The organism is Marseilla massiliensis (assembly GCF_016899955.1).
In the GTDB taxonomy this organism is placed as follows: domain Bacteria; phylum Bacteroidota; class Bacteroidia; order Bacteroidales; family Bacteroidaceae; genus Prevotella; species Prevotella intestinigallinarum.
In genome coordinates this window covers 57,672-115,342 of the sequence record NZ_JACJJL010000006.1, presented here as the reverse complement: position 1 = coordinate 115,342, position 57,671 = coordinate 57,672, and the positions used below count along the sequence as shown (strand labels likewise).

Annotated in this window: 45 protein-coding genes and 1 tRNA gene (1 of these 46 only partly in view); 14 read left to right on the top strand and 32 right to left on the bottom strand. The window is 58.8% G+C overall.

All coding sequences use genetic code 11. The annotated features are described in order from the left end of the window. Positions 1 to 61: 61 nt before the first annotated feature. The 4 genes from H6B30_RS05155 to H6B30_RS05140 form a co-directional block, all read right to left on the bottom strand. Positions 62 to 2,803, bottom strand: coding sequence for a DUF8487 domain-containing protein (locus H6B30_RS05155; RefSeq protein WP_205108586.1), 2,742 nt, complete (start codon positions 2,801 to 2,803; stop codon positions 62 to 64). A gap of 86 nt (positions 2,804 to 2,889) precedes the next feature. Then, positions 2,890 to 6,171, bottom strand: a complete 3,282-nt coding sequence (locus H6B30_RS05150) for a DUF5107 domain-containing protein (protein ID WP_205108584.1) — start codon at positions 6,169 to 6,171, stop codon at positions 2,890 to 2,892. A gap of 201 nt (positions 6,172 to 6,372) precedes the next feature. Next, positions 6,373 to 7,758 (bottom strand): sugar porter family MFS transporter, encoded by a 1,386-nt coding sequence (locus H6B30_RS05145; RefSeq protein WP_205108582.1) that lies wholly within the window; start codon positions 7,756 to 7,758, stop codon positions 6,373 to 6,375. Between the two features lie 231 nt (positions 7,759 to 7,989). Then, positions 7,990 to 9,885, bottom strand: coding sequence for a polysaccharide lyase family protein (locus H6B30_RS05140; protein WP_205108580.1), 1,896 nt, complete (start codon positions 9,883 to 9,885; stop codon positions 7,990 to 7,992). A gap of 423 nt (positions 9,886 to 10,308) precedes the next feature. Here H6B30_RS05140 and H6B30_RS05135 point away from each other — a divergent pair, with 423 nt between their 5' ends. Continuing rightward, positions 10,309 to 11,190, top strand: a complete 882-nt coding sequence (locus H6B30_RS05135; RefSeq protein ID WP_205108578.1) for an AraC family transcriptional regulator — start codon at positions 10,309 to 10,311, stop codon at positions 11,188 to 11,190. A gap of 22 nt (positions 11,191 to 11,212) precedes the next feature. Here H6B30_RS05135 and H6B30_RS05130 read toward each other — a convergent pair whose 3' ends face one another. Together H6B30_RS05130 and H6B30_RS05125 are read right to left on the bottom strand one after the other, a co-directional pair. After that, a complete protein-coding gene (locus tag H6B30_RS05130; RefSeq protein WP_205108576.1) occupies positions 11,213 to 11,797 on the bottom strand; it encodes a redoxin family protein in 585 nt (194 codons plus the stop codon). Continuing rightward, positions 11,769 to 12,767, bottom strand: coding sequence for a hypothetical protein (locus tag H6B30_RS05125; protein WP_205108574.1), 999 nt, complete (start codon positions 12,765 to 12,767; stop codon positions 11,769 to 11,771). The genes H6B30_RS05130 and H6B30_RS05125 overlap by 29 nt, the downstream gene beginning before the upstream one ends. 17 nt (positions 12,768 to 12,784) lie before the next feature. Here H6B30_RS05125 and H6B30_RS05120 point away from each other — a divergent pair, with 17 nt between their 5' ends. Further along, entirely contained in the window at positions 12,785 to 13,024 is a 240-nt protein-coding gene (locus tag H6B30_RS05120; RefSeq protein WP_205108572.1) for a hypothetical protein, read from the top strand. 34 nt (positions 13,025 to 13,058) lie between these two features. On the opposite strand, the gene H6B30_RS05115 is transcribed toward H6B30_RS05120, so the two are convergent. The 5 genes from H6B30_RS05115 to H6B30_RS05095 form a co-directional block, all read right to left on the bottom strand. Beyond that, complete coding sequence (locus H6B30_RS05115; protein ID WP_205108652.1) at positions 13,059 to 14,333, bottom strand: ABC transporter permease; 1,275 nt, start codon at positions 14,331 to 14,333, stop codon at positions 13,059 to 13,061. Between the two features lie 4 nt (positions 14,334 to 14,337). Next, positions 14,338 to 15,426: an ABC transporter permease gene (locus H6B30_RS05110; protein WP_205108570.1), complete on the bottom strand. Its 1,089-nt coding sequence runs from the start codon at positions 15,424 to 15,426 to the stop codon at positions 14,338 to 14,340. A 99-nt stretch (positions 15,427 to 15,525) separates the two neighbouring features. Further along, the gene (locus H6B30_RS05105) at positions 15,526 to 16,515 is read right to left on the bottom strand and encodes an HlyD family secretion protein (protein WP_205108568.1); all 990 of its coding nucleotides are present in this window, start codon (positions 16,513 to 16,515) and stop codon (positions 15,526 to 15,528) included. Between the two features lie 2 nt (positions 16,516 to 16,517). Next, the gene (locus tag H6B30_RS05100; protein ID WP_205108566.1) at positions 16,518 to 18,032 is read right to left on the bottom strand and encodes a TolC family protein; all 1,515 of its coding nucleotides are present in this window, start codon (positions 18,030 to 18,032) and stop codon (positions 16,518 to 16,520) included. A gap of 22 nt (positions 18,033 to 18,054) precedes the next feature. After that, positions 18,055 to 18,930, bottom strand: coding sequence for a DUF8429 coiled-coil domain-containing protein (locus H6B30_RS05095; protein WP_205108564.1), 876 nt, complete (start codon positions 18,928 to 18,930; stop codon positions 18,055 to 18,057). Between the two features lie 520 nt (positions 18,931 to 19,450). Here H6B30_RS05095 and H6B30_RS05090 point away from each other — a divergent pair. From H6B30_RS05090 to porE, 6 genes are all read left to right on the top strand, one after another. Next, positions 19,451 to 19,690, top strand: a complete 240-nt coding sequence (locus tag H6B30_RS05090; protein WP_205108562.1) for a DUF4492 domain-containing protein — start codon at positions 19,451 to 19,453, stop codon at positions 19,688 to 19,690. Positions 19,691 to 19,719: 29 nt separating this feature from the next. Further along, positions 19,720 to 21,309: a cytochrome ubiquinol oxidase subunit I gene (locus H6B30_RS05085; protein WP_205108560.1), complete on the top strand. Its 1,590-nt coding sequence runs from the start codon at positions 19,720 to 19,722 to the stop codon at positions 21,307 to 21,309. Positions 21,310 to 21,463: 154 nt separating this feature from the next. After that, entirely contained in the window at positions 21,464 to 22,606 is a 1,143-nt protein-coding gene (locus H6B30_RS05080; protein WP_205108559.1) for a cytochrome d ubiquinol oxidase subunit II, read from the top strand. A 122-nt stretch (positions 22,607 to 22,728) separates the two neighbouring features. Beyond that, positions 22,729 to 23,364 carry a lactate utilization protein gene (locus tag H6B30_RS05075; protein WP_205108557.1) on the top strand — a complete coding sequence of 212 codons (636 nt, stop codon included), beginning with the start codon at positions 22,729 to 22,731 and terminating at the stop codon, positions 23,362 to 23,364. 254 nt (positions 23,365 to 23,618) lie between these two features. After that, positions 23,619 to 25,664: a DNA topoisomerase 3 gene (locus H6B30_RS05070; RefSeq protein WP_205108555.1), complete on the top strand. Its 2,046-nt coding sequence runs from the start codon at positions 23,619 to 23,621 to the stop codon at positions 25,662 to 25,664. Positions 25,665 to 25,806: 142 nt separating this feature from the next. Next, positions 25,807 to 27,870 carry a PorE family type IX secretion system protein gene (porE, locus tag H6B30_RS05065; protein ID WP_205108650.1) on the top strand — a complete coding sequence of 688 codons (2,064 nt, stop codon included), beginning with the start codon at positions 25,807 to 25,809 and terminating at the stop codon, positions 27,868 to 27,870. A gap of 380 nt (positions 27,871 to 28,250) precedes the next feature. Here porE and H6B30_RS05060 read toward each other — a convergent pair whose 3' ends face one another. The 3 genes from H6B30_RS05060 to H6B30_RS05050 are packed head-to-tail and all read right to left on the bottom strand — an operon-like array spanning position 28,251 to position 29,774. Then, positions 28,251 to 28,592, bottom strand: coding sequence for a DUF5056 domain-containing protein (locus tag H6B30_RS05060; protein ID WP_205108553.1), 342 nt, complete (start codon positions 28,590 to 28,592; stop codon positions 28,251 to 28,253). Next, the gene (locus H6B30_RS05055) at positions 28,582 to 29,124 is read right to left on the bottom strand and encodes an RNA polymerase sigma factor (protein ID WP_205108551.1); all 543 of its coding nucleotides are present in this window, start codon (positions 29,122 to 29,124) and stop codon (positions 28,582 to 28,584) included. The genes H6B30_RS05060 and H6B30_RS05055 overlap by 11 nt, the downstream gene beginning before the upstream one ends. 2 nt (positions 29,125 to 29,126) lie before the next feature. Next, complete coding sequence (locus tag H6B30_RS05050; protein ID WP_205108549.1) at positions 29,127 to 29,774, bottom strand: DUF6249 domain-containing protein; 648 nt, start codon at positions 29,772 to 29,774, stop codon at positions 29,127 to 29,129. A 105-nt stretch (positions 29,775 to 29,879) separates the two neighbouring features. Here H6B30_RS05050 and H6B30_RS05045 point away from each other — a divergent pair, with 105 nt between their 5' ends. Genes H6B30_RS05045 through H6B30_RS05035 form a run of 3 tightly spaced genes read left to right on the top strand, consistent with a single transcriptional unit; the run spans position 29,880 to position 32,638 of the window. Continuing rightward, a complete protein-coding gene (locus H6B30_RS05045; RefSeq protein WP_205108547.1) occupies positions 29,880 to 31,307 on the top strand; it encodes a methyltransferase RsmF C-terminal domain-like protein in 1,428 nt (475 codons plus the stop codon). 23 nt (positions 31,308 to 31,330) lie between these two features. Beyond that, positions 31,331 to 32,125, top strand: coding sequence for a thymidylate synthase (locus tag H6B30_RS05040; protein WP_205108545.1), 795 nt, complete (start codon positions 31,331 to 31,333; stop codon positions 32,123 to 32,125). A gap of 21 nt (positions 32,126 to 32,146) precedes the next feature. Beyond that, complete coding sequence (locus tag H6B30_RS05035; protein WP_205108543.1) at positions 32,147 to 32,638, top strand: dihydrofolate reductase; 492 nt, start codon at positions 32,147 to 32,149, stop codon at positions 32,636 to 32,638. Between the two features lie 598 nt (positions 32,639 to 33,236). Here H6B30_RS05035 and H6B30_RS05030 read toward each other — a convergent pair. From H6B30_RS05030 to H6B30_RS04985, 10 genes are all read right to left on the bottom strand, one after another. Further along, a complete protein-coding gene (locus H6B30_RS05030; RefSeq protein ID WP_205108541.1) occupies positions 33,237 to 33,740 on the bottom strand; it encodes an Lrp/AsnC family transcriptional regulator in 504 nt (167 codons plus the stop codon). Between the two features lie 90 nt (positions 33,741 to 33,830). Further along, on the bottom strand, positions 33,831 to 34,298 hold the full coding sequence (locus H6B30_RS05025; RefSeq protein WP_205108539.1) for an ExbD/TolR family protein: 468 nt from the start codon (positions 34,296 to 34,298) through the stop codon (positions 33,831 to 33,833). After that, the gene (locus H6B30_RS05020; protein WP_205108537.1) at positions 34,295 to 34,891 is read right to left on the bottom strand and encodes an ExbD/TolR family protein; all 597 of its coding nucleotides are present in this window, start codon (positions 34,889 to 34,891) and stop codon (positions 34,295 to 34,297) included. Before H6B30_RS05020 ends, H6B30_RS05025 begins: the two co-directional genes overlap by 4 nt. A 9-nt stretch (positions 34,892 to 34,900) precedes the next feature. Further along, positions 34,901 to 35,416, bottom strand: a complete 516-nt coding sequence (locus tag H6B30_RS05015; RefSeq protein ID WP_205108535.1) for a hypothetical protein — start codon at positions 35,414 to 35,416, stop codon at positions 34,901 to 34,903. Beyond that, positions 35,400 to 36,272 carry a MotA/TolQ/ExbB proton channel family protein gene (locus H6B30_RS05010; RefSeq protein WP_205108533.1) on the bottom strand — a complete coding sequence of 291 codons (873 nt, stop codon included), beginning with the start codon at positions 36,270 to 36,272 and terminating at the stop codon, positions 35,400 to 35,402. Before H6B30_RS05010 ends, H6B30_RS05015 begins: the two co-directional genes overlap by 17 nt. Before the next feature lie 31 nt (positions 36,273 to 36,303). Then, a tRNA-Ser gene (locus H6B30_RS05005) sits at positions 36,304 to 36,391 on the bottom strand. 62 nt (positions 36,392 to 36,453) lie between these two features. Continuing rightward, positions 36,454 to 37,251, bottom strand: a complete 798-nt coding sequence (locus H6B30_RS05000) for a TatD family hydrolase (RefSeq protein WP_205108531.1) — start codon at positions 37,249 to 37,251, stop codon at positions 36,454 to 36,456. Between the two features lie 436 nt (positions 37,252 to 37,687). Next, positions 37,688 to 38,386, bottom strand: a complete 699-nt coding sequence (locus tag H6B30_RS04995; RefSeq protein WP_205108529.1) for a hypothetical protein — start codon at positions 38,384 to 38,386, stop codon at positions 37,688 to 37,690. Between the two features lie 152 nt (positions 38,387 to 38,538). Continuing rightward, the gene (locus H6B30_RS04990) at positions 38,539 to 39,513 is read right to left on the bottom strand and encodes a polyprenyl synthetase family protein (RefSeq protein WP_205108527.1); all 975 of its coding nucleotides are present in this window, start codon (positions 39,511 to 39,513) and stop codon (positions 38,539 to 38,541) included. A 135-nt stretch (positions 39,514 to 39,648) separates the two neighbouring features. Next, entirely contained in the window at positions 39,649 to 40,383 is a 735-nt protein-coding gene (locus H6B30_RS04985) for an energy transducer TonB (protein ID WP_205108525.1), read from the bottom strand. Between the two features lie 122 nt (positions 40,384 to 40,505). Between H6B30_RS04985 and porQ the strand changes: the two genes are divergently transcribed. Next, complete coding sequence (gene porQ, locus H6B30_RS04980; RefSeq protein WP_205108523.1) at positions 40,506 to 41,450, top strand: type IX secretion system protein PorQ; 945 nt, start codon at positions 40,506 to 40,508, stop codon at positions 41,448 to 41,450. 3 nt (positions 41,451 to 41,453) lie between these two features. After that, on the top strand, positions 41,454 to 42,155 hold the full coding sequence (gene cmk, locus H6B30_RS04975) for a (d)CMP kinase (RefSeq protein ID WP_205108521.1): 702 nt from the start codon (positions 41,454 to 41,456) through the stop codon (positions 42,153 to 42,155). Between the two features lie 164 nt (positions 42,156 to 42,319). On the opposite strand, the gene bglX is transcribed toward cmk, so the two are convergent. The 6 genes from bglX to H6B30_RS04945 all read right to left on the bottom strand — a co-directional run bounded on the left by bglX (position 42,320) and on the right by H6B30_RS04945 (position 55,673). Then, positions 42,320 to 44,581, bottom strand: coding sequence for a beta-glucosidase BglX (gene bglX / locus H6B30_RS04970; RefSeq protein WP_205108519.1), 2,262 nt, complete (start codon positions 44,579 to 44,581; stop codon positions 42,320 to 42,322). Further along, positions 44,578 to 45,465, bottom strand: a complete 888-nt coding sequence (locus H6B30_RS04965) for a 4-hydroxy-3-methylbut-2-enyl diphosphate reductase (RefSeq protein ID WP_439116958.1) — start codon at positions 45,463 to 45,465, stop codon at positions 44,578 to 44,580. Before H6B30_RS04965 ends, bglX begins: the two co-directional genes overlap by 4 nt. Before the next feature lie 335 nt (positions 45,466 to 45,800). Next, a complete protein-coding gene (gene meaB / locus H6B30_RS04960; RefSeq protein WP_205108517.1) occupies positions 45,801 to 46,901 on the bottom strand; it encodes a methylmalonyl Co-A mutase-associated GTPase MeaB in 1,101 nt (366 codons plus the stop codon). Positions 46,902 to 46,904: 3 nt separating this feature from the next. Next, the gene (locus H6B30_RS04955; protein WP_205108515.1) at positions 46,905 to 47,966 is read right to left on the bottom strand and encodes a DUF1573 domain-containing protein; all 1,062 of its coding nucleotides are present in this window, start codon (positions 47,964 to 47,966) and stop codon (positions 46,905 to 46,907) included. A 49-nt stretch (positions 47,967 to 48,015) separates the two neighbouring features. Beyond that, entirely contained in the window at positions 48,016 to 53,535 is a 5,520-nt protein-coding gene (locus H6B30_RS04950) for an alpha-2-macroglobulin family protein (RefSeq protein ID WP_205108513.1), read from the bottom strand. A gap of 818 nt (positions 53,536 to 54,353) precedes the next feature. Then, positions 54,354 to 55,673, bottom strand: a complete 1,320-nt coding sequence (locus H6B30_RS04945; RefSeq protein WP_205108511.1) for an MATE family efflux transporter — start codon at positions 55,671 to 55,673, stop codon at positions 54,354 to 54,356. Positions 55,674 to 55,881: 208 nt separating this feature from the next. Here H6B30_RS04945 and bcp point away from each other — a divergent pair, with 208 nt between their 5' ends. Further along, positions 55,882 to 56,337: a thioredoxin-dependent thiol peroxidase gene (gene bcp / locus H6B30_RS04940; RefSeq protein WP_205108510.1), complete on the top strand. Its 456-nt coding sequence runs from the start codon at positions 55,882 to 55,884 to the stop codon at positions 56,335 to 56,337. A 232-nt stretch (positions 56,338 to 56,569) separates the two neighbouring features. On the opposite strand, the gene H6B30_RS04935 is transcribed toward bcp, so the two are convergent. Both H6B30_RS04935 and H6B30_RS04930 read right to left on the bottom strand, forming a co-directional pair. Then, positions 56,570 to 56,800 carry a hypothetical protein gene (locus H6B30_RS04935; RefSeq protein ID WP_205108508.1) on the bottom strand — a complete coding sequence of 77 codons (231 nt, stop codon included), beginning with the start codon at positions 56,798 to 56,800 and terminating at the stop codon, positions 56,570 to 56,572. 571 nt (positions 56,801 to 57,371) lie between these two features. Continuing rightward, positions 57,372 to 57,671, bottom strand: partial view of a hypothetical protein gene (locus H6B30_RS04930; RefSeq protein WP_205108506.1) — the 3' portion only. Its footprint extends 48 nt past the window's final position; the window shows 300 of its 348 coding nt (coding positions 49-348); the start codon falls outside the window, past its right edge; the stop codon is at positions 57,372 to 57,374.

Sequence of the window (57,671 nt, the reverse complement as noted above, 5' to 3'; positions counted from 1 at the left end):
GGCCACAGCCTGAACAAGCAAGTGGCACGAAAGGGCTTGCTGGCTGAGCCGCATACCGGTGTCAGTAGATAGACTCGGCACCGGTCTTAATGCTGTTGTCGGTAGCCGAGATAAACGAACGCAGCTCGCCTACGGTCATTTCTGCGGCAGGGGCAAAGTCGTCGGAGTTCATGTAACGCAACAGGCTGACCGCCATCTGGCGCGCCTCTGGGCACGAATTCATCTTCTCGATGAGGTTCATCGACGTGAACAGCAGTCTGCCACCGCCGCAACGCGCCTCGATGGCAGCAGCAAGACGGCGGTTGTTGGCAAAGTTGTCTATCACGCTCACTATCGGAACGACATTGCGCAGCGAATCCGTCACCAGCACCTTTGAGTTCTTCATCAGCCCCCACCACTGCCAGTCGGAATGCGACTCTGTGGGGAACGACGCCAGCGCGGGATGGCTCGGGTTGCAGAGCACGCCCATGGTGCCGGCTTGCTTGGGGAAGTGGACAGGGCTCCAGAACACAGGCACAAACTTGCCTTCAAGCCCCTTGAGGTGCTTTTCGGCGGGCGAGAAAAGCACCTTGCGGCCTTTGGCCAGCGCCCTGGCAGCCTCGTCGCAATCGGCCGTCAGCACCACGTCGCCACAATCAAGCCCCGCGGTGGGCGGATACACCCAGATGTGCCAGCTGTTGCGCCACGGAGTGCCGTCCAAAGCCACGCGCAACGTTAGCCGGCAAGGCCCGGCCACGCCGCCCAAATCCACCTTGACGCGCCCCAGGGCAGTAAGGCCGCCCTGAGCGATGGTGCCGCAGTCTGTCGCGCCGCTGCCCACGGTGCGCCCCAAGTCGTCGGCCAGCGTCCACACGAGGCGGCCGCCCGCAATGGCTTCACGCCCGTAGTTGGCCACCTCGACGGCCGCATCAAACGTCTCGTCGGTTGTGTAAACCGCCTTGCCATACCGCGCCAGCGGAACAACGGGGGCGCAGAAACAGCGGAAATCGGCGGGAGACATAAAGCCCTTGTTGTCCCAAAAGGCATCTACAAGACCCACGAGGGCCGTGCTCTGGCCCGGGAAGTCCTGAAGGCCGAGCAGTTGGAAGCCACTGAACCCAGGCGTCTTCAACGCACGCTCCACCTCCTCTTTATACAGAATGGCGGCAAAACGCCCCGAGGCATCAAAGAAATCGTCGGCCAACTTGAGCAGTCCCTTGTCGCGCAAGTCGTCGCGCACGGCCTTGAAGTTGAGCGGGTCGAGCACCCCGGTGTACTTCTCAATCTCACGGACATTGGGATATACGGCATACTGGCCTATCTCGTGAGAAATCAAAGGGACGGAAGGCGTGCCCACGGATGCGGCATAGTCTTTTTCAAACGACGGGCGCTCGGCATCAAACACGCCCTGGCCGCGCACCCAGCCACTGTCGGTACGCTGGGTGACAAAGAACTGGTCTTCGGGCTCGGGATGCCCTCCGTGGCCGCGCTCAAAGGTGTATGTGGTTGTTGAATAAAGGTGGCGGGGGTCTTTCTGCTTCATGTCGCGCACCATGGAATTGAGCACCGTGAAGTCACTCTGCAGCTCATTGCCACAGCTTACGAGGCACAGCGACGGATGGTTGCCATAGTTTGCCACAATGTTGTCGAACTCACGGCGCAAGAAAAGCTCCACCGCCTTGTCGCGCCCGATGTTGAGCGACCAGCAGGGCAGCTCAACCTGCAGGTAGAACCCCATGCGGTCGGCCACCCTGAAGGCTGCCTCGGGAGGGCAGTAGGAGTGGAAGCGCAGGTGGTTGAGGCCCCAGTCGCGCGCAGTGGCAAACACTTTCAGCCATCCGTCTTCGGTTGTCGGCGGCGTGCCGGTGAGCGGAAAGACACAGCACTCGAGCGTGCCCCGCAGGAAGGTGCGCCGCCCATTGACCAGCAGTCGGCCTCCTTCGGAGCCAATCTCGCGCATGCCGAAGGTAACATTGCGCCCTGCATGTATGCCACCGCCGTCATATTCGGCTGTAAGCTCGTAGAGTGTGGGGTCGAACTCGCTCCACAGCCTTACGTCGTCGCCCATGTCATACCATGCCGTGACGTCGGTTGCAGAGTCGGGCAATGCCACCCTCAGGCTCTTCACAGGCAGCCTGCAACCTGTTGAAAGTTGCCTCACGCCCAAGGTGAGCACGCCCTTGGCGCGACCGCCGCCATGCTTCGACAGCCTGGCAGCCACGCTGATGCGCCGTCCGGCCACGTCGGGATAAACATCGAGCGACGCTATCTCGACGTCGGCCAGCGCCGTTATCTCCATCCGTCCGAGCACCCCGTTCCATTTGATTTGTGTCTCATCGGTGTAGGCATGGCACATCTCATTGTACGATATATCGTATTGCTTGCTGTTGTCCACGCGAAGCTCTATCTCATGGGCGCCTTCGGCAAGCCCCCGGGGGATGGTGTAGACATGCGGGGAGACAAGGCTTTCCTGGCTCTGGCCCATGTCGCGACCGTCAACAAAAAGCCGGCTGTGCCACAACACACGCTCAAACGTTACCCTAAGCGGCCGTCCGGCCATGGCCTTGGGTATGTCGACACGGCGCAGGTAACGCGCCTCGCCCATGAAACAATGGCGTCGCGTGAGGTGGGTCAGCTGTGGCTTGGCCATTGCCGGCCCCAGCCTGTTAGGCTCTCCGAGGCGTGCGTCATCGGTGGTTCCGGGCAGTCTGACTGGCGTCGTGCCCCCGCAAAGCCATTCGCCGCTGATGTCAAGGCAGTCTTGCGCGGCGGCGGCTGAAGCCATGACGGCCACGAGTATCAATGAAAACAGATATTTGTACATAAGAAAAAGAACAATGTGCTAAGACGGGTTTGCAGATAAAGGCAAGCCGGTGGGCCATGACCAAAGCCACGGCCCACCGGCGTCAATCAAAACAACGAATGCAACGTGCGCAGTGCCTGCACTCCCTGGTGGTTTATGTCCATGCGCTCTACCTCGCCGAGATAGCGCAGCGCGTGCTTCATGTCGCCCAGTCCGTAATAGCCGAGCGCAAGCATATACGTGCAGTGTATGGCGTTCTTCGCGTCGAGCGAGTCTTCCCAGATGAGCAGGTCGGGCAATGAAACGGCAAAATAATCCATCACCACCTTCTCAAAAACATGCTGCTTGCCATAGTTGACAAGTCGATGGAAGCGCCCGTTGGCCTCGCCCTGCCTGCCAAGGCGCATCAGGGCAAGCCCCTGATAGAATATCTTGTCGGGCTTGGCGTCGTTGTAATACATGGCCGCCGCAGGCTCCTGGGGCCCCTTGGTGGCTTTTTCCCAGCACTCGCGGGCCTTGGCCTCGTTGCCCATGGCGCTGTATGCGCAGCCGAGGAAGTAGTGGAAATCGTTTTCCTGGGCCCCTTCGAGCCTGCCCTCGCCGAGGTTGTGCGGATAGACGAGGCACTCGTCGAGCAGCCTTATGGCCTTTTCATACTCATGCGACGCCAGCGCCCGCTTGGCCAGCTCGACGCGGCACGTCTGGTATTGGGCCGTCACCTTGCCTTCGCCTCCTTCCCACGGGTGGAACACATGGCCGTCGATGATGGCCATGGCCTCCTCGTAGCGTCCTGTCTGGTTAAGTAGCGTGGCCTCTTCGAGCAGCAAGTCGTCGCGCCGGGCCACGAGTTCGGGATGGCTCATCAGGCGTTCGAGGCGCCAGGCGTGCGGTTTCTGCAGGCGCTTGTAAAGCTGGTCGAGCTCCATCAGCACGCGGGCGTCGGTCTCATCGAGGCTGAATGCCCTCTCCATGCACTCGAGTGCCCGCTCGTGCTCGCCCTGTTTGTTGAACAAAGCCAGCGCCATGTTGCGCCAAACGGTGGGGAACTGCGGGTCGAGTTCGGCCGAACGCTGCCACAGTTCGGTGGCCACGCCATACTGGCGCTTGTCGTAATATAGGCAGCCCAGATAGTAAGGAGCGCGCGCATCCTGCGGGTTGGCGTCCATGGCGGCCTGCAGCGCCAGCACGTCTTCGATGCGGTTGGGGAAGCAATAGGCCGCATCGGCTGCGGCAGCACGGGCAAACGCGCCCGCATCGCCGGCCCAACCCATGTAGTAATAGGTCATCGGCGTGACCGCACCGGCGCTTTCGGCCATGCCCCACACGGCCAACGCCTCTTCCGGGCGGCCCATCTGCATGTAGTCGAGAGCCAGTTCGTCGTAGTTGTTTGGCATGCCGTGCATCATCTCGCGCAGCTTGTCGAGCAACAGTCCGTCGGCCGTGATGATGTATTTCTCGTAGAGGCAACCGTAGTTGAAGGGGTCGAGGGCCACCGACTCGTCGCATAATGCCACGGCATCGGCCTCGCGTCCCAACACCCTGAGCACCGTTGCGAGCAGCGCGCGGGCCTTGTGGTTGCGTCGGTTGTTGTCGAGCGCACGTTCCGCCTCGTCGAGAGCATCGTCAAGTCGGCCCTGCATCAACGACAGTTGTGCGGCTGCCAGATAGCCGGCATCGGCCCATGCCTTGTTCCATGTCGACTTCCAGAACAGCTCGTATGCCTCGTCGCAACGTCCCATGCACTTGAGGCAGAGGGCCAGGTTGTATATCGGCTCGCCGTCGTATGGGTTTGGGTTGCGGCGCATTATCACCCCGACGGCACGCCTGAGGTAAGGCTCGGCAACGGCAAAGCGTCCGCGGCGCAGGTACCACAGGCCGAGAGCGTTGTTGCAACGGTAGTCGTCTGGGTCGCGGCGCAACGCCTCTTCATAGTAATCTACGGGCGAGAAGGTGGCGTGGCGGTACTGTTCGAGATGAAGCCCGGTAAGGTAAAGCTGCTCTGTTGTCTTTATCTCGGCCGGTTGCAGGGCCGCTTCGGCGGCATTGGGCACGGGGCGTATCTCGTCGGGCTCGGCGTGCCATGAAAGCGAAAGCACCCTCCGGCCATTGTCGTGGATGATGTACAGCTCTACGGTAAGGGCGTCGAGGGGTGTTCCGCATACATCTACAATCTCGTCGAACACGGCCTCCGGGCTCATGTCGATAGTGTTTCCATACAACACCCTGCCCCCTTCGTCGCCCCTGACGAGCACCTCTACGCGGGCCTTGCACGTGGCCTGGACCATCAGCCTGGCCCGCCCGCCGGCCTCAACAATGTTCATCACCAGGTCGCGCGAGGCGTTCTTGACTATCCCCAGTTCGCGATACGGCATGAAATACTGCGTGAAACGCTTCTCTTCATAAGGCATCAGCCACGTGAAGTCGGGCTGGTTTTCAGTGTAGACACCGGCCATCAGCTCGATGTACGGGCCGTCGCTGTCGGTCAGGTTGCGATCCCAGGCACGCCCGAAATCGCCGTTGCCCCATGTCCACTGCTTCTTTCCGGGCGACAGGTGGTGGCTTGCCACATGCAGCATACCCCCATGTGAGTCGTTCTCGTAGCCCCCCTCGAAGTCGTACTTTGAGTTGACGGCCATGTAAGACGTGGGCACCTTTATGTTCTTATAGTTGGAAATGTCCACTCCCGCCGAGTAGTCCATCTTGTAATATGTGCCCGTTGCTATCGGGAAAGAGCTCACGGCGCGCTTGCCGTGGTCGAAAACGGCGTTGATGTCGGGCGGGAACACGCTCTGGTATTCGTCGTTCACCGCCACAGCCGGGTTGGCCCACCACAGGAATGTCTGCGGCATCGGCGTACGGTTATACAAATGTCCGCGTATCTCGAGGCGGGCGCAACCGGGCCGCAGGGTGAATCCGGCCATGCCCTTCTGGTGGAACATGCGCTCCATCTCGTTGACCCAGACCGTTACCGAGCCGTCGGCATTCTCCTCGATGGTGCTGTCCACGGGCAGGAAAGTTGACGGACGGTGGTGCTGCGGCCAGTTAAACTCGATGCCGCCGGATATCCACGGTCCCGTAAGACCTACGAGGGCAGGCTTCACCACGTGGTTGTAATACACGAAATGGCGCTGCTTCACTTTGTCGTATGCCATCTGTACCCTTCCCCCGAGCTCGGGAAGAATCATCACTTTGATGTATTCGTTCTCAAGAAACACTGCATTGTATTGCTTGTCGTGCTTCTCGTCGGCTATCGATTCTATCACGGGATAGGGATAAACCACGCCACTCGAGCCTTGGTATACGCGCTTCTCGAGAAACATAGGGTTCTTGTCGGGCTTGCCGACTTCATAGGTTGGTATTGTCACAACCTCTCTCCATGCTTTTACCATAGTGCTAAATATAAGCCACTCCCTACCCCTCCCCCGTGGGGAGGGAACCCAGTGCCGGGGATGTCGACACTGTACTGGGAGTGGGGTTGGTGTTTGTCTTTATTTAATATATGTCTCGTTGTATATCATAATGAGATGCTTTGCCGCTGCATTCCGGCCAACGGGCTCCCTCCCCGTTATGGGGAGGGCTGGGGAGGGGCCTCACCCCACCATCTCTTTCTCCAGTTCTTCGAGCGACTTCCCCTTGGTTTCGGGCAGGCGGAACACAAAGAACAGCAGGCCGAAGAGGCACACCGCCGAGTAAATCCAGAACGTGCCGTAGCTGCCGAGGGCAGTGTTGAGCAGCGGGAAGGTGTAGGTGAGCGTAGAAGAACCCACCCACAGGGAAAAGGTACACGTGGCCACGGCCACGGCCCGCACCTTGTTGGGGAACAGTTCGGATATGAGCACCCACGTGCAAGGGCCAAGCGTCATGGCATAGCAGGCTATGGCGAGCACCACGAGCACAATCATGAAGAAGCCGGTGACGTGGAAGTAGTAGCACACACCAAGTATAAGGTAGATGGCGCAAAGCCCTCCGGCACCGAGCAACATCAGGGCCCGCCGCCCAAGACGGTCGACGGTGAATATCGCAACGATGGTAAACACCACGTTGGCGATGCCGGTCACGACGATGTTGAACAGCACATCGCCTATCTCATATCCCGCCGACTGGAAGATTTCCTGTGCATAATTGAATATGACATTGGTGCCGCACCACTGCTGGAAGACCGCAATGACTACGCCGAGCAGCAGCACGCGGCGGAACGGACGGCAGAAAAGCATGCCCAAACCGCCCTGTTGAGCATCGGCGGCATTGGCCGACTTGACCGCCGCAAGCTCACGGCCGGCATACTCTGAGCCCCCTATGTGGGTCAGGATGGCAAGAGCTTCGGCGTCATTTCCCTTCAACGCGAGCCACCGCGGACTCTCCGAAATGAAGAAGGCGAGCACAAGGAACAAGGCTGAAGGCACTGCGGCAGCCCAGAACATCCACCGCCATGCCATCTGTCCGTTCCACGACGCGGCGATGTCGGCGGCTGTGCTGCCACCGGGTATTGGCTCGGCAATGAGCCAGTTGGTTATCTGCGCACCGAGTATACCGAGCACGATGGTCATCTGGTTGAGCGACACGAGCTTGCCGCGCACCTTTGTCGGGGCCACCTCGGCTATGTACATGGGCGACAGCCCGGAGGCGACGCCAATGCCGATGCCGCCGAAGAAGCGGGCCACGAGGAAAGAGTGGAAGTCGGAAAAAGCCCCGGTGGCTACCGACGAGAGCAGGAATATGAGCGCCGACACCACCAGCAGGCGCCTGCGGCCTATGCGGTCGGCCAGCGTGCCGCACAGCATGGCACCTATCATGCACCCTACCAATGCAATGGTCATGGCCAGACCTTGGGCCGACGGTGAGTCGGCAATGCCGAAATAAAGTTCGTAGAACGGCTTCGCCCCGCCGATAACGACCCAGTCGTAGCCAAAGAGCAGGCCGCCCAATGCCGACACGAGGCAAATGAAATAGACAAATTTCTTGTTGTAACTGTCCATAATTATATTGCGTTAGGTTTTTAGTTTGAGTCTCGGTGCAAAGATAATGAATATGGACAAGAGCGACAATAGACAAAAGCAACTAAAAAGATGGACAATATTACGGAAACGGCCACGGCATAGAACGAGCTTGGCCGAAGGCTGAAAAACAGCCTCCAGCACCGGCGTGCGGGAGGCTGTGGAAGTCGGCCGTGCTGCCGCCGACGGCTGATGCCGCAGCGGCAGGCTTGTTTAAAGCACTATTTTCCCCGACCGGGCGCCACGGCGATAGATGTAGATGCCGCCATCCAACCCGGCCTCGCCTATGGAGTTGAACACGCCAATCTTCTGCCCGCCGACGGTGAACAGCTCTACCGGCCCGTCGGCCACCTCGACGTCGGCCTCGGATATGCCCGACACCACTTTCGCGCCGGCCTCAAGCTTGATGCAATCGTACATCACCCCGCCATTGCTCCGTATGCCCGACATGGTGAACGCCACCGTGTTGGTGCCTTTGTGAAGCACGGATGCGGGAAACTCACACGTCTCGACACGGTGGTTGCCGCCCAGCACAGCACTGCGGTATATGGCTGCATCGTTCTGGGCGAGGTTCCAATTGGCCTGCACAGTGCCGTTGACGGCCACCTCGACCTTGGGGTTGTTGGTCACCCCGGCCATCGAAGCAGTGAGCAGGGCCGTGCCCGACAGGTTGTCGTCGAGATTGAACGACACCGTCCACGTGCCGTTCTTGGTCTGCGCGAAATACCAGTCGGTGGCCGGGTCGCTCTCACCTATTATATAATTAAGGTCGGCAGGGGGCAGCTCCCACAGCCCGTAAGCCCTGCAGGTGTCGCTATACATGAACCCGTCGGCCAAGCGATTGTTTTCCCCTATCTGCCACAACAGCCGCTCACGGCACTCTGGCGTCCACTCGACAACGCCGAGGTCGACGTCAGAACCGCCCACCTCGATGTCGGCGCGCTGCAGTTCGTCGGTCACGCCCCCCTTGGTTGCATATCCGTAAAGCGTGTAGGTGCCCTTGCGCACATTGGGAATGGCAAACGAACCGTCGGATCCTGTCATTGCCCAAAACATATATCCCTTGCCCTGGGCGTAGGGAGAGGTGCCGGCCTCGGCCAGCACCAGCTGCACACTGTCGCATGGCTGCCCGGTGGTAACGCTGAGCCGCCCCCTCACCGTCGACCTGTCGAGCGGATAGAGCTCATGGTCAAACCAAGCGAAAGGCCACTCCGCCTGCTGCTGCGAGGCCTGCCGCTTGGCGTCGGCAATCATCTGTTGCTGTGAGCCACGGTTGAGGTAGATGAGGAACGGGCCGTAAATCTTGCGTTCGCCATCCTCGTAACGCTGCGACGAAGCGCCGAAGTGCTCGCCCTGGAGCATCTGTATCGTGATGGGCGACTTGCTCGTTGCATGCACCGTAAGCTCCTGCCTCATAGGGCCTCCGTTGAGCCACTCGTGGCTGCAAGGTATGTTCCACACGCCCGAGTTGACGTTCATGAGCCCGTGAAGGCTGTCGCGCACCACATACTGCGCCCAGTCGTACTTGGTGTATATCGACCCGTCGGCCATGCGGTATGTGGCATCCTGCACCACGTTCTCCTCGCGCTCGGCCACGGCCATCTCGGCATTGGTTGGTATCTTGCCATTCATCACCTCGTCGACATAACCGTTGACAAACGAAGAATTGAGCCTGGTGCACACCCGAGCCTCCCTCAGGTTGACCCCGGACGACGTGGGCGTGCCGTTGGCCACTACGTAGACGTAGACCCCGTTGACGCCCTTTCGCATGATGAAGCCCTGTTCGAAGCGCAGGTCGGCGGTGGTATTGCTGAACACAACCTCCGCGTAGTCGGCAGTCTGCCTTACTATTTTCGACGTAGTCGGGTTGAGGTTGTCGTTCTTGTCGGCCGTGTAGTCAAAATAGACACCATTGCTTGCCAGCACATTGGGGCCCCCGCGGAAAGTCATCTCGCTGATGCGTCCGTTGCTGCCGATGCTCACCGACACCGTTCCGTTGGACATTTTGTAGCTGTCGCCGTTGCGGGTAAGCGTCACGTCCGACTGTGCGCTTGCCCCAATCCACACCATGGCTGCCATGCCTATGGCTGAAAGTAAACGTTGTCTCATTCGCTGATAAGTTTTAGTTATAGTTATAGTTAGTGCCGCCCCAAACACGGTTGCGACGCACAAAGGTAGCTCTTTTTGCAGCAAAAATCACAGATTGTGATTGCGAACGGGTGTGTTTAACGTTTTTTACACTTGCGGCTGCGCCGTTTGCCGGCCTGCCGCACACAGTGGGCAAGGGCCTGCGGCAGGCCTGCCGGGGCACGTGAGCCACGGAGGCACGGTGCAGAGGAAACACCGAAAGCGGCAAGCGCCCACCCACAGCCACCACGGCTGCGTGCCGGGCGATGGCAGCCAGCCCCACCACAAGTAGCGGCCGTGGCTGGAAGACAGGCGGCAATGGTGGCCCGTGGGCAGCGTTTTGCAGGCAAAAGTTTTGGTGAACAGAAGAAAAATACTAACTTAGTGGCGGCAAAAAGCAATGGTATGAAACAGAAAGACGGATTCAACGGCGAACAGGTGATAGTATTGCCGCAGATGGCCATCGACATTGAGAGCGCCGACCCGCTGGCTTCCAGCCTATACATAACAGACATAGGATACTACCCCAAGGCCGCCGGCCACTACCGCGAACGCACGCAACCCATTTCGCAATACGTGCTGATATACTGTGTAGAGGGCGCGGGGTGGTACTGTGTAGGCGGCGAAAGGCATGACGTAGGGGCCGACCAGTATGTAATCCTGCCTGCCGGCAAACCGCACACATACGCCGCCGACGAACAAGAGCCGTGGACCATCTACTGGGTTCACTTCACCGGGGCGCATGCCGCCATCTATGCCGAAGGCGCCCTCAGGCCAAACGACGTAAAGCCGGGGGCCATGTCGCGCATCAGCGAGCGCAACAACATTTTCGAGGAAATATTTGTAACGCTGCGCAACGGGTACGGACGGGAGAACCTGCGCTACGCCTCGTCGCTGCTGCACCACTACCTGGCGTCGATGAGATACATAACGCTGTTCCGCAATGCCGACCCGAAGCCACGCTCTACCGACGTTGTCGGGGCGGCAATACACTATATGAAAGAGAACGCGGAGAAGCATCTGTCGCTGCGCGACATAGCCGGCTACACGGGCTATTCGCCTTCTCACTTCTCGTCGATGTTCAAGCAGCAGACCGGCCACAGCCCGCTTGGATACTTCAACTTGCTGAAAATAAATCTGGCGTGCCGCCTGCTGGCATCCACCGGGATGAAGGTCAACCAGATATGCCATAAGGTCGGCATTGAAGACTGCTACTATTTCTCACGCCTTTTTGCCAAGACCATGGGCATGTCGCCCAAGCAATACAGGCACGAAAGGCAAGGCTGACGCGCCCGCCGGCGCCCGGCGGCTACCTTGCCCCGGCCTCCCTCAGGGCCTTCGCAAGCTCGGCAGCCTGGCCGGGCCTGGGCACCACGCCACCTACCACATTGCCCTCGCGGTCTATTATTATATATGTGGGGAAAGCATCCACCGAAAGATAGCTCTCGATGGCGGCCTGCTGGTCAGGCGGAAGGTTGAAGCTGACTGAGCCGGGGGCATCAAGCCCGAACCGCGAGACGAGCTCTCGGTACAGCTCGCCGTTGGTATTGTTGGCCAGATAAATGAAAACCACACCCTCGGAGCGCAGCTTGTCGCGCAGGGCCTGCGCATGTTTCATCTCTGCAAGGCACGGTGCGCACCACCCTCCCCACAGGTCCAGGTATACAACCTTGCCGCGATAAGGCCGCAGAAGTTTCTCAAACAACAGCCTCCCCTTGGCTTTCAACGAGTCGACAACAACCTGCCCTGCTCCCGACGCCGGGCATTGGGTTGCCTGTATGAGCTTGTTTTCCAGCACGAAACGCAACGGGGCATATACTTTCCTGAACGACGTGGCCGCCCACGATGGCGGAAACGCAGACGCCTCATAGTCGGCCGCAAACCCGGCAACCACCCGGCGGCATAGCGCCGGCACGCCATTGGTCGCGGCCAACCCGGCGGACAGCTCCCCCCGACCTGTCGGCGGTGAGTTCGCTCCACGCCTTGTAAGTGCATTCAAAGGCATAGCAGAAGCGGCCGTAAGCCTCAAGGCAGCGCCTGGTAGCAGCCGAGATGCCCGGTCGGACGGCGCAAATAGAATCGATGGACAGCCGGCTCTTTGCCCAAGAGCGGCCGAAAGCAGCCAAGGCAGAGTCGAGACCGTCGGTCTGCATCGGGAAAGTAAGCCTGTAAACAGAGGTTGCCCCTGCTGCCATCAGTTCGTTGTTCACCCTCGATTGGCTGCCCATGAAATAGGCACGCCCGTCGATGTCGTCGACGTAAAGCAGCGCGGTGTCGCCCGGACTGCAGTAGGCCATGACCGAAGCAATGGGCCGGCCCACTGTGTCGGCCCTGCTCAAAAGGCGCAGGCAGGCCGGTCTTCGGGTGGCATGGCGCACAACGACGCGGCCCAGCGAATCGGCATGGGGATGAAGCAAGACGCTTCCGGGCATCGAGTCGTCAACAAGTTCAAGGTAGTCGTAATACTGACGGCGGCTGCGGCTCACCAAAACGAAGGTGGCGGTATCCGTGCGCTGCAGGGGCGCCAACGCCATGGTGTCGGCCGAAGGCGATGGATATGGCGGCACAAAAGGCCCGGAAAACTCGGTCACGGCATGGCTCTGCCCGCCGACTGCAACCCTGCCGCGCCCCAACGACACGCCTACCTGACGGTTGGCCGAAGTAAGCCGGTAGCCGCCGCCCGCCTCTTTGTCGCAACGCCATAAGCAATCATCGTAGACGGCACGGTCGCCAATCAATCCAATAATCCACTCGCCGGTAGCGACGTCGCGCAAGAAAACTCCGGCGGAACCGGCCTGTGCCAACGACGCGGAGGGCGCGGCCAACACTGCCAGCAAGGCAAGCAAAACCATCGAACGACTCATATAGACAACTATTTTATATGATGAACATTTTCAACATTTCACCCGTCATTAAGCCACGCCTGTGGAAACGCTGCGCAAAACGGGCCATGACGGCCTGCAAAACGGCCCTTACGGCAATGCGGAAAGGCCCGTTCGGCAGCATAAAGCGGCGTGTTTGGCAAGCCGCTGGCTGTCAGATAGTTATGGAAAATGGCAAATGCGGCATCATTTTTTTACAAAAGCAATGCCGCAAAATCACTCACGCCTGCGCGCCATAAGCCCGGTGCCAGGCGGCTTCGGGGCAGACTGCAGTCACTTGCGGGCCGCGCGCTCACGCAAGCGGCGCTTCACCTCGCGGCGCCGGCGGATGTAGTCGAGCCTGTCGAGTGCATGGCGGCGCGACTGTATTATCTGGTGACGGTACACCAGGCAGGCCAGCAGGAAGTAGGCAGCAGCCTGCACCCACAAGGCCCTATACTCGAAGGCCACGTCGTAAAGCGACGCCCCGAGGGTGTTGACACGCACGTAAGCCCTGATGCCGAAGGTTGAAGGAAACAGCCACGAGAAGCATTCCCAATACCACGGCATGTTGCTCTGCGGCCAAGACACGCCCGAGAGAAACAGCAACGGCACGGAAGCGAAGACCACCAGCAGCATTACGTTCTCACGGTAACGCACCATGCACGACACAACCATGCCGAAAAAGATGCTCGCAAATATATATGGCAGCATTATGGCGAGCAGCACCGAGGGCTCGGCCAGCACAACGAAATGGAACAGGCGGGGCACTATCATCGACAGGTAGGAGCCCAGCACGGCGTAAATCATGAAATAACACATGGCCTTGCCCATGACAATGCGGAACATTCCCTGGTAGCTGCGGCTGAAGGGAATAAGGTCTTGGTAACGGTTGCGCTCGCGGGCGGTGCCGGCCGACAGGCCTATGCCCAGCACGAGCGTCTGCTGCAGTATGAGCATGAGCACCGCCGGCAGTATGAACGAGCCGTAACCGCCCGACGGATTGAACATTGGCACGGGTGTCACGGCCATCGGGCTCGTGGTGACAAGGTCTTCACGGTCGGTCGTGTTGCCCGCCACCTTCACCTGCAACTGGCTGTTCATGTCGAGGGCAACGCTCATGGCCGTCTGGTAAACGGCCTTGTAGGTGAGCATGAGGCTCATGTCGCAGTATACGCTGACGGCCGTCTGCTCCATGCGGTTGAGCCGCGTAGAGAAATCAGACGGCAGGTAATAAATGCCTTTCACCACCTGACGGCTGAGCAGCGCACGGGCCTCGTCCATGTCGGATGCGTAGCACAGCACCCGCACATCGGGCGAAGCGTCGCAATGGCGCACGAACTCACGGCTCATGGCCGTGCGCGAGTTGTCGACAACGGCCACCGGCACATCGCGCACTACCTCATTGTTGTATATCCAGGAGTAAAGCAACGGATAGAGCAAGGGCACGAGGATGAAAAATATAAGCACACCTTCGTCGCGGACGGTCTGCCTCATCTCTTCCGCCCAAATGCGGCAGGCGTCGACCACTCCGCCGCGTATCTTGTTTATGATTCCGTCTTCTCTCATCACGTCAAGGAATATATACGTAGGTAAGCATGGCGTTGCGTATCTTGCGCAACACCATTATCGGCAACAAGGCAAAGGCCACCAACGCCGCTATGTGGAACCATGCGTCGAGCATTTCGTAACCGTTGAACACCGTAATCTGGTAAACCATGAAGTAATGGCGCAACGGGAAGAGCCACGAAAGAGACTCCAAGGCGGAGTCCATGCCCATCACCGGAAATGCCGAACCGGCCATCGAGAAGCTCAGCACGGCCCAAAGCGAGCACACACTCATCGACATACGCAACGATGGCATGAGCCCGAAGGCGAATATTCCGAACCCTTGCGACGACAAGACCGTGGCCAACCCGAGCATGGCTATGCGCATGATGCCACCCGGATGGGGAAAGCCGAGCACCCCGAAGACATAGTACATGTATCCGTAGACTATGGCGAGGAATATCAGTGTCTGCGGCAGCATCTTGCCGGCAAGCGCCACCACGATGTTGCCGTCGGCCATCGACAGCCACTGGCGTGAACGCTTGAACTTAAGCTCTGTACCCAATGAATATGCCGTTATGAGGAAGATGAACAGCATGATGACGCCGGGCACGAGCACGGTACTGAGGTATATGTTATAGTTTGTCCACGGATTGGATATCTGGTGTAGGTCGATTACGATGGGCTGGAGGAACGACTGTATCTGCGCGGGGGGCACACCCTTGGCCTGGAGCGTTGCCATGCCCACCGAAGCGGAGCCGAGCGTGGTTATGGTGGTAAGGTCGCGGTAGAGCAAAGTGCCCGCCGCGTAGTAGGCCATGTTGTAGTAAAACGACACTGTTGGGCGCCGCTGGGCCAGCAACTTGTCGGAAGTGCCTTCGGGAATGTACAGGAATGCGTATATCTCACCTGCCTGGACGGCCTTGCGAGCATCGCGCACTGTGGGGTAGACGGCCACTACATGGCTGGTCTGGAAGGCGTCGAGCCGGCGCACAAGCTGCCGGCTTAGCGACGAATGGTCGTGGTCTACCACACCGACAGGCATGTCGGTGGGCTGCCCCTCCTGCATCATGGATGTGAAAAAAAACATCACCAGAAGCGGGAACACAACCATGCAAAACCAGTAGATGGGGTTTTTGCGCAGTATGCAACATTCGCGCCACGCTATACGCGCGACTTGGCTGAGACACTCTTTTAACCGCACCGGCTTATATCATTTTTCTTTTACTACCAACGACATGCCCGGACGAAGCCCTTCAACCTGCCCAACCGGACGCGCCTTGACCTCGAATGTCTTCAAGTCAAACTGCCCGTTGGCCTTGGTTGCCTTCCATACGGCATAGCTTCCCTCGTCCTTCATATAATACACTTTCATGCTTATGTCCTTGCCGAACGCCGGCACATAAGCATTGAAAGTCTTGCCAACGGCAAGCCCGCTCAACTGGTCTTCACGCACATTGAACGTGCCCCACATGTCGGTCATTACCGATATCGACATTATCGGGGCGCCCGTGCCTACGAGCTCGCCCACCTTCGGGTAGACCTCGCTGACCTCACCGTCCATCTGTGCCACCTGGACGGTCTCGTTGATATATGAACTCACCTCGGCCACCGCGCCTTTGGCACGGTTCACCTGGGCGGCTGCGGCCATCTTTTCTTCGCGCCGAGCACCGTTGCGGGCCATGTCATACTGGCTCTGGGCGGCCTTTACCTGGGCCTCCATGGCCTTGAAATTGGCAAAGGCCTCGTCGCGCTTCTGCTCTGTCATGACCCCTTCGTCGTACAGACGCTGCACCCGCCCGTACGACTTGCGGGCGATGTCGAGGCCAGCCTTGGCCTGCTGCAACACCTGGAAAGCTCCCCTCACCTGCTCGGCGCGGGCGCCGCTGCGCGCCATCTCGTCCATGGCGGCAGCCGCATCCTCGGCACTGCGCGCCTGGGCAAGCTTGGCCTGCACGTCGGGCGCGTCGAGAATGGCCAGCGTGTCGCCCTTCCTGACATAGTCGCCCTCCTTTACCCGAAGCTCGAGGATGCGCCCCGGCACCTTGCTCGACACCCGGTATTCTGTCACTTCCACCTGCCCCTGTATGAGCTCCGGCTCACGCCCGAGGGCAAAAAAGCCTATCAAGGCAACCACTACGACCACTGCCGCAAACCCGGCGACGGCAAGCAGGATGTTGTTATGTTGTGATTTTGCTGACATAATCAATCGTCTAATGTTCCAAGGGCCTTCTTCAGGTTGACTTGGCTTAGTTTAACTTCTATTTCTGCGTCTATCTTTTGCGACTGCGCCTTGAGCCAGGCGGTCTGTGCCTCCATCACCGTTGTGCTCTGAATCACACCTTCGCGGAAGCCCAGGTTGGCGCTGCGCAGGTTTTCCTCGGCCTGTTCGGCACTGGCCTTGGCCATGGTCAGCTTCTTGCCGGCTTCCGAAAGCTTGAACGAACTCTGGCTTACTTGCAGCTCGACTCCCTCGCGCGCCTCTGCCAACTCGAGGTTGGCCATGGCTGTGGCGCCCTTTGCGGCCCTCACCTTATAGGCCACATCGCCCCAGTTCCAGATGGGCACGCGCACCAATACGCCTACGCTCCAAACGCCTCCGAACTTGTTTTGAAACCCGTTGAACACGTTTGGGTTGCTGAACGAATACCCTCCGATGAGCGCAACCTGAGGCAGGTTGCCTGCCTTGAGCAGGTTTGTGGCCTGCTTGCTTATGTCGACGGCATTCTGGAGCATCTGCAGTTCGGGCCTGTTGTTAACCGCGTCTGAATGGCTTCCGTACACCGTAGCGTCGGCTGTGGGCAGACTGCAGGAGTCTTCGTCGGCCAAGGCAATGTCGGTATCGAGCGGCAAGCCACATATCTGGCATAGCAACATCCGTGCCAGCACGAGCCCGTCGTTGACCTGAGTCAGCGACATCTCGGCTTCGTTGAGCCTCACCTTCACGCTGAGGCCCTCGGAGCGGGTGGCCACCCCTTCGCGTATCATCTTCTGAACGTCGCTGTCGAGCCGGCCCACCAACTTCAGGTAGCTCTCTGCCAGGCGCTTCTTGTTCTTCAGAGATACTATGGTCCAATAGGCATTGTCAACGTCGAAGAGCGTCTGCTGGCGCTTGGCGTCGATGCCGTTGGCCGCCATCTGCTCGCCGAGGCGGGCCATCTTGTTCATGGCCACGATGCTCCCGCCCATGAATATCGGCTGTGTGACCATGACCGAGCCGGCGAATATGTTGCGGGTATCGGTGCGGAAGGCGTCAACCACCTTCTGCCCTTCGGCGTTGAGTGCCGACGCCAGGCCGGTCACTTGGGCCCCGATGTTGCCCAGGGCCTGGTCGGTGGTGGTGCCAAACACCTTCAGCGCCTCGTCGAGAGCTGCCTTCTGGGCATCGGTGAGCCCCTCGCCAAATCCCTGGAGCGAGCCCGCCAGCCCCGAGGTGGCCGTGGTGCCTATCCCCGAAAGAGCCCCCTTCTGCCTGTCGTTGAGTATTGACAGCTCCCTGCTGTTGTACATGTAGCTGCCCACCGCGCTGACGTGCGGCAGGTACTTCGTGCGGGCCGACTTCCTCATGTTGGTGGCCACATCGCGCTGCAGCTCCGAGACAGCCAGCTGCTTGTTGTTGCGCAATGCCATGGCCCGGCAACTGTCGAGGCTCAGCACATGCGTTGCGGCTGACGACGGCACCGCCCCTGACAACAGCAAGAGCCAAACGATACCTTTCATAATGACTGGAAATTAAAAACGTTTACTTGCTGAACGTAAAGCTCCGCGAGCCTATCATGTTGCCATCGGCAAAGACGCTGACGGTGTAAGTGCCCTTGCTCAAGAACTCCTCAACCGCCCTGTACATGGTGACCGGGGTCTCCTCGCCGGTGTACTCCACGCTTTTCTTCATAGAGCACTCTATGTTGCGGTTCTCGTATGCAAACGTACCGCCCCCACCGAGCACGTCGCCGGTGGGCGTGGTTATGCGGACGTAGAACGTGCGCACGCCGTTGGTGGCTGTGACGTTGCGCGTGATGCGGAACGACACCTCTATAGACTTGCAGTCCTTTATGCGTTTCACGGCCTTGCCGTTTTTCTTCTTGGCTATCATGTTGATACCCGTGGCATCGAGCTGGGCGGCAATGGCCACCTTCTCCGACAGCGAAGCCTTCTCGCTGCTGAGCCCGGCTATCTGGCGGGTGGCCTCGTTATACTGGCCCTTTACGCGGCTGTTCTCCTCCCTGAGGTTCTGGTTGAGGCGGTTGAGCGAGTCAATCTCAAGCACGTAGCTGCGCAACACGGCACGCACCGTGGCCAGTTCCTTCTTGAGACGTGCTATCTCGCGGGCATCGGTACTCTTCACCTGGCGGAGCTCCTCGAGCAGCCTTTGCGTCTTGAGTTGCTCTTGAGTGAGCTGCGCGACTATCGAATCGTTGTTTATTTGCGTCTTCATCTCGCTATACTGGCGGGCGAATTGCTCATACTCATTCTCCATTTCCTTCTTGTCAAGGTCTGCCAGTTCCTGCATGTCCTTGTTCACCTGACGCTGATGGGTCAGCCCAATTGCAAGATATGTAACGCCACCCAATAGCAAAACGATAACCACGATGAGTGGTATCAACAATTTCTTGTTCATATACTTATTTACTTTTAAACAGATGCAAAGTTAAAGTTTTAGAACGAAACGGCAAAAGAAAAGGGCGCGGCATTGAGCAAACGGAAGCAAATTTAAGATTATTACGGAAAAAAAGAACAAAATTAGCACACCCCCGGAGATGCGGGGCTGCACTATGAGAAAAGCCTCTACCTACAGCCGCGGCAACGGGAAGGCGACGCCGCACGGGGCGGCCGGATGTGGTGCCGGTGCACTTTGGCACTGTCGGATTTCCTTACACGCATTGCCATAAGGCACGTTTGGCATTGCAACATGGCCCGTTTAGCACCATGGAAACGGCCGTTCGACACACTCGCACCTGCCGTTTCGGAATGTAAAACGGCAGGTGTGGTGCAACCATCTGGGCCACAATATGTTACAAATCGAAAACCACAAGCAAGCCAACCGTAAACTGTTTTTACATTGCCGACAAAAAAATCCGGCATAAAAAGACGTCGTTATGAAAATAAATATGTAAATTTGCAAAATAAACAATACTGATATGAACAAGCAAAGCCTCATATACCGAATATATGACTTGTATGCCGACGGGTTCCGAAACATGACGATTGGCAAGACGCTTTGGACGGTGATACTGATAAAACTGTTTGTCATCTTCGCCGTGCTCAAGGTGTTCTTCTTCCCCGACTTCCTCAAGACGAAGACTGAGAAGGGCGGCGAAGCCGACTTCGTGGCAACCGAAATGATAACCAGGGGCGCCGGCCCTGAGGCATCGCGATAACCAGACATAACCCCCAAAAACAAAACAATATGACAAACATCCTTATGAATGTAGATGCAGCGGCCATCGACTGGGCAAGGGCGCAGTTCGCACTGACAGCCATCTACCACTGGCTCTTCGTGCCACTCACGCTGGGCCTGGCCGTCATCATGGGCATCATGGAGACGTGCTACTACCGCACGCGCAGTGCTTTCTGGCGCGACACGGCCCGCTTCTGGCAGCGGCTGTTCGGCGTAAACTTCGCAATGGGCGTCGCAACGGGCATAATACTTGAATTCGAGTTCGGAACCAACTGGAGCAACTACTCATGGTTCGTGGGCGACATCTTCGGCGCGCCGCTGGCCATCGAGGGCATCGTGGCTTTCTTCATGGAGTCGACCTTCGTGGCAGTGATGTTCTTCGGGTGGAAGAAAGTGTCCGCCGGGTTCCACCTGGCAGCCACATGGCTCACGGGCATCGGGGCCACACTGTCGGCCTGGTGGATACTGGTGGCCAACTCATGGATGCAATACCCCGTGGGCTGCACGTTCAACCCTGACACCATGCGCAACGAAATGACCTCGTTTGTCGACGTGGCCCTGTCGCCGATGGCCGTCGACAAGTTCTGCCACACGGTGACATCGGCATGGATCATAGGCGCCCTGTTCACCGTGGCCGTAAGCTGCTATTACCTCATGCGCCGCCGCCACCAGGCCATGGCAATCGAGAGCATAAAGATAGGCGGCATCGTTGGCCTCGTGGCATCGCTGCTGGCTGCATTCACTGGCGACGGCTCGGCATACAGCGTGGCCAAGACACAGCCAATGAAACTGGCTGCCATGGAGGCCCTCTACGACGGCGGGCAAAGCCAGAGCCTAACGGCCATAGCGCTCATCAACCCCTTCGCACAGCCCGACTATGCCGCAGGCGGCGAACCGCCGATGCGCATCGGCATACCCAAGATGCTGTCGTTACTGGCCACACGCGACGCCGACGGATTCGTGCCTGGCGTCAACGATCTGCTGAATGGCGGATACACGCTGCCCAACGGCGAGACGGCGCTCTCGGTAGACGAGAAGATAAGGCAAGGACAGGCAGCCATACTGGGCCTGAAAGAGTATCGCGAACTGAAGGCCAAGGAACGGGCCGACGGCCTGACCACAGCCGAAGCCCAGCGCCGCGACGAGCTGAGCAAAGACCTGCAGGCAAACATGAGATACTTCGGTTACGGCTACCTGAAGGACAAGTCGGAGGCCGTGCCCTTCATACCTGTGTGCTTCTATGCCTTCAGGATAATGGTAGGACTCGGCATGCTGTTCATCCTGTTCTTCGCCGTGGTGCTGTTCTTCGCCTACCGCAAGGACTTGGCCCGCACGCGATGGATTCACCTGGCCGGACTGGCACTGCTGCCCCTGGGCTACATAGCCAGCGAATCGGGATGGATAGTGGCCGAAATGGGCCGCCAGCCATGGGCCATCCAGGACATGATGCCGACATGGGTGGGCGTCAGCGACATTGGATCGGCAAACGTGATGGTGACGTTCTTCATCTTCCTCGCCCTCTTTACAACACTGCTGGCCGTTGAAATCAACATCCTGTGCAAGCAAATCAAGAAGGGGCCGGAGACGAGCGAAGGGTGACGCAAGCCGGGCATAAGCCAGCGGCAACGGCCTGCGGCATGGCTGAACTGCCGGCCAACGGCAAGCCGGGGCGCCCTTAAGGCACACTCATGTTTACAGGAGAAAAAGCAAGGCACATAGCCATTAATGAATCACTAATTATGAATTGAACATCATGTCATACGAATTTTTGCAACAATACTGGTGGTTCCTCGTCTCATTGCTTGGGGCCATACTCGTCTTCCTGCTCTTTGTGCAGGGCGGCAACTCACTGCTTTTCTCTGTCGGACAGACCGACGAGGAACGCCGCCTGCTGGTCAACTCGACCGGACGGAAGTGGGAGTTCACATTCACGACGCTCGTAACATTCGGCGGAGCGTTCTTCGCATCGTTCCCGCTGTTCTACAGCACAAGCTTCGGCGGAGCCTACTGGCTGTGGATGATAATACTCTTCTCGTTTGTGCTGCAGGCAGTCAGCTATGAGTTTCAAAACAAACTGGGCAACTTTCTCGGCACACGCACCTTCCAGTGGTTCCTGGTCATCAACGGCATTGTGGGCCCGCTGCTGCTCGGAGGAGCCGTGGCAACATTCTTCAACGGCTCAAACTTCATTGTGGAGAAAAACAACCTGGTGACCGGCCCGACTCCAATCATCAGCAGCTGGGCCAACGCCAGCCACGGACTCGACGCCCTGCTCGACCCGTGGAACCTGGTATTGGCCTTCGCGGTGTTCTTCCTCGCCCGCGTGCTCGGGCTGCTTTACTTCATCAACAATGTCAACGACGAGGCCATACGCTCGCGCTCGCGACGCCAGCTCGTCACAGCCAGCGCCCCGTTTGTGCTGCTCTTCGTAGCTTTCCTGCTGCGCACGCTGCTCAAGAGCGGCTTCGCGGCCGACCCGGCAACAGGGGTCATATCGATGGAACCGATGAAGTACCTCAACAACCTCGTCACGATGTGGTACGTGGCCGCCGCCCTCGTGGTGGGCATCGTGCTCGTCCTCGTCGGCATAGTGCGCACAATAGTGTCCAAGACATACATCAAGGGCATCTGGCCGACGGGCATCGGCGTCGTGATAACGGTCTGCTCGCTGCTGCTCTGCGCTGGATGGAACGACACGGCCTACTATCCGTCGACGGCCGACCTGCAGAGTTCGCTCACCATTGCAAACTCGTGCAGCAGTGAGTTCACACTCCGCACCATGGCTATAGTGAGCATCTTCATACCATTCGTGCTCGCATACATATTCTATGCATGGCATTCCATCGACAAAAAGAAAATAGACAAGAAGGAGATAGCCCAAGACGAAGCTTATTGAACGACATCGGCAGCCGCGCAGGACACACACCAAGCGGCTGCCGATGCCTTTTTGTATACACCTGACACTTGCACGTTCGGAATATTATTAGTAACTTTGCAGCCAGCAAAATCCCAACACACATGACACCGAAAGAATCAAGAAACGAACGATTGGCACAACACCTGATACGCCATCTGGAGCGCCGCAACATGTCAGCATACTATTGCCCGACCGCAAAAGAGGCCGTATCAAAGGTCGTTGAATTGATACCAGACGGCAGCAGCGTCACCTGGGGAGGCTCAATGACGCTGCGCGACATGGGGATACCGGCCGCGCTGCACGCCAGGAACAGCCTTGACGTCATGGATCGCGACCTGGCCGCAAGCCGTGACGAGGCCCAAGAGATATACCGTAAGGCCTTCACTGCCGACTACTACCTGTCAAGCGCCAACGCCATAAGCGAGGATGGGGTCATCGTAAACATCGATGGCACCGGCAACAGAGTGGCCGCCATCACGTTCGGGCCTAAACACGTGATATTCGTAATCGGCCTGAACAAAGTGGCACAGACAGCCGAAGCCGCACTGGCAAGGGCAAGGTCGACGGCCTCGCCCATCAATGCAGCGCGCTTCGACATAAAGACCCCGTGCCACACAGACGGGGTTTGCCACAACTGCAACTCGCCCGAATGCGTCTGCAACCACATACATTTCCTGCGCAACTCGCCCGGCAAGCGCCACACAGTCATACTCGTAGGCGAAAGCTGGGGCTACTGACGCAACGCCGACAGGCGCCAATCACAGCGGTCTTCCATCCAAACCAAGACCGCAAACAGCCATGACCACCATTTACCAGGCGGCTTCCTGACATGCCGGAAGGCTCGAAGCGCAGCACAGCCAAGCCGGCAGTGCCTTACAATGGCAATGCCACCGGGCCCGGCCCGCGCCCACAGCGCCATGCGGGACGAACGCCATCGGCAGCCAAGACGCCATGGCCCATCATCTAACACACCATATCCAACATTACGACAATGATTGTTTGCATAGCCGAGAAACCAAGCGTGGCCAAGGACATTGCCCGAATCCTCGGGGCAACGACAGGCCACGAAGGATACATGGAGGGCAATGGCTATCAGGTGACATGGACTTTCGGCCACCTGTGCACGCTCAAGGAACCGAACGACTACACCCCTCTGTGGAAGCACTGGAGCCTCAGCGCCCTGCCAATGATACCGAAACGCTTCGGCATCAAGCTGATAGACGACCAGCGAATACAACGGCAGTTCGCCGTGATAGAGCGCCTGATGCAGGCTGCCGACGGCATCATCAACTGCGGGGATGCCGGCCAGGAGGGTGAGTTGATACAGAGATGGGTGATGCAGAAAGCCAAGGCCACGTGCCCTGTCAAGCGCCTCTGGATCTCATCCATGACAGATGAGGCCATAACCGAGGGCTTCAGGTCGCTCAAAGACCAATCCGACTACCAGCCACTCTACCTCGCCGGGCTGAGCAGAGCCATCGGCGACTGGATTCTCGGCATGAATGCAACACGCCTCTACACGCTCAAGTATGGCCAGAACCGCCAGGTGCTGAGCATCGGACGGGTTCAAACCCCCACTCTCGCGCTCATAGTCAACAGACAGAAAGAGATAGAGAACTTCAAGCCCGAGCCTTATTGGATACTGTCTACCACCTACAGGGAGACGGTGTTCAGCGCAACCAAGGGCAAGTTCACGGTGAAAGAAGAAGGCGAGCAGTTTCTGGCCACCATAACAGGAAAGCCTTTCACCGTGACCGACGTACAGAAAAAGAACGGCACCGAAGCCCCTCCCCACCTCTACGACCTTACGTCTTTGCAGGTAGACTGCAACAAAAAGTTCGGCATGAGCGCCGAACTGACCCTCAACACAATACAATCTCTCTACGAAAAGAAGCTGACAACATACCCCCGTGTGGACACTCAGTACCTCAGCGACGACATATATCCGAAATGCGCGGCCACGCTATCGGGGCTCAGGGGCTACGAGACGCTCACCCGGCCGCTGGCAGGCAAGCCGCTGAAAAAGTCGAAGAAAGTGTTCGACTCATCCAAGGTGACAGACCACCATGCCATCATTCCCACGAGCGTGGCGGCGCTAAACCTCACCGACATGGAGCGCCACGTCTACGACCTTGTGGCGAGACGCTTCATAAGCGTGTTCTACCCGGACTGCAAGTTCGCCACGACCACCGTCATGGGCAAGGTCGAAGACATCGAGTTCAAGGCCACCGGCAAGACAATACTCGACGAAGGGTGGCGCTGCGTCTATGCCAAGGATGTGCAAGCTGGCAGCGACGACGACGCAAAAGCCGACGACGAGGAGCGCACCCTGCCGCAGTTTGTTGCCGGCGAGAGCGGCCCTCACACGCCGAGCCTGGCCGAAAAGTGGACCACACCGCCCAAATTCTACACCGAGGCGACACTGCTACGGGCAATGGAGACGGCAGGCAAGTTCGTTGAAGACGAGGAACTGCGGGCCGCCTTGAAAGAAAACGGCATCGGAAGGCCGTCGTCGCGGGCCGGGATAATAGAGACACTGTTCAAGAGGCACTACATAAAGCGCGAACGAAAAAACCTCATTGCCACGCCAACAGGTGTGGAACTGATTGACACGATAAAGGAAGAGCTGCTCAAAAGTTGCGAACTCACGGGCATCTGGGAGAAGAAACTGCGCGACATCGAGCACAAGAAATATGACGCGGGGCAGTTCATCGAGGAGCTGAAACAGCAGATTGGCAGCATCGTCAACGATGTGCTCTCTGACAACAGCAACCGCCGCGTGAGCGTAATGACAGACGAAGACATGAAGAAAAAGATGGCCCCGAAGGTGGCCCAGGCGCCGAAGCCCAAGGCGCCCGCCCCACAGAAGAAAGCCGCAACGGGCCTCAAGCCCGACGACAACATCATCGGACGCCCCTGCCCAACGTGCGGAAAAGGCACGATAATAAAAGGGAAAACAGCCTACGGGTGCAGCCGATGGAGAGAGGGGTGCACCTTCAGGTTGCCGTTCGCGGCCAAGCCTCCTGCCCAACAATGACATAAGCAACCAACAGCCCCGTCTGCCACAATGCGGCAGACGGGGCTGTTTCGTAGCTCCGCAATCCGTTTTTGCCGCCCCCCAAAGCCCATTTCGCCACATCATTATAATAATAAGCCGCGATTTGCGTTATTATAATGACATGCGATACACATCGACCATAGCATCAATCATTGTCGTGGCCACACTCCTTGTGGGGTGTGGCGCAGACTCACACATGAAGAAAGGCGACAAGTTTTTCGCGCTTGGCGAATACTACGACGCCGCAAACCAATACAAGAAAGCATATTCTGCCACCGCGCCGAAGGAGAGGGCAACCCGCGGACAGCGCGCACTGAAGCTCGCCGAGTGCTACCGGCGCATCAACTACACGCAGAGAGCAATAGCCGCATACAACAATGCCATACGCTACAACCAAGCCGACAGCATGACGCACCTAAGGCTGGCGCAACAGCAAATGAAGGCGGGCAGCTACAAGGAAGCGGCAAAAAACTTCCAGGCCGCGCTCGACAGCCTGCCCGGCAACAGGCTCGCCGCCAACGGACTGAAAGCTGCGCGCATGGCACCAGAATGGAAAGAGCAAGGCTCGCAGTACACAGTGAAGCGCGAAAACTTCTTCAACTCGCGCCGCGCCGACTACTCGCCGATGCTGGCGGGCGACAACAACGACCAGCTGTACTTCACATCGACGCGCACCGAGGTGAAAGGCGACGAACTGAGCGGCATCACCGGCACGAAGAACGGCGACATTTTCGTGTCGACCAAAGACGAGAACGGCAAGTGGACCAAGCCGCAAGACATAGACACCGAGCTGAACTCGGAGTTTGACGAAGGCGCATGCTCATTCAGCCCCGACGGCAAGACGATGTACCTGACGCAGTGCACCACCGACCCGCAATACCCGCGATACGCCACGATATGCACGTCGACGCGCTCCGACGCGTCGTGGGGCAAGTCGACCACGCTCGAACTTACCAAGGACACGCTGTCGAGCTACGCCCACCCGGCCGTGTCGCCCGACGGCGAATGGCTCTACTTCACGAGCGACATGCCCGGAGGAATGGGCGGACTCGACATCTGGCGCGTCAGGCTGACGGCCGCCGGAGTGGGCGGGGTGGAAAACCTGGGCGAGCCTATAAACACCGAGGGCGACGAGATGTTCCCGACATTCAGGCCAAACGGCGACCTATATTTCTCGTCCGACGGGCATCCCGGCATGGGAGGACTCGACATCTTCATAGCCAAGCCCGACTCCGTGGGGGGCACGTGGCACATTGAGCACCCGGGATACCCGCTCAACTCGCAGGGCGACGACTTCGGCATGACCTTCGAGGGACTGCACAACCGGGGATACTTCTCGTCGAACCGAGGCGACGCCAAGGGCTGGGACCACATCTACAGTTTCGTCAATCCCGAGATAATACAGACGGTGAAAGGATGGGTTTACGAGCAGGAAGGCTACGAACTGCCGCAAGCCGTGGTCTACATGGTGGGCAATGACGGCACCAACCTGAAGCTCAGCGTCAAGGGCGACGGCTCGTTCACGCAAGAGATACGCCCGGGAGTAGACTACGTATTGCTCGGCACATGCAAGGGATTCCTAAACCACAAGGAGCAGTTGAGGGTTGAACCGGTGACCGAGTCGACCGAGTATGTGCTCCAGTTCCCGCTGGCCTCAATCACCGCCCCGGTGCTGATAGACAACATCTTCTACGACTTCGACAAGGCCACGCTGCGGCCCGAGTCGACCAAAGCGCTCGACGAACTGATAAAACTGCTCAACGAGAACCCCAACGTCACCATAGAGCTGAGCGCACACTGCGACTACCGCGGTGCCGTGGAATACAACAAGGTGCTGTCGCAGAAGCGCGCCGAGAGCGTGGTAAACTACCTGGTGGAGCACGGCATTGCCGCAGACAGGCTCTCGCCTGTGGGCTACGGCAAGGAGAAGCCGAAGACCATAAGGAAGAAACTGACCGAGACGTACACCTTCCTGAAGGAGGGCGACGTGCTGACCGAAGACTTCATAAAGAAGCTGAAGCCCGAGGAGCAGGAGATATGCAACCAGCTCAACCGCCGCACGGAGTTCATCGTGCTGCGCACCACCTACGGCATGTTCGACGAAAAAGGCAACCTGAAGAACCCGCCAAAGCCCAAACCGGCCGAAAACCAGGCCCCGGCCGAGCCGGAATGGACGCCGTGGTAGGCACATGAAGCCAAACCGGCAATGGACAAACGCCACGCCGCAACCGCATGCCCTACGCACGGCCACAACCCTTGACGGCAACAGCGTCAGGGCTGCGGACCCGCCGAGAACAATCGGTGCAGCAGTGCAACCTGTCTGGAACCAATGCCCCGGCCATCCGGTTTCAGTAGCAAATGCGCCGCACCGCCCCGACTTGGGCAAGCCATATCATCCAACCGGCTATTCCTTTGGCATCCAGCCACTTACGGAAAATGCCGGACTGCGGTTTCAAAACGGCCCGTATTACAACACAAAACGGCCCGTTCGGGCTTGCAAAACGGCCTGTTTTGCAAGTCCGAACGGGCCTTATCGGATTCTGCCGGATGCGCCCCGCCGGCCTGTCACCACCACGAGCGCTCCCTGTCCATTACCTCTTTGATTAGCAAGGCCATCACCACAGCCATGGCAACAAGCAGGTGTGCCACGTGGTGCCATTGCAAATCGGCCGCCACTATCGTGCGCACGGCTCCGGCAAGCCACACGGCCGCCTCGTGCCAGACACGGAAACCGACAGCCATCACCACTCCCAATGCCAGGCAGAAAGCCGTCCACAGACGGGCCTTCAGCAGCGTGCGGTCGGGCAGGCTGCGCATCACCCTACGGCTGAAGCCCCCGTCGGCAATCTCCGTGCGGGCCGCCTCGCTGAAGAATTTCTCTAAAAGCTTATCGTCATTATTTGTCATATCCATTCTGTCTTAAATAATCCGCCAGCCTGTCCTTTCCCCTCTTAAGGTGCGACTTCACCGTGTTGGCCGGCATGCCGGTGATGCTTGCAATCTTGTCTACGGTCTGCCCGTCAATCAGTTGCAGCGTAACGCAAGCCCTCTCGGCCGGTTTCAGCCGGGCCAGAGCCTCATACACATCCATCCCCAACGCCCCGTCGGGCTCGATGCCGCGGGCTGCCATGGCGGCACAACCGTCGATGTCGGCCGTCGGCCTGTGCGACCTGGCGTAGTCGTAGAGCACGCGCCACGCTATCCTGAACAGCCAGGTAGAGAACGACGACATGCCCCTGAAGCCCGATATGCCCACATACGCCTTGACAAACGTGTCTTGCGCCAGGTCGTCGCTGAGCTGGCTGTCGCCCAGCGTCTGGCTCAGGAAGAAACGGCGGAGCCTCGACTGGTATTTGCAGACAAGGGCGTCGAAAGCCTTCTTGTCGTGCATCACAGCCACACGGGCCACAAGGTATGTGTCATTGGGCTGCAGGCTCATGGTCAGTTGTCTTGCGTTGAGTTCATGTCTCCGTCGCTGCAGTCACGCCCTTTCTTCGATGCCGACGTGCGGGCTATCACCATCTGCCCCACGCCATAGAAGGTGAGGAGGATAGCCAAGCCTATGCAAAGTTCATAATTCATTATCCCGAACAGGCAGCACAGGCCAAGGCCAATCGACACATTCTTTATTCCATTGCGCCAAACCTGTTCGGCCGGCTCCAGGCCCTCGCGCACTATGCCTCCGGGTATGGGCTGCCCCTTTTCCATGGCCATCTCGGCAAGCCTCACTTTCTGCTTGCGTATCTTGTAGATGAAATAAAACAGCAGGCCGAGAATGACGGCGGGGGCCAGCACAAAGAGCAGCAGCAGTATGGAGAACACTCCGAACAGGTCGGTACTGCTTTCAATCATGTCGCGCAAAGCGCTGTCGAAGCTGTCGGAATCCATGTTCACGCTGTAGGTGGCTTGCTGCGGCACATAGTCCGAGTCGGCTGCCGTAGTGTCCGAATAGGCCTCAATGCCGGTGGTGTCGCTTGCCTGCGTGACGCTTACCTTCACATGCTGCGCCACGGCGGACGGTTGCGCCGAGACTGCATTGCCGCACAAAGTGGATGCGGCAATTGCCAATGCTATGAGATACTTCTTCATATATCGTATTTTGTTGTATGTTACATCGGTTTGACGCATCGTCACCCCCGGAAGTTGCAAAGATGCGATTTTTTTTCTAATTTTGCATCCGCAAACAAGCAAACAATGACTCTGCCCGACTCATTTACACAATATACTCGAAGCCTTATGGGCGACGAGCTCTACGGAAAGCTGCTGCGGGGGCTCGCCGACGAGCCTCCTGTGAGCATACGCATCAACAGGGCCAAGTGCCACGCCAGCCCCGATGGTGCCCGGCCTGTGGGCTGGTGCACCGACGGATGGTATCTGCAGGGCAGGCCCGCCTTCACGTTCGATCCCCTGCTCCATGCCGGCTGGTATTACGTACAGGAGGCGTCGTCGATGTTCCTGCACCACGTGATAAGCCAACATGTGGCCGATGCCTCGCTGATGCTCGACCTTTGCGCAGCCCCGGGCGGCAAGTCGACGGCCGCCCTCGGCGCGCTGCCCGACGGAAGCGTGCTGTTTTGCAACGAACCTGTGCGCCAACGGGCCCAGATTCTGGCCGAGAACATGCAGAAATGGGGGCGCCCCGAGGTAGTGGTCACCAACAGCATGCCTGCCGACTATGCCCGCTCGGGGCTGGAGTTCGACGTGGTGCTGTGCGATGTGCCATGCTCCGGCGAAGGCATGTTCCGCAAAGACGAGGGCGCCATTGGCGAGTGGAGCCCGCAAAACGTGGAGCGTTGCGCCGCCCTGCAACGCCAGATAGTGGCCGACGCCTGGCAGTGCCTGCGCCCGGGAGGCCTGCTGATATACTCTACATGCACGTTCAACGCCAAGGAAAACGAGCAGAACGTGGCGTGGATATGCTCCAGTCTCGGGGCCGAACTGCTGCCGGTGTCCACCGATGCGGCCTGGGCCATCACGGGGTCGCTGTCCGATTGCCTGGCAGGGCCGGTCTACCGGTTCATCCCGGGCGTCACCACGGGCGAAGGACTCTTCATGGCCGTGATGCGCAAACGGGGCGAAAGGCTGTCTGCCGCAGCGCCGCAGCGCCGCAGGCAAAACCGGCAGGGCGCCCGCAACCGGGCGGCCGAGTACACCGGATGGATTGAAAAGCCGGAGGATTTCGACTTCTTCACGCCGGCCGACAGCATAGTCGCCATACCCAAGCGCATGGCCGCCCACTATGAGACGGCGGCGCGCACGCTGCGCATTGTGCATGCCGGGGTGACCATAGGCACCATAAAGGGCAGAGACATCATCCCGGCACAGTCGCTCGCCCTGTCTGCCGCACTGCGGCCCGGGGCGTTCACGCGCGCCGAACTGCCATACAGCCAGGCCATAGCCTACCTCCGAAAGGAACAGCTGCAACTGCCCGAGGGCACGCCACGGGGCTTCACGCTCATTACCTACGGCGGCGCGCCGCTGGGATTCGCCAAGAACATTGGCCCAAGGGCCAACAACCTGTACCCGCAGGAGTGGCGGATAAAAAGCTCGCACGCGCCCGGCGACGACTCGCGACCGGCCGTGATATGCACCGACATGATGAATGACGGGCGCCGGCAATAATCATTTGAACAATACAAACAGAAATGAAACAATACTTAGAACTGCTCAACCGCATCCTCAACGAAGGCACGCGCAAGAGCGACCGCACCGGCACCGGAACGCTGAGTGTGTTCGGCCACCAGATGAGATTCGACATGGCAGAGGGCTTCCCGCTGCTCACCACAAAGAAACTGCACCTCAAGTCAATCATCTACGAACTGCTTTGGTTCCTGCGCGGCGACACAAACGTGAAATACCTCCACGACCATGGGGTGAGCATATGGGACGAATGGGCCGACGAAAACGGCGAACTCGGCCCCATCTACGGCCATGAATGGCGCTCGTGGCCCGACTACCAGGGGGGCACGATAGACCAGATAGCCAACGTTGTCGACCAAATCAGGCGCACGCCCGACTCTCGCCGCATGATAGTGAGCGCATGGAACGTGGCCGAAGTAGACAGCATGGCCCTTCCTCCCTGCCATACCATGTTCCAATTCTACGTGGCCGAAGGGCGACTGAGCCTGCAACTGTACCAGCGTTCGGCCGATACCTTCCTCGGAGTTCCGTTCAACATCGCCTCATATGCACTGCTGCTGCAGATGATGGCGCAAGTGACCGGACTGCAACCGGGCGAGTTTATCCACACCACGGGCGACACACACCTCTACCTTAACCACCTTGACCAGGCACGGCTCCAGCTTACCCGCACCCCGCGCAAGCTGCCACGGATGGCAATCAACCCCGATGTCAAGAGCATATTCGACTTCACTTACGAAGACTTCAGCCTCGAAGGCTATGACCCATGGCCGCATATCAAGGCCGAAGTGTCTGTATAACGCAACACAACCTGAACTGAAATGAGAATAAACATCATTGCCGCCGTGGCCCGAAACAGGGCCATAGGCAAAGACAACAAGCTGATTTACTGGCTTCCCAACGACATCAAGAGGTTTAAGGCGCTGACAACCGGGCACACCATAATAATGGGGCGCAACACTTATCTGTCGCTCCCGAAGGGGGCGTTGCCCAACCGGCGCAACGTGGTGCTGAGCCGAACGGTGAGCCATCTGCCCGGATGCGACTGCTATGCGTCGCTTGCCGAGGCCCTGGCCCACTGCCAGCCAGACGAAGACCTCTACGTAATCGGTGGCGCAAGTGTCTACGGGCAAGCCATGGGAATAGCCGACCGCCTATGCCTTACCGAGGTCGACGACTGCCCGGAAGGGGCCGACGCCTTCTTCCCTGAATACGAAGGATGGCATGAAGTGGCACGCGAAGAACACACGGCCGACGAGAAGCATGCGTTCAACTATGCTTTCGTTGACTATGAAAGAAATGCAAACAAATGACAAAAAGGGTTTGGCAATGTCTTGAAAACCGCCTGCACAGGTAGCCAAAAGCTAAAAATACATAGATTAAAAAGCGCAGGTTAAACCGCCAAGTGCAGCATCCGTCATAATAAAAAAAACTGTTTGATTATGATGAGACACATAGCTTACATTGCATTGGCGACACTATTGTGCTTCAGCACAGCGTCATGCATAACACGGCCGCCCCACCGTTACCATTACTCAATGGATGAAGGGCGTCACCACCACAGGCATCACAAGAAGCCCAAGCCACCAAAGAAGCCCGGAAGACCAAAGCCGCCGGGAAAGCCAACACCCCCTCCGCCACCGCCACACCACCGCCGGTGAAAGGCCAACGGGGCCACAGGCAAAGGCAGAAAGCATGAAGCCAACGGCCACGGATGCCGCGGCCATGGCGCAGCAAAGCCAAGCCACGACCGTAACCCGCAGCCAACGAAACAAGGAAAACCCCGTTTGCGGCATTGAGTGAAGGCATCCGCCATAACAAGACGAAGCCGACGGCAATGCAGCAAACGGGGTTCTGTGGTGCCAATACACCGCTGCCGACGCATCAACATACTGACGCCGGCATGCTGTGTCAGATATTCCGGTCCATCATATCATCCTGGTCAATGACAGGAATGTCAACTATCGGCAGCTGGCGGTCTATCGACGTGTTGAACGAAATGATTGTCTCACTGCGTGAAAGGCCCAGCGGCTGCAACTTGTCGTGGATGATGTTGAGCAGATGATGGTTGTTGAAAGCGTATATTTTAATAAACAAGTCAAAGTCACCGGTGGTATAGTGGCATTCCACTACCTCCGGAATCTTCCTCAACTCTTCCACCACGGAATCGAACTTTTCCGGGTTTTTGAGGTTAAGACCTATGTAAGCACATGTTTCGTAACCTATTTTCTCAGGGTCGATGACAAAGTGCGAGCCCTTGAGAATGCCCAGGTTAGTCAACTTCTGTATACGCTGATGGATGGCGGCGCCGCTTACATTGCATGCGCGAGCCACCTCGAGGAACGGTATCCTTGCGTCTGCAGCGATGAGACGAAGAATCTGTTTGTCCAGTTTATCCAATCTTTGATATGCCATTATCTATTTCTTTTGTGGCACAAAAATACAATAAAAATTCGACATATCAAACAAAACTATAAGTAAAAATATAAGAATCGCTATGAAATATCAGTGTTTTTCGTCGGTATTGGCTGAATAAACTACTTTCAGGGCGTGCGCCGAACGCAAGGCTCGCTTTACGTCTTCAATTACGCCCATGGGCGTATCGCGGTCTGCCATTATGCTGACGGTCATATTGGCCGCGTCTTCCGGGGCCATGCGTGAGCGCTCCTTGGCTATGTACTCGGCTATATCGTCGATGTCGCCGTACTTGTCGTTGAGCTGAATGCGCATCGACGAACCATCCGAATGCCCCTGTCCCTTCACCGGACGGCCGATGTAGATGTATGTAGTGGCCGACTTCTTGGCCAGCCTCACCAGTTCTGTACCTTGCGGTGTACGGTATTCCACCTTCAGTTGTGCCTGGCGGATATGCGTCACTATCATGAAAAAGAACAAGACGGTGAATATCAAGTCGGGCAGCGAGGCCGTATTGAGCCCCGGCACCTCGTGGTGCGACGTACGGAAACGGCTCATTTGCCACCTCCTTCCACCTCGAGGTCGCCCTCCGACAGCCGCAATGGATAGCATTCGCACACGGCTTGCTGCTCCTCGTCGTCGCATTCGGCATACGGATGGCCAAAGCGGCGCGTCGCCAAGCGGTCGCGCAGCGCGTTGTAAGCAGCCATCACGGCCTGCTGAACAGCGAAATAAGCATTGTAGGTCGACGCCCGGTCGGCCTTGATGAATATCTGATGGTTGGCTGTGACAGCGCAACGCCCAAGCAGAGGGATGTCGCGCCACACCTTTTCGGGCAGGTCTTTGCTGTCGCTTTCGTTGTCGACGAACTCCATGACCTTGGCCTTCAGCCCGTCGGCGCTCACCTCCTTGCCGTTGCAGGTGATGCGGTCGGCACCGTCCAATGCCACCAGCAGCACATTGCGCCGCTTGACCTCGGCCACAGCCTGCTCCTTTTCCTGCGGCATGGGCGGCAATTGCTGAGTGATGCCCCTGTCGGTCTCCATCGACGTTGTGACAAGAAAGAAGGTCAGCAACATGAACGATATGTCGGCTGTCGACGTGGTGTTCAGTTCCGGAACACGGTGAGTCTTTTTCCTTTCCCTAAGCATGGCCACCTCCTATCGGTCTTTCCTGTTCATCCGCCGGTTGAGCCCCGACACACCGTATGCCACCACTGCCACGGCCACCAGGCCGAGCACTATCGACGTATTGATGAACATGTCGGTGAGCTTGAGCCATCCTGCCTCGGCAAACCACTTGCCGTTGACCCTCACCGGCTCCGCCGAGCCCATGGCAAACGTAACTCCCAAGGTGGCCACGAGCAGCAAGGCAACTCCCAGTGATATGCGTCCGGCTGGCACGCCGTGGGTCTCATAGCGGCTGCCCCCGTGCACTGTTATGCCCCTGACCATTGCAACCACGGCCACGGCCACGGCCACGCCACACAGCACATAGGTGTAGACCAGGAGCACGTCGGTGAGCAACGGGGCATTGAAATTGGTGTCGGCCACGTATGGCATGTCGTAGCCGACGAGGAAGAATGCGCCGAACACCAGCGCAGACAAGGCTATGAGCAGGGCCAGGACACGGCCCGACACCCTGTCGGCCGACAGCCCCTTACGCCTTCTTTTCACCGTCTTGCCCATTGCCAGCCAGCTTATACTTCATTATTGTGTCCAGGAGGGTAATCGAAGACTCCTCCATCTGCGACGTGATATGCTCTATCTTCGACAATATGTAGTTGTAAAATATCTGAAGGATAAGCGCAACTATGATGCCGAAGATGGTTGTCAGCAGGGCCACCTTCATGCCTGCGGCAACGATGGTGGCGTTGATGTCGCCCGCAAGGCGTATCTGCTCGAAAGCCATCACCATGCCGATGACGGTGCCAAGGAACCCGAGCGACGGCGCCATCGAGATGAACAGCGTTATCCACGAGCAACCTTTCTCGAGGTTGGCGGCCTGCACCGACCCGTAAGAAACTATCGACCGCTCGATGTTGTCTATCGACTCGCTGATGCGCGTAAGGCCCTGGTAGCAGATGGAAGCCACGGGGCCGCGCGTGGCGCGGCACAGGTCTTTGGCCCCCTCGATGTCGCCGGCCTCGACACGCCCGCCGACATCCTCCATGAAACGCTTGGCATTGATTTCCGAGAGCGTCAGGTAGATGATGCGCTCTATGCAAAAGGCAAGGCCAATGACAAGGGCAAGGGCCACCAGCGACATAAACCCGGCACTGCCTTCGATAAACTTCACCTTAAGCTCCTTGTGCAGCCCGCCGCCCTCTTCGGGCACGACCTCCTCCACATCGGCGTCGGCCAACGCGGAGTCGCTGACCAACTCTGCAGCCGACGAGTCGCTGACAACAGCCGATGCCGGTGCTCCGGCAGCAATAGCGGCAGTGTCTTTATTGGGGGTAACCTGCGCCATAGCCACCGGGCTATAAGCAATCAGGGCACTAATTGCGCACAAGGCAATTAACTTCTTCATAAGCGTGGAAGAACGAATTAGTACTGTTCAGCGGAGAGAGGGGGATTCGAACCCCCGTGACGCTTTTGGCGTCTACACGCTTTCCAGGCGTGCCTCTTAAGCCACTCGAGCACCTCTCCTTGCGTTTTGCGGTGCAAATTTAAGCCATTTATGTCTATTTCCCGCAACGCGCACAGCCCTTTTATGTTTCTTTAACCAATGATTTCACGTCAAGGGGGCCGAAGATACGGCGCACCGTGGCGTTGGTTGCTTCGGCAAGCTCATCTTCCGAAACGCCATAACACTCTGCAGCCTTGGCCAATACATAGCTCACATAGGCGCTCTCGTTGCGCTTTCCGCGCATGGGCACGGGGGCCATGTATGGTGAGTCGGTCTCGAGCACTATGCGGTCGATGGGCACGTGGGGCAATACCTCGGGCAGGTGCGACTTCTTGAACGTCAGCACGCCGCCTATGCCGAGGGCAAAGCGCTCGAAGCGCAACAGCTCGGCGGCCTCGCGCTCGTTGCCCGTGAAGCAGTGGAACACGCCTCCAGGCAGGTCGGCCTCATATCGGCGGAGCATGGCCACCATCTCGTTCTGGGCCTTGCGGCAGTGAATCATTAGCGGCAAGCGTATCTCTACCGACCATCTCACCTGCTCTTCGAAAGCCTCGAGTTGCTCTTTCTCAAACTCACGGCTCCAATAATAGTCGAGTCCCACCTCGCCAATGGCCACAAATCGGGGCGAAAACAGCCGGCGAAGGCTGGCCAGCACCTCCCTGTAACCGCCATTCACCTCCTCGGGGTGGAGCCCTATCATTGGATGGGCAAAGCCCGGATAGCGGTCGCACGTGGCAAGGACGGTGCCCACCGAGGGCAGGTCGATGGCCGGTATGAGCACATGCGATACACCCGCAGCGCGGGCGCGGCCTACCACTTCGTCGCGGTCGGCGTCGAACTCGGTACCGTCAAGATGGGCGTGTGTGTCTATGAAATGCATAAAAAATATTCTTTTAAAATGATGTTTCAATATTAAAGGCATGGCTGCATGCCGCCCGCACGGTGGCAATGAGGCTACGGGAGCGCGGCCGGGGTGGCCGGGCAGCAACCGTTGCCTGCGGTCACGGAAACCGCCGGCATCCTTTGCATGTAACGATATTTCGCATTTGGGCGAGCGAAAATGCACATCTGCATAAACGCCTGTGCCCCAGTCACTTGCCCACCAATGCCATTCGGCCGTGCAAAACGGCCGACATTGCGGCGCCAAACGGCCCGTATGGGATTGCCAAACGGCCCGTATGGGATTGCCAAACGGCCCGAATCGCGCGCCCGGACGGCCCCCGTGGCGCCACCACGCCTGCATTGTAATCATTTGTTCAGCCACATGCAGCCATGGCAAGCAGCCGATGCCGGCATGCCTCCGCCCTGAGTATGCATCAATACAGATGGGGTTCCTTCCGACGGTAATAGTAAACTACCCCCAGCTTGCGGCACTCGGCATAGCGTACCTCGGGCGGCTCGGAGGCGAAATAGGCCTCTATCTGGTTCCACAAATCGAGCAGCACGGCGTCGACTTCGGGCCTGAGCCGCTGCACGGCGGCCAACGCTGCAGCCGTATGCCGCTGCCGCAGCCGCTGCTCGTTGTAGGCATCGCGGAATATGTCGATGTGTGTTGCCACCTTGCCAATGGTCGGGTTGTATATGGGCAGCCCTCCGCCACGCAGCCGCTCGCGCTCGCCGTCGACCACCTTCTGCCCCCACTCCAGCAAGCTCTCGGCCGACTTCAGGCTTGGCACGGCCGCGTCGCTCTCGGCGAAGCCGTAGAGTTGCTTGTAGCGCGGCTTTATCTCGCCCCGCTCCATGGCAAGGAACAGCACCTGGATGAAATGGCTCAGAAACATGGCGGCGTTGCGCTGCAGTTTCTCCATCTGCCCCGTCTTGCGCTTCTGTGCCATCATGCACACCCTGTACTGCTCGCAAGCGGTGAGCAGTCTGTCGTATGCAGGGCGGCAGCGATTGAGCACCTGCCAGTCGACAATGCGGTTTCTAACCGTGTATATGTCGTTGCAGTCGAGCACGGTCTTCAGTGCCTTGAGCCTTGCGGCGTCGGTCTTTGGCAATCTTCTGTAGGGCATTGGGCTATCTGTTTGTTTGTTGTTGGCTGTAAGAATGAGTGTCGGGCATGGCTGCCGGAGCCACTTCAGGCAGCGGCCATGGCCACGGCCGGCTTTCGCCTGCCACGGCCATGGCCCCCTAACGGCGCCACGCCTTTGGCAAGGGATTGGGGTCAGACCTCGCGGTGCATCATTTCCTGGGCGAAACGCCGCAGCTGTTCCTTGCGCGCATCGTCCACTCCGACGGCTGCAAGGTATTCACTGGCGCGGTCGAAATACTGGTTTATGCGTGCCTCGCACAGGCCCCTGATGCCCAGTTCGTCGTAAATCCTGGTCACGGCGGCCACCTTTTCGGCCCTGTCAAAATCGACGGCGGTAATCCAGCGCATCAGTTCCGATCGCTGCGACGGCCCGGCCAGTTGGTAGGCATTGATGAGCATGTATGTCTTCTTGTTCGACACAATGTCGCCGCCGATGGCCTTGCCGAACACAGCGGGGTCGCCGTAGACGTCGAGCAGGTCGTCTTGCAGCTGGAAGGCCAGCCCTATCTGCTCGCCAAACTGATAAAGGCGGTCGGCGTCGGCTGCCGGCGCATCGGCAAGTATGGCGCCTGTCTTCATGGCACAGGCCAGCAGCACGCTCGTCTTCAGGCGTATCATCTCTATATACTCGGCCTCGGTCACATCGGTACGCCGCTCGAAGTCCATGTCATACTGCTGCCCCTCGCCTATCTCCAGGGCCGTCTCCGTAAACAGGTCGAGCACGGGCTTCAGCTTCGAGGGGGCGCACTGGGCCATGCGCTGGTATGCCAGCACGAGCATGGAGTCGCCCGAGAGAATGGCCGTGTTGGCATCCCACTTGCGGTGAACGGTGGGCATGCCCCTGCGGACGTCGGCGTTGTCCATCAGGTCATCGTGCAAAAGGGTGTAGTTGTGGTATGTCTCCAACGCACAAGCCTGCATGAGTATGCTCTCCGGATTGTCTTTGTAGAGATTGTACGACAGGAGCATCAGCACCGGGCGGATGCGCTTGCCGCCTATGGAAAGTACATACTTGATAGGAGCGTAGATGCTCTCCGGCTTGCGGTCATAGCTCAGGTTAGCGATGAAGTCGTTAACCTTGCTGAGCAGTTCGTTTGATGTAAACATATCTTTGCATTTTTTTTGATTTCACTAACGATGGCGGCACGATGCCTGCACAATCGGCCAAGGCTGCCGCACGGGCCTCGGCGCGCCACGCCAAGCCTGCACCCGCATGCCGCCGGGCTGCCGGGGCGCGGCCGCCTACAGCTTGAACACTACCGGGATGCACACCATCGTGCGGCAGGGCCTGTCGTTCTGCATGCCGGCAGTCCATTTCGGCATGGTGTTCATCACCCTCATGGCCTCGCGGTCAAGGTATGGATGGGCCGGCTGCACCACCTTGAGACCGGTGATGGAGCCGTCGCGCTCAACCACGAACTGCACTACCACGCGCCCTTCTATCTTCTGCCGCTCGGCAGCAAGGGGGTAACGCAGGTTGCGCGTGAGCCATTTCATAAACTCGACGGCACCGCCCGGAAACTGGGGCAGGCTCTCTACGACGCGGAAGTCGAGCGGCTTGTCGTCCATAAGTTCCGACGGCGGCGACGTGGGGTCGTCTACGCTGGGCTTCGGCTCGTCGCTTATCGGCACCATGGCGTGGTCTGACTGCACAGCCATGTCTATCTCGGCAAGGGTCTCGCTGTCGCGCATGGCCTTGTCGTTGTCCACCAACCGGGTCTTTGTCGGGGCCTCGTGGTGAACCTCTGTGGGCTGCACCACGCGCAGGGTGGTGTGCGGAAGCATCATAGGCACCAACCCGTCGTCTTTCTCGGGCAGGTCGTCGAGCATGTCTTCGTCGGCCTCTTCGGGTGCCGGCCCACTCTCATTATACTCAAAGACAACAAAAAAGACAGCCAAGATAAATATCAGTCCGAGCAGGAACCACGTCATCCTGCCCGACTCTAAATCGGCCGCCTTTGTCTTCTTTATCTCCATCTACAGTATAATATTCGCCGTTGTTTCACGTTATAAAACAGTGGCGCCATCATTTGCAGCTACAAAAATAGCTCAGATATTTGAAAAAAGGCGTAACTTTGCCGACAAAATCGTTTAAAGAAATGAAAAAAGTTGTTTTTGCATTGCTTTGCATTACCATTGCAACAGGAACGCAAGCGCAGGAAAGCCAAACGGATTACAACTTCCTGCGGCTGCCGGTAAGCGCGCACGTGGCTGCCCTCGGTGGCGACAACATAACGATAGTGGAAGACGACCCTACCCTTATTTTCCACAACCCGGCGCTGATTACGGCTGTGACCGACATGTCGATAAACCTCAACTACATGACTTACATGGAGGGAAGCAACACGGCCAGCGCATCGTTTACAAGGGCATGGCGCGAACGAGGCACATGGGCCGTCACCGCACAGTACATGGACTACGGCAAGATGAGGGAGGTGACGGCCGACAACATCGAGACGGGCACATTCTCGGCAAAGGACATCGTGCTGGGCGGAGCGTTCGCCTACATATTCAACGACAGGCTGGCCGGAGGCGTATCGGGCAAGTTCATCACCTCAAGCATCGCCGGATACAACTCGCTCGCCGTGGGAGTGGACCTCGGAATCAATTACTACGACGAGGACAAGGGGCTGTCGCTGTCGGCCGTGGCACGCAACCTCGGCGGGCAGATCAAGGCATACAACGATGACTTCGAGAAGATACCGTTCGACCTGCAGGCCGGCATCAGCAAGCAACTGGGCAAGGCCCCGCTACGGCTTTCGGCCACCATGACAAGGCTGAACGACTGGCACGGCGATTTCGCGAGCCACTTCGTGGTGGGCGTCGACGTGCTCCTTTCGAGCAGCATCTACGTCGCCGGGGGCTACAACTTCCGCAGAGCGGACGAGATGAGCATCGATGACGTGGAGGGAAGCAGCAGCCACGGGGCAGGGTTCTCGTTCGGGGCAGGCCTCCAACTGGAGCGTTTCAAGCTGAATGTGGCCTACGGCAAGTACCACGTCTCAACCGCGTCACTAAACTTCAACGCCACTTATACACTTTAATTTATGAAGAAGATCACGATAGCCATTGACGGATTTTCGTCTTGCGGAAAGAGTACGATGGCCAAAGACTTGGCCCGCGAGGTGGGTTACGTATACGTAGACACCGGCGCAATGTACCGTGCCGTGACGCTGTATGCGCTCGAAAACAACATGTTCTTGCCCGATGGGGGCATCGACGCCGATGCCCTGAGGCGCAAGATGGGCGACATCGGCATCTCATTCAGGCTGAATGAGGCCACGGGGCGGCCCGACACATACCTCAACGGTGAAAGGGTGGAAGACAAAATCCGCTCGATGGAAGTGTCAGACCATGTAAGCCCGGTGGCCGCCCTGCCCTTTGTGCGGTCGGCCATGGTGGCCCTGCAGCAGGCAATGGGCCGCGACAAGGGAGTGGTAATGGACGGGCGCGACATAGGAACAACCGTATTCCCCGACGCAGAGCTGAAGATTTACGTCACCGCCTCGGCCGAAGTGAGGGCCCAAAGGCGCTTCGACGAGCTGAAATCGAAAGGCATGGACGCCGATTTCGACGACATTCTGCGCAACGTAAAGGAGCGCGACTACATCGATTCTCACCGCGATGTGTCGCCATTGCGCAAGGCCGACGACGCCATAGAGCTTGACAACAGCCACATGACGATAGCCGAGCAGAAGCAATGGCTGCTGGAGCGCTTCCACGAGGCGTGCCAGAAGCAGGCCGATTAAGCAAAAAGCGTAACGCCGGGCTACCCTCACGGCCTGCAGGCATGGGGCAATCCGGCATGAAACATACACACAGAAGTGGCGGACGCAATGTCTTTGCGCCCGCCACTATGTTTTTCCTGCCGCAACAGATGCTGCCCCGACAGGCTGCAGGCAATGCCCTCCGGTCAATAGACGGTGAGCTTGCAACCCTTCACCCGGCGGCTGTCGGGCCCGGTCATTACGGTAAACTCGCCCGCGTCGAGGCCATAGTTGAGCTCGCTGTCGTAGTATTTTAGCATGTCGGGCACGATGGTAAACTCAACCGTACGGGTCTCACCGGCCTTGATGTGCACCCGGCTGAACCCCTTGAGTTCCTTCACCGGACGGCTTATCTTTGCCACAAGGTCGCGTATGTACAACTGTACTACCTCGTCGGCATCGCGCTCTCCCGTATTCGTAACGTCGACACTCACCTTCACCGAACCGTCCACGGCCATGCTGTCGGCGCTGAGCCGGGGCTCGGAATACTTAAACGTGGTGTAGCTCAAGCCGTAGCCAAAGGGATAGAGCGGGTCGTTGCGCACATCGAGATAGTTGCTCTGGTACTTGCGGTACGACTTTATGCCCTCGGGAACAGGGCGCCCCGTGCTCATGTGATTGTAGTAGAGAGGTATCTGCCCTACCGCCTGTGGCATGGTCATGGTGAGCTTTCCCGACGGGACACGGTCGCCAAAGAGCACGTCGCAGATGGCGTCGGCAGCCTCAGAGCCTCCGAACCACACGTTCATGATGGCCGGCACACGGGCCTGCTCCCATGTCATCACAGTGGGGCGGCCCGAGAAGTTGAGCAGCACCACGGGCTTGCCGAGCTTCAGCAGCTCTGCCAACAGCTCGCGCTGCACGTCGGGCAGCTCGAGGTCTACGCGGCTGGAGCTCTCTCCCGTCATGTCGGAGCACTCGCCCATGGCGCACACTATCACGTCGGCCCCGGCCGCCACACGCAGTGCCTCGGCCTTCATGGCCTCGTCGTCGCCACGAGGTATCGTCCTGCCAAACTCGGCAGCTTTCTGCAATGCGGCATCGCGCGTAAGGTTGCACCCCTGCGCATACAGCACCGTAGCCTTGCCGCCGACAGCCCGCTCGAGCCCTTGGCGCAGCGTGGAGTAGCGCTCCGGGGTGTAGGCCACGCACCACGTACCGCACAGGTTGGCGGCGTTGTCGGCCAGCGGGCCTATCAGCGCTATCTTTCCCTGCTTCTTCAGTGGCAGCAGGCCGCCCTCGTTCTTAAGCAGAACAAACGTCTTGGCAGCCAGTTCGCGTGCCTCGGCGCGGTTCTCGGCCGTATACACATCGGTGGCATGGCGGCTTTCGTCGCAATACTTGTACGGGTCGGCAAAAAGGCCCAGCTTATACTTGGCCTCAAGCACGCGCCGGCAGGCCCGGTCGATGTCGTCGGTGGAAACGCGCCCATCCTTCAACGACTGCCCCAACGTCTTGTAAAAGCCCTCCGAACACATCTCCATGTCGGTGCCGGCCTTCAGCGCCTGCACCGAGACCGAGGCGAGGTCGCCCACCCCATGGCGCGTCATCTCCATCAGAGACTCATAGTCGGTGACCACAAAACCGTCGAATCCCCACTGCTTCCGCAACACATCGGTGAGCAGCCAGCGGTTGCCCGTGGCCGGAATGCCGTCGACAAGGTTGAACGAAGTCATGAAGCTGCCAGCCCCGGCGTCAACAGCCGCGCGGTAGGGAGGGAAATAACGGTTGTACATTCGCATGCGGCTCATGTCCACGGTGTTGTAGTCCTTGCCCGCCTCGACGGCCCCGTAGAGCGCGAAATGCTTGACGCAAGCCATTATGTCGGCCTTGCCCGAATAGTCGCCCTGATAGCCCCTCACCATGGCCCGGGCTATGCACGAGCCGAGATACGGGTCTTCGCCGCTGCCTTCGGCCACGCGCCCCCAGCGCGCATCCATGCTGATGTCTACCATCGGGCTGTAAGTCCAGTTGATGCCGTCGGCACTTGCCTCCTTGGCGGCTATGCGCGCAGAGCGCTCTATGGCCAGGGTGTCCCAACTGCACGACATCGCCAGCGGTATGGGGAAGATGGTCTCGTAGCCATGCACCACGTCCATGCCCACGAGCAAAGGTATGCCCAGTCGCGTCTGCTTGACGGCAATGTCCTGCAACTGGCGTATCTTGCCCGCCCCTTTCACATTGAACACACCTCCCATCCGGCCCGCGGCAATGCGTTCCGTGACGGGCGACGACTGCACAGAGCCGGTGGTTATGTCGCCGGCCACCTGCAAAGTGAGCTGCCCAATCTTTTCTTCAATGGTCATTTTCTGCATGAGCGAGCTCACAAACTCGTCCATCTTGCTGTCCTGCGCGGCGCCGGCGAGGGCTGCCGCCGCCATGACGGCTGTCAGTAAAGTCTTCTTCATTGGTCGTTTATATTAGTAATGGTTTTCATGTCACAGCCTTTGACCAACGCGTCGCGGCACTGCTCCATCAGCCACTTGGGCGTGCTCGTGGCCCCGCAGATGCCCACCGTGTCCACGCCCTGCAGCCATCGCGGGTCGATTTCGCCCGGCCCTTCCACGAGATGGCTGTTGGGGTTGACCCTCAGGCACTCGTTGAAGAGCACCTTGCCGTTGCTGCTCTTATGCCCGCAGACAAACAGTATGAGGTCATGCCGGGCGGCAAATGCGCTCACGTTGGGCATTCGGTTGGCCACCTGCCGGCATATCGTGTCAAAGCTGCGAAACGTTGCCGATGGCGATATGTGCCCCTGGATGTAGTCTATGATGCGATGGAACTCGTCGAGCGACTTTGTTGTCTGCGAATAAAGGTATATGTCGCGGTTGAAGTCGAGCTTCACCACATCGTCGAAAGCCTCTATCACTATGGCCTTGCTCTCTGTCTGCCCCACCAGCCCCAGCACCTCGGCGTGGCCGTTCTTGCCGAATATCACAATCTGCGCGTCGGGGTTGGCGTCAAACTGCCGCTTTATCCTGCGCTGCAACTGCAGCACCACAGGGCATGTGGCGTCTATTATCTCGATATTGTTGCGCCGCGCCAGCTCGTAGGTCTCGGGCGGTTCGCCGTGGGCGCGCAGCAATACCTTGGCGTTGTGCAGCCTGCGCAGGTCGTCGTGGTTTATGGTCACGAGGCCCATCCGGCGCAACCGCTCGCACTCCATGCCGTTGTGTACTATGTCGCCGAGGCAATAGAGCGTCTTGCCACCGGCCAGCTCTTCCTCGGCTTTCTTTATGGCAGTGGTCACGCCGAAGCAAAATCCGCTGCCATTGTCTATTTCTATCTGCACTTGTCTTATGTTGTTTTGGTTGTAAAACAATGTGTGCCGCACAGGCAAAGCCATGCCCGTGACTCGGCACATGTGTAAAGTTTGCTTACCGTCGTGGGCAAGGCGCGCAACCGCCTCAGTGCCAACGCTTTGCGATACGGCACATTTTGCGTTGCAAAACGGGCCGTCCGGCACCGCCAAACACGCCGTCCGGCAGGGCAGAACGGGCCGTTTCGGCCGTCAGCATGGCCCTTGTGGGCGCACGTGAATGGCATGGTAAAGTTTTTTCGCCGCCCGGGGCACAATGCTACATTCCCCTGCCGCCATGCCTCAACGGCAGGAGACAGGGTGATGTGTCATTTCTTCATCTCGGCAAAATAGGCATCGAGAAGCTCGCCTGCGGCCGCGAAGCTGGTCTTGCCTCCGGCCAGCACCATCCTCTCGGCGTCGGCCAGCCGCTGCTGTATGAGCCTGCTGTTGTAGAAACTGCTGCGCAGGTGCTCGTTGATAGTCTCGTACATCCAGTACTTGCTCTGCTCGTTGCGGCGGTGGTCGAAGTATCCATTGGCCTTGACAAAGTCGACATAGCGGTACACCATGTCCCATATCTCCTTTATGCCCGTGCCATAGAAGCCGCTGTAACACATCACCTGCGGCGTCCATCCGCTCTCGGGCTTGGGGAAGAAATGCAGCGCGTTGCGGAAGTTACGGGCGGCGAGGTGGCACTTGTCCACGTTTTCGCCATCGCATTTGTTGATGACTATGCCGTCGCTTATCTCCATTATGCCGCGCTTTATGCCCTGAAGCTCATCGCCGGTGCCGGCAAGCTGTATGAGCAGGAAGAAGTCGACCATCGAGTGGCAGGCCGTTTCGCTCTGCCCCACTCCCACCGTCTCGACAAAGATCTTGTCGAATCCGGCCGCCTCGCACAGTATGATGGTCTCCCGAGTCTTGCGGGCCACCCCGCCGAGCGAGCCTGCCGTGGGGCTGGGGCGTATGAACGAGTCGGGGTGCTGGGCCAGTTTTTCCATGCGGGTCTTGTCGCCGAGTATGCTGCCCTTCGACCGTTCGGAACTCGGGTCGATGGCCAACACGGCCAGCTTGCCGCCATGTTCGCCAAGCACATGGACGCCAAACTGGTCTATCGACGTAGACTTGCCTGCTCCGGGCACTCCGCTTATGCCCACCCTCACAGACCTGCCGCTGTATGGCAGGCACTTGTCTATCACCTCCTGGGCCTTGCCCACGTGGTCGGGGTTGACGCTCTCGACGAGCGTCACCGCCTGGCTCAGCACGGTGACATCGCCTTTCAGTATGCCTTCAACCATCTCGCCCACCGACAGTTCGCGGTGCCTGCGGCGGAAGCGCTTGAGGTATGGGTTCACTATAGAAGGCTGCTCTACACCGCTGTTGACGGTCAGCCCCTTGTATTCTGCGTTGTTTTCGGGGTGTTGCATAGCTCACTTGGTTTTAATTTTCACTACTACCTTCGGCCTGTCTGGGTCGTTGGTTATCATCAGTATGCGCGGCCGCGAATGCACTTTCGACAGTTCATCGCGGTAGGCCGTCACCTTCAGTTCTGTCGACTCGCCCGCGTCGAGCTCCCGCTTGCCCAACGTGACGCGCAGGCCTGCGGTGAACATCTGCAGCGAACCTATCTTCAGCGTCGAGCGGCCGGCGTTGGTTATCTTTATCTCGCCCTTCTTCCGGCTCTTGCCTTCGAAGTCGAACACTATCGAGTCGGCCGACATTTCCATCTTGGGCGCAAACTTCTTCACCTCGGCGGTCATGCCGTCGAAGCCCGGCAGCAACACCGACGACACGGTGATTTCCTTTTCCTGGCTCACTTCCTCGCCGGGCATGTTGGCCAGGTAGACCGATGTCTGCGTAAGGCCGTAGTCGCGCAGCTTCTCCGAATTGAGCGACACGCTGATGCGGCCGGCGTGGCCGGGGCGCAACTTCTCGGGTGTTACGGCGGCCGAGAGGTAAGACGGCAGGTGCATTATGTTTGGCTGGAGCGTCTTCGTCCCCGTGTTGCGTATGTAAATCTCAAGCTCCGGCGTGTCGCCCTTGTTCACGTCGTCAAACTCCAACACGTTTTTGTCGGCCCTGAGGTCGCCGAACTCATAGGGGTAGCTGCCCGTGTAATCTTCTACCTCGGCAAGCACCACTCCCCTCATCGTGAGGTATACGGGTTTCTTTGAGCCGTTGCTGTAGATGGCGGCCGTCTTTTCAAAGTGGCCAAGCTGGCGGGCGTCGTATGTAAGGCGAACCTTGAAGCGGTCGCCTCCGCCCACCTCGCCCTTGGGATAGTCTACGCCTATGCATCCACAACTCACCCTTACGTCGTTTATCTTCAACTTGCGTGCGCCCTTGTTGCGCAGCTCGAACACTGCGGTAACGGGAGCGTCGTAAGCCACGCTGCCGCAGTCGACAGTCTCTTTCTCTACGGTCAGGCGCTGGGCTCCGGCCTGCAATGAGGCCATGGCCACCAGCGCTACCAGCAATATTCTCTTGTCCATATTTTATTTTGAAGCATCTACCGCCCTGGTCACGGCAGAATCGTAATGTTCATTCTTTCACTTCTATTGCCACCGACGGCGCCGTGGCGCGGTACTCGGGGGCATAGGCACAGCCGGCGGTGCACGTTCCGGTCTCGTAACGGCCCGCGCGGTCAATGTAATACTCGGTCTCCACCACGTGCGTGCCCTTGCTCATGCGGTCAAAGTAATAGTTGGTAGCATTGTCCTTCGGCGAGCAGTATGCGCCGTTGCGGTAGCCGCTGAGCTGTCCCACGGGCTCCATGCAGGCTGCGCGGCGGTCGGCCACCTGCACAAAGTCGAGGTCGCGGTCGGCCCTGATGGTTATGCGCACCCTGACGCGGCTTCCCACATGCAGCCCGGCAGAGTCGGCCACAATCTCGCGCTTCACGCTTATGCCCGAGGCAGACGGCGCCACCTGTGAAGCGTCTTGCATGAACTGGGCGTAGACTGCGCCCCACGACGTGCCGCCAGACGTCTTTGTTGCGGTAAACGTCGTGCCCTTGGGGTCGTGCAAGGCCGTCTTCACATAGCCCAGGCCGGCCGTGGCCTGAGGCGCGTCGATGGCCTTGCCGTCGATGGCGAGGGCCGTGCGCCCGCCCGATTCGAGCAGCTCAGTGCCCCCGGCGAGGAACGCGTAGATGGCGTTGACGCTGTTGATGGGCGTATCCCAAGCCTGTGTGCGCTTCTGGCCCAGCAGCCAGCGGCGCATCTGGTCGAGCGTTGCGCTGTCTTGCGGGGTTATGGCGGCTATGGCTTCCATGGCCGCCACCTGTGTCGGTATGCGGTAGTCGCGCCACGAATAGGCCGCGCGCGGTGTGTCGTAATAGCGTCCGGCCTCTTCGGTAAACACGGTGTATTCCTTCAGGCTCTGCACATATTCACGGCCGAGGCGGCTGTCGCCCCGCTTGGCAAGCACGATGGCGGTGAGAGCTTTGTCGTATATCGACTGCCCCTTTGCCTCTTTCCGGAGCAGAGCCACGAGGTAATCGGCGGCGGCCGAGGCCGAAGCGGAGTGCTTGCGGCCGTCGACGGCGCAGAGATATAGGTAGCGCAGGGCCTCGCCACCGGGGAAAGCCTGTGGCCGTCCAGCGCGTTCGGCGCGCTTCATGTCGGCCACCTGCTCAACAAAACGCTTGTCCATGTAGCCGAAAGCCTTGTTGAGCATCGCGGCAGACAGCTCCTGCCGGCCTGCCATATTGTCGAGGCGGACGAGCATCTCGGCCACCTCGACGGTCATGCTCAGGCTGCCGGGCATGTCGGGCCACCAGCTCCACGACCCGTCGGGGTTCTGCAGGGCACGCAACTTGCCCGCCGCGGCATCCATGCGGCTCTGCATTAGCGACTCGTCGAAGAAGTCGGCGAGGCGTTGTTTCTGCTCCGTCTCGCGGTCGGCATCGGCCACCCACGGTGTCTCGCTCATCACAATGTCCTTCAGTTCGGCGTTTTTCGCAAGGCTGCTTGTCAGCGACTGCGCCCCCGCGGGCTCCATTCGCCAGCTGTCGAAGACGGTCTTGACGCGCGGCGAGCGCAGTGCCATGCTGCGGCCGAGGGCGTTGGCGTAGAAGGCGACGGCCTGGTCGACGGCGTTGTCGTCGCTCGGCGTGCCCACATACGGCAATGCCTGCACCATCAGCCATGCCGGATTGTTGGTATACTCTATTGTCAGCTTGCGGTCGGAGACGCCTTTCTTGAACATGGTATCAATGCGCACGGCCATGGTGCCGGTCCCGTGCTGGGTGAACGGCACCGTGACGGTGACGCGCTCGCGGTCGGGCAACACCGGCAGATAGTGCTGCTCGCCATCGCTGAAGCCATTGCCGGATGCCGTTATGCGGCATACGAGCAGCGGCTGCGCGCCGTCGGGGCTGCAGTCGAAGGCCACAGCTGCCGTCGCCCCGGCCTCAACGGCAAAGCTCTGCGTGCGGCTCAGCACCACGGCCTCGGTCTCGGGGTCTATCAGTTCCATGCGCGCCGTTCCGCCAACGCCCTTTTCCGACGTGTTGATAACGCGCGCGGTGATGCGTGCCTTGTCGCCCACGCGGACAAAGCGCGGCACGTTGGGCTGCACCATCACGTCTTTCCGGGCCACGGCCTCGCCACCGATGGTGCCCGTGAGCATGTCTTTTGTGTGGGCCACACCGATGAAACGCCATGTTGTGAGGCTCTCGGGCAGCGTGAACTTCAGTGTCACCCCGCCCTCGGCGTCGGTCTCGAGGGCCGGATAGAAGAACGCGGTCTCGTTGAGATTCTCGCGCACCTGTACCCCGACCGCTCTCCCGCCGCCACCGGCCGGGGCGCCTGAGGCCGCCTCCGGGGCCGGAACGGCACCTGTCAGGGCCACGCTCTGCTCGGCTTCGACAGTCATGTCGGCCGCCGCCTCGGCAGAGTTGAGCGCGGCCTTGGCCATGGCCATCGGGGCGCGCTTTACCGAACGGGTGCCCCTGACCATTATGTTTGAATAACAGTAAAGCATGGGAACAGAAACGGGGAACACCGAACTGTCGAATGAGCTCACCGCGAGTTCGCGGAAAGCAAACGGTTTCCACGACTGCTCGGCACTCTGATAAATGCCAATACTCGGCCTGGACAACCATGCGGCATAGGGCAGCGACAGCCACTCACTGACGTCGAGCGACCACGAATGGGGCACCACCTGGTCGAGCGACATGTCGTAGAGCGTGGCCATGAGCTGAGCCTTGGCCGGCGTTCCGTCGGGATTGGTTATGCTGAGCCGCCACTCTTCCTTCTGGCCGGGGGTCAGGCGGTCGCGGAACGTTGTCCATGCCATGCGGAGCCTGCGGTCGGGCACCGGCCTGGCGATGGTGGCACTGTATTTGTGGCACTGCCCGTTTTTCACCCAGGCGTATGTCAGCAGCAGGCCGTCGCCATACTCTTCCTTATACACAAACTTGCGGTTTACCAGCCTGTTGGTCACGTCTGCCGCCCCGCTCTCGATGATGCGGTCGCCCGACGCCAGGCAGTAGACTATATGCACGGTGCTGTCTGACGAGCCCACCTGCACCGTCACAGGCCGCCCGTCGGCCGGGAACTCAGTGGCGGATGCATAAAACCAGCTGCGGCTGTTGATGCACGGCACCGTGTCGTTGAGCGAGAAGGCCACAAACTCGGTATCGATGGTGTCGGTCTCGCACACTGCAAAGAGCCTGTGGCGCCCCGAAGCAAGCCGCCGCCCCACTGGCAAGGGGGCCGAGGTCTTGCCCGACAGCCACTCGCCCGAGCCGTCGATGCGGAAGCGCACGTCGGCGCTGATGGGCTCGCCGGCGGCATTGCGCAGCGTGAACACCACGGTCTTGAAACTGTCGGCCACCACCTTTTCGGGCAGGTCGCAGCTGAAGGCAGTCGGCTTGGTGCCTATTGGCACGCTCACTTCGCCCGTACGGGTCTCGCCGCCCACGTCGGTCACGTCGGCCGTTGCCACGATGTTGTAGAACATGCTTATGCCCTTGGGCATATCGGGCAGCACCATCGGCATGGTCACGGCAAACGAACCGTCGGCACCGGTTACAGCATTGCCGCTCCACAGCTCTGTGTCGTCCATGCCGGGCAGAGCCTTCGACGATGCCGAAAAGCCCGGCGCGGGCCGCCACCAGAGCGACCGGCGGCGCCTAACGGTATATTTCACCTGTGCGCCCTGCACCGGAACGCCGGCAAAGCTCAGGGCCTTGGCCCTCACCACGAGCGTGTCGCCCGCGGCATACTTCTCGTTTATCTTCGGGAACTCAACCTTGAAGGTGGGTCGTTTATACTCTTCAACACGTATGCGCGCCGACGAGTTGTTCACGAAAACGGTAAAACTGCCGTTGAGAGTGCCCACGGGCAGCACGAAGTCGGCGGCGCAAGTGCCATAGCCATCGGTCACAATCTCTTTCTCAGACACCACCTTGAAGTTGGCGTCGCGCAGCAAAGCCTTCACCCGCCGGCCTGCCTTGGCCTTGGCGTCGGTGCCGCCTGCCGACTCATACACCACAGCCGAGGCGTGCACCGTCTGCCCCGGGCGATAGACGCTGCGGTCGGTGAACACGCGCGTTTGCTCAGACTGGCCGTCGCGTGAGCTGTAAGAGAACACGTTGTAAGCCCACGCATTGGGGCTGTACCTGTCGGTGTCGGTAAACGCACGGGCCCTGGCGGGCTGTCTCTTTCCGTATGCATATACTGTCTCGCCGTCGGCGTTGCATGTCAGCGTGGCTGCCACGGGCTTGCCGCCATAGCGGCACTCGGTCTCCAGCCTCACGCGTGCCCCGGGCAACGGCTGCCCCGTGGTGGCGCTCACGGCCACATAGCGCGTGCGGTTGCCGGGCAGGCCGTGGCTCAGCAAGTATACGTCGGTGACGTAATACAGCCATCTCACGGTCTCGGTTGCGGGCGATGTGCGCACCTCAATCATGTAGACACCGGCCGGCAGGCCCGGCACCACCATCGAGTCTTCAAAGAACTGATAGTCGGGATGGCTTATGTATCGGTGCTCTTGCGCCTTGTCCTTGAGCTCTTGCAGCCCGGCGCGCATTTTCCTGTAGTCGTCTTCGTTGGCGGGATTCAGGTCGGTGTCGCCCTGCAGTGCCGTGCGGTAGACGGCCATCTGCACCGAACCGACGTTGCGCAGGCCGCTCAGCGTCATGGTCTGCGCCTTGCCCGGCTCAACCACCGAGCTCGCCATCTGCACAGTGAAGCACGGCGCGGTGAGCTCGCGCTCGGCGTTGCGCAACTGGCCGGCGTTCTGCCAGCCGCCCCATTTGTCGAGAGCGTAGTGTATGTAGCTTATCTTCTGCTCTGCCGTCACGCCCGGGCAGTCCTCCATGTAGCGGTATCTCTCGATGGCGGCCTCGCAGGCCACGTCGAGGTCGGAGTAGACATGGGTGAGCGAGTCGAGCCAGTTGATGTATTCAGACTTGTTGACGCACACCTCTGCCTGCCCCTTGTGCTGCCTTATCATGCCCAGCGCGGCGAGGCATGCGGCCTGCCTGTTGCCGGCGGCATTGTAGTGGTTGTAGAGCGCGCCGAAGTCGCCCACCTCGTATCCTACCACGCTCAGCATGTCGTCGCCGAATATCTTGCCGTTATATCCCTCTGTCACCATAGGGCTGAAAGCGTCGGCCTTGGTGCGCGCCAGGGCGCCCACGTCGGCCATGGCCATGGCCTTGTACCTGCCGGCCAGCACGGAGGCAGAGTCGTCGACATCCGGGTTGGCGGTGTATATGCGGTACAGCACGGCGGCGCAAACGGCCTTCAGCACCGGGTCGTCGGCCCCGTGGCATTGGGCCGCCAGCCTGTCGACGGCCGGGCGCAGCGAGTCGGGGGCCACCTCGGCCGCAACCCGGGCCTTCAGCAGCCCGGCCTTGAGCAACTGGCCGTATGCCTTTTCGGCGCGGGCCTTGGCCTCTATCTTCTCCAAAATGCCTATTCTTGTCTTTGGCAAATCCTTGTCGGCTGCCTCGTCGGCCTGCTTCCACAGCGCCGAATAGCTCTGCCCGAACATCGACACGGGCAGCAATGCCAATGCAACGACTATGCTTAATGCTAACTTCTTCATGACCAGTTGTTTTGAGTGGCCCATGTTGCGCCTCGTGGCTGGGTGTCCCCCTGTTCGGGGCCGGTTTACTTGGCGCGGTGCCTGTATTGTTTTAAAATGACAATAAGTGCGGGAGTGCAAGTGCCTGCGGCCTCCCGGATGGTGTTTATCTTGTTTTCCAGACTCTGCAAGCGAGCGGAATGCAAGCTTGCTTGCACATTTCCGAGCGCAGATTATCTTATGCAAAGATATCGCAAGCGAGCGGAATGCAAGCTTGCTTGCACATTCCCGAGCGCAGATTATCTTATGCAAAGATACTGAAATAAACCATACGAACCTAATAAATCATGCGTTTTTTGTTGCCGGGGCCGCACGCCGGCTCGCGCCGACAGCTGCCCCTGGCCGCCCACCCTGACGGGCCGGGAGGTAAAAAGTATTGAAAAAAGGTTTTGACGAAACAGGAATTGCAATACGCACGGATGCCTCGTGACGGGCCGAACGGTGGCCGGAAATCTGCGATATGTGCCGTACGGCATTGTAAAACGGCCCGTTTCGCCAGACGGGAAAGGCCGTTTTGGCGCGCAACGGCGGCCGCCCGGCAATCCATTTTACCACCAAACATCACCGAAAAGCCCCACTGGCAGGCCACCACACAGCCCACGATGCCGCGGCAGGCGCGCCACGGCGCACGTAAACGCCTGGCATAGTGGCGATTAGCCAACCCTATCAAAAACCGCCATATTTGCCGCCACGGCCCCTGGCGCCGTGGCGGAGGCAACGTCGGGCAAGATAATCCTGCGACTGCGGCAGCCCAAACGGCAGCCCAAGCCGGCGCCGGCTCAGAAGTCGAGGCGCAGCCAACGCTTGAAGAAAGCGTAGACGGCGGTCTGCGTGAGGCCGCGCATAAACAGATAGACAATCATGGCCAGCCACAGAGCATGGTTGCCCATGGCACTGTGAAAGGCCATGTAGACGCCGAAAAACGACGCCGCAGCCACGGCAAGCGACACGAGCATGGCCCTCGTGGCGGTGATGCCTACAAACACGCCGTCCCATACGAAGGCGGCAACACCGGCAGCCGGTATGGCCACGGCCCAAGGGAAATAGGCCGCCGACGCGGCTATGACGTCGCCGTCCGACGTGAGCAGGCGCAGAAACGGGGTGCCGCCGATGGCATAGACGGCTGTGAACAGCACCACCATGGCCCCACCCCACACAAACAGGCGGCGCAGCGTATCGCTGAACGCGGCCCTGTTGCGCGCCCCGTAATATCGTCCGCAAACGGCCTCGCCGGCATAGGCAAAGCCGTCCATCACGTAAGAGAACAGCAGGTAGAGCTGCAACAGCAGAGTGTTGACGGCCAGCACGACGGCTCCCTGCCTGGCCCCGGCCGAGGTAAAATACAGGTTTACGGCCACAAGGCAGAGCGTGCGGAGGAATATGTCGCGGTTGACGGTGAAGAAGCGGCCCATGGCGCGGCGGTCGGGAACGGCGCCGAGGCGGAAGTGGCGGCGCAACCTGCCATAGTGGCGGGCCAGCAGGCACAGCGCCACGATGAAGCCGGCATACTGGGCAATGACCGTGCCCGCGGCCACACCCTCAAGCTTCAGGCCGCCCCAAACCACGAGTGTGAGGCTCGCAGCTATGTTTACCACGTTCTGCATGATGGATATGAACATGGGCGCGCGGGTGTTCTGCATGCCGATGAACCACCCGATGAGCCCGTAGAGGCCGAGCATGGCGGGGGCGCCCCACACGCATATATGGAAATAACGGGCCACCAGAGGGGCCACGTCGGGCGTGGGCTTTATCAGGGCGAGCATAACCGTAAGCAAAGGGCCGCGCAAGAGCAGCAGCACAAGGGCCACACCAAAGGCTACCGCGAGCGAGCGCGCCAGCAGGAGCGTCACCTCCGGCAGGTCGCGACGGCCCAGGGCCTGCGACGTCATGCCGCTGGTGCCCATGCGCAAGAATCCGGATATCCAGTAGACAAGGTTGAAAATCATAGACCCCACGGCAATGGCGCCGATATAGACGGCATTGCCCACGTGGCCCATGATGGCCACATCGACCAGCCCGAGCAGCGGCACGGTGATGTTTGACACTATCGAAGGCAGGGCTATCGATAGTATCTGCTTGTCGCGTTGTTGAAGTTTCATGGTGCAAAGTTACGCTTTTTAGGTCACAATGGCAAAAAAAGCGGGCACCGGCTTGCCCGTAAGCCGGGAATAGTGTATATTTGCAAGTGCATCGGCGGGCACAGCATTGACAACCGGCCACCACGGAGCCGCCAACGCAAGGAGGCCCTGGCGGCACGCCAAGCTGCCGCCGGCGATGCCGGGAATAAACTTAACAACATTAAGAAACATGGAAATAGGAGACAAGGCGCCCGAGATACTTGGGCGCAACGAAAACGGACAAGAGGTGAGGCTGAGCGACTACGCCGGCCGCAAACTGGTGATATACTTCTACCCAAAGGACATGACGGCGGGCTGCACAAGCGAGGCTTGCAACCTGAGAGACAACTATGCGGAGCTGCGCAAGCAAGGATATGAGGTGGTGGGAGTGAGCGTCGACGACGAGAAGTCGCACCAGAAGTTCATCGCCAAGAACGAACTGCCGTTCTCGCTCATAGCCGACACCGACAAGAAACTGGTAGAGGAGTTTGGCGTATGGGGCGAAAAGAGCATGTACGGCCGCAAGTATTTCGGCACGTTCCGCACCACGTTCATCATTGGCGAAGACGGCACGGTGGAGCGAATCATTGGCCCCAAGCAGATAAAGGTGAAAGACCACGCCGCCCAGATTATGGCCGAACAATGACAGCAAGCAGCCTGCGGCCTGCCACCGGCTACGGCCAAGGGGCGGCTGCAGGCCCGCACAACAAAAGCGAGGCGCAAACTGCAACAGGCAATGGCAGCCAAACCATTGCGCAGCAGTTTGCGCCCCGCTTTTCTTCATCACGCCCGGAGGGCATCGGCAACCACATGCCGCCAAGGCACTATGCCCCGGCCCACACGGCCGCAAGACTGCCGCCACTCAGGCAACAGGCACATCAGAACGTAAAAGACGCACCGAACATAACGTAGAAACGGAGCTTGTTGCCCGAGAAATCGTTGCGCGAATCATAATAGCGGGCACCAAGGCCTAAGCCAATCTTCCACGAACCGACTTTGCGGTCTAACCTTACAAGACCGTCATAATAGGTGTATTTCCATCCGTTGCCTTTCAACGAAGCGCCTCCCGAGGCCGAAAGCGAAAGCACATTGCTGTCAAACTTAAGCACATTGAAGTTGGTGTAAAGGCCTGCCGTGGCGTTCTTGTCGGCCAGGGTAATGCCGTCTGTCTTGAACTCGACACGGAACTCTCAAGCCTCAAGCCTGCCGAGAACCAGTCGGTGAAGCCATAACCAAACTGTGCGCCGGTAGCAACTAACGACAAATCATCGTCGTAAAACGACATGCGGGTGTCGACACCGCCTTCCAACTTGCCCTTTTGGGCATACGCAACACTACTCAAGGCCAACAGCAATGAGGCCAACAGAATGACTTTTTTAATTCTCATAACCTGTCATTTTTATTGATTAAACATAAGACTCTTGCACAATGTGCTCGCCAAATATACGCAAAATCTCTATCAAAGAGGTTTCAATCTATCGCCATTTTAGCCCTTATTCGGCAAAAAGTGCTCTTTTACAGTGCAACAAACTACTAATTGCCACTTGCATCGAGTGCTTCGGCGAGACAGAACCATCATTGAATATGATATCGAAAACACTTGTTCATAATTACAAAAACTAAATAGTTAAACTAAAATGTATGATTAAATAAGTTGCCGAACTTTAGAAGTTTCTCATGTCAATCTTCCTCGAAGACGCCCCAATATACCTCCTTACCGCAGTAAATCTCAATACTCCGCTTGTCAGAATCAGGCACATACAAGACCTGCGGCTGTTTTTTTATATCCAAGATACCATCATATAGCACTTGCCCGAATTTGTTTTTTACGACAATACGCGCAGAATTATAAGTTGTGTCCGCCTTGATTACCAACAGTTCACAATCATAATCCACCTCGGGGGCCTCGCTATGAGGACCGCCTGGAAATTGTTTAATTCTACCAGATTGCATTTCTATGCTCTCTGCATTTAAGTTAAT

Excerpts from the sequence above, each read along its gene's own strand:
- H6B30_RS05085 (WP_205108560.1), top strand. The coding sequence starts at position 19,720 with ATGACAAACATCCTTATGAATGTAGATGCAGCGGCCATCGACTGGGCA.
- H6B30_RS05000 (WP_205108531.1), bottom strand. The coding sequence starts at position 37,251 with ATGCATTTCATAGACACACACGCCCATCTTGACGGTACCGAGTTCGAC.
- H6B30_RS05140 (WP_205108580.1), bottom strand. The coding sequence starts at position 9,885 with ATGAGACAACGTTTACTTTCAGCCATAGGCATGGCAGCCATGGTGTGG.
- porQ (WP_205108523.1), top strand. The coding sequence starts at position 40,506 with ATGAAAAAAGTTGTTTTTGCATTGCTTTGCATTACCATTGCAACAGGA.
- H6B30_RS05060 (WP_205108553.1), bottom strand. The coding sequence starts at position 28,592 with ATGACAAATAATGACGATAAGCTTTTAGAGAAATTCTTCAGCGAGGCG.
- H6B30_RS04985 (WP_205108525.1), bottom strand. The coding sequence starts at position 40,383 with ATGGAGATAAAGAAGACAAAGGCGGCCGATTTAGAGTCGGGCAGGATG.
- H6B30_RS05055 (WP_205108551.1), bottom strand. The coding sequence starts at position 29,124 with ATGAGCCTGCAGCCCAATGACACATACCTTGTGGCCCGTGTGGCTGTG.
- meaB (WP_205108517.1), bottom strand. The coding sequence starts at position 46,901 with ATGCAACACCCCGAAAACAACGCAGAATACAAGGGGCTGACCGTCAAC.
- H6B30_RS05115 (WP_205108652.1), bottom strand. The coding sequence starts at position 14,333 with ATGAGAGAAGACGGAATCATAAACAAGATACGCGGCGGAGTGGTCGAC.
- porE (WP_205108650.1), top strand. The coding sequence starts at position 25,807 with ATGCGATACACATCGACCATAGCATCAATCATTGTCGTGGCCACACTC.
- H6B30_RS05135 (WP_205108578.1), top strand. The coding sequence starts at position 10,309 with ATGAAACAGAAAGACGGATTCAACGGCGAACAGGTGATAGTATTGCCG.
- H6B30_RS05070 (WP_205108555.1), top strand. The coding sequence starts at position 23,619 with ATGATTGTTTGCATAGCCGAGAAACCAAGCGTGGCCAAGGACATTGCC.
- H6B30_RS05010 (WP_205108533.1), bottom strand. The coding sequence starts at position 36,272 with ATGAAGAAGTTAATTGCCTTGTGCGCAATTAGTGCCCTGATTGCTTAT.
- bglX (WP_205108519.1), bottom strand. The coding sequence starts at position 44,581 with ATGAAGAAGACTTTACTGACAGCCGTCATGGCGGCGGCAGCCCTCGCC.
- cmk (WP_205108521.1), top strand. The coding sequence starts at position 41,454 with ATGAAGAAGATCACGATAGCCATTGACGGATTTTCGTCTTGCGGAAAG.
- H6B30_RS05025 (WP_205108539.1), bottom strand. The coding sequence starts at position 34,298 with ATGAGCCGTTTCCGTACGTCGCACCACGAGGTGCCGGGGCTCAATACG.
- H6B30_RS05040 (WP_205108545.1), top strand. The coding sequence starts at position 31,331 with ATGAAACAATACTTAGAACTGCTCAACCGCATCCTCAACGAAGGCACG.
- H6B30_RS05045 (WP_205108547.1), top strand. The coding sequence starts at position 29,880 with ATGACTCTGCCCGACTCATTTACACAATATACTCGAAGCCTTATGGGC.
- bcp (WP_205108510.1), top strand. The coding sequence starts at position 55,882 with ATGGAAATAGGAGACAAGGCGCCCGAGATACTTGGGCGCAACGAAAAC.
- H6B30_RS05030 (WP_205108541.1), bottom strand. The coding sequence starts at position 33,740 with ATGGCATATCAAAGATTGGATAAACTGGACAAACAGATTCTTCGTCTC.
- H6B30_RS05075 (WP_205108557.1), top strand. The coding sequence starts at position 22,729 with ATGACACCGAAAGAATCAAGAAACGAACGATTGGCACAACACCTGATA.
- H6B30_RS05095 (WP_205108564.1), bottom strand. The coding sequence starts at position 18,930 with ATGAACAAGAAATTGTTGATACCACTCATCGTGGTTATCGTTTTGCTA.
- H6B30_RS04950 (WP_205108513.1), bottom strand. The coding sequence starts at position 53,535 with ATGAAGAAGTTAGCATTAAGCATAGTCGTTGCATTGGCATTGCTGCCC.
- H6B30_RS05145 (WP_205108582.1), bottom strand. The coding sequence starts at position 7,758 with ATGGACAGTTACAACAAGAAATTTGTCTATTTCATTTGCCTCGTGTCG.
- H6B30_RS04990 (WP_205108527.1), bottom strand. The coding sequence starts at position 39,513 with ATGTTTACATCAAACGAACTGCTCAGCAAGGTTAACGACTTCATCGCT.
- H6B30_RS04955 (WP_205108515.1), bottom strand. The coding sequence starts at position 47,966 with ATGGACAAGAGAATATTGCTGGTAGCGCTGGTGGCCATGGCCTCATTG.
- H6B30_RS05100 (WP_205108566.1), bottom strand. The coding sequence starts at position 18,032 with ATGAAAGGTATCGTTTGGCTCTTGCTGTTGTCAGGGGCGGTGCCGTCG.
- H6B30_RS04995 (WP_205108529.1), bottom strand. The coding sequence starts at position 38,386 with ATGCCCTACAGAAGATTGCCAAAGACCGACGCCGCAAGGCTCAAGGCA.
- H6B30_RS05020 (WP_205108537.1), bottom strand. The coding sequence starts at position 34,891 with ATGCTTAGGGAAAGGAAAAAGACTCACCGTGTTCCGGAACTGAACACC.
- H6B30_RS05090 (WP_205108562.1), top strand. The coding sequence starts at position 19,451 with ATGAACAAGCAAAGCCTCATATACCGAATATATGACTTGTATGCCGAC.
- H6B30_RS05110 (WP_205108570.1), bottom strand. The coding sequence starts at position 15,426 with ATGGTTGTGTTCCCGCTTCTGGTGATGTTTTTTTTCACATCCATGATG.
- H6B30_RS05080 (WP_205108559.1), top strand. The coding sequence starts at position 21,464 with ATGTCATACGAATTTTTGCAACAATACTGGTGGTTCCTCGTCTCATTG.
- H6B30_RS05105 (WP_205108568.1), bottom strand. The coding sequence starts at position 16,515 with ATGTCAGCAAAATCACAACATAACAACATCCTGCTTGCCGTCGCCGGG.
- H6B30_RS05155 (WP_205108586.1), bottom strand. The coding sequence starts at position 2,803 with ATGTACAAATATCTGTTTTCATTGATACTCGTGGCCGTCATGGCTTCA.
- H6B30_RS05035 (WP_205108543.1), top strand. The coding sequence starts at position 32,147 with ATGAGAATAAACATCATTGCCGCCGTGGCCCGAAACAGGGCCATAGGC.
- H6B30_RS05120 (WP_205108572.1), top strand. The coding sequence starts at position 12,785 with ATGATGAACATTTTCAACATTTCACCCGTCATTAAGCCACGCCTGTGG.
- H6B30_RS05125 (WP_205108574.1), bottom strand. The coding sequence starts at position 12,767 with ATGAGTCGTTCGATGGTTTTGCTTGCCTTGCTGGCAGTGTTGGCCGCG.
- H6B30_RS05050 (WP_205108549.1), bottom strand. The coding sequence starts at position 29,774 with ATGAAGAAGTATCTCATAGCATTGGCAATTGCCGCATCCACTTTGTGC.
- H6B30_RS04945 (WP_205108511.1), bottom strand. The coding sequence starts at position 55,673 with ATGAAACTTCAACAACGCGACAAGCAGATACTATCGATAGCCCTGCCT.
- H6B30_RS05150 (WP_205108584.1), bottom strand. The coding sequence starts at position 6,171 with ATGGTAAAAGCATGGAGAGAGGTTGTGACAATACCAACCTATGAAGTC.